The sequence below is a fragment of the Kribbella pratensis genome, assembly GCF_004365355.1.
In the GTDB taxonomy this organism is placed as follows: domain Bacteria; phylum Actinomycetota; class Actinomycetes; order Propionibacteriales; family Kribbellaceae; genus Kribbella.
The window spans coordinates 2,943,497-2,999,510 of record NZ_SODP01000001.1 but is presented as its reverse complement, the minus strand read 5'-3'; the positions used below and the strand labels follow the sequence as shown (position 1 = coordinate 2,999,510).

Below are 56,014 nucleotides of genomic sequence, written 5' to 3'. Positions count from 1 at the left end.
GGGATCGACCGGCAGCCCGAGCGGATTGCGCCGCAGCCATCTCACAGCAGCCTGTACGTCGTGCAGCTGCGCCGGGACCGCCTGCCCGGTGTGCCGCACTGAGATCCCAACCGCCAGAAACCCCGCCCGCGCCATCGCCGGATTCACGAACTGCGACATCGCCGCCCGCCGATCCCCGGGGCCCCCACCCCGGACACCCATCGACCCGCACAACAACAGGGAGTGGATCCGAGGTCATCGTCCAGAGCACATCCAAACAGAGCTCAACCCCGCCATGCCTCGCATACGGAACGTCCAGAAGGCAGGTCAGCTCCGAAGCCATATCCATCACTCGAACCTCCCGACGGAACCGTCGCACCGCCCGGCAACCAAGATCCAGAGCGGCAGGGGAGAGCCGTCTCCAGCGGCGGCAGCCCGGCCTGGCGGAAACGATTCCAGATTCTTGGGGCAACGTTGTAACGAGCTATGTACACACCGTCTCGGCGTTGCTACTGTCCGGCCTGAATTGACATCGATGTCAACCTCAGGGAGTGGTCACGATGGTTTCGAGACGAGCGTTCCTGGCGGGCAGCGGTGCGGTCACAGTGGGGGGTCTCGGACTCGTTCCGGGGCTCGCAACCTCAGCGCAGGCTGCTGCCCTCGATGGATCGGCCACAGCATCGACGTCCGGCAGCCCCGCCCGGCTGCTGCCGGTGTTCAACCGCCCGAAACACCTGGATTACGGCGACGTCAGCAAACTTAGCGGGGGAGATCAGACCCTGCTGACAACGTTGCAAGGCATCGTCAACCGTACCGAGCCGGAGTTGTACTTCATCTACGACACCGGGACGCAGAGCGTGCCGGACGCCAAATGGCTGACCGACCTGCGTCTGCCGACCAAGCTGTACAAGAACCCGCTGGACCTGATCGCGAAGTACCGCAACCGTGTCCGCGGCGCGATCGTCTACGACCCCGCCGTACCCGACTCGATCAACGTCGCCACGACGCTGGCCGGCCTGGAGAACGCGGTCGTCGCCGACGCGGACCAGGCGAAGGCGTACGGCCTGAAGATCGTGAAGGACCTCCGCGGCGTGTTCGACGACGACGTGGTGAAGACCTACCGGTGGCAGCTCGACAACCTGTTCCCGCGGGTCACCAAGCAACTGCTGGCCGGTCTGCCGCCGACCCGGGTGGTCGACGTGGAAGGCGTGGTCTGGCAGGAGATCGCTCGCGAGACCCAGCAGATCCGCGACTCGTCGAACCGCGGCACCTACAACCTCGACGTCTCGGCCAAGCTCGGCAAGGAGGCCGTGTATGTCAAGTTCGCGGACTCGTTCACCGACGACGGCTGGGGTGCGTCGGTGCGCCACGTGGTGGTGACGGCGAACGGCGCCGAGTTCGCCCGCTTCGAGCCGAACACCCCGGAGGAGGCGCCGTACCTGTTCGACGGATCGCACTCGTCGATCGGTGGCGAGGCCAACCGGTTCGCCGACGGCGGCAACTACTGGATCTACCGCTTCGAACCACCCGCGGGTACGACGTCCCTCGTCGTCACGGTGGAGATGTGGAACCAGTACCTCGTCAGCGCCACGGACACCTCGCCGACCCGCGTCGAGCCGTTCCCGTACTTCCGCGACTACGTGGTTGCCACCAAGGCCCTGGTGAGCTGGCTACCACCCGGCGGCGCGACCGGTGACCTGCTCATCGAGCACTACGCCAAGTGGCCCACCCTCGCGCCGTACATGGGCTGGTTCGCGAACGACGTCTCCGGCGAATGGGACGGTGTGGACCTGGCCAGCAAGGGCGGTTCGCCGGTCGTCGCGGCCGACTTCTACATGAACGGCACGGTGCACGCCGGCACCGCCGCACCCATCTCCAGCACGCCCCGGCCGGTACGGCGGGTCAACAAGGCGAAGAACAAGGTCTATCTGACCCTGACGTTCGGTGAAGGCGACAACATCCAGTACTGCCAGCGCCGGCTGCGCGACATCTGGGACGACCCGAAGCGCGGCGAAGTACCGACCAACTGGACGATCAGCCCGCTGCTCGCCGAGGCCGGTCCGAACATCTACAGCCACTACCAGCGCACCGCGACCGCCAACGACTACCTGGTCTGCGGCCCGTCCGGCGGCGGGTACACCTATCCGGCATCGTGGAACCCCGGCGAGCTCACGAAGTACCTCAAGATGACCGGCGACTTCATGCGCCGTACCGCCCTGGAGGTCGTCTACGCGTACAGCGGCCGGCAGGACGGCACCTGGGTCCAATTGTCGGAGGAGATCGCCAAGGGGTACGCCGATTACACGCCGACCAAGGGGATCATGCAGACCTGGGACGGCGACACGTTGACGGTGCGCCACGGCGGCATCCCGATCACCGGCGGCTGGGGCGCACCCGGTAAAGCGGTCGAGTTCAAGGCCGCGCTGGACCAGCGGATCGCGAACTGGGACGGTGCGAGCCCGCTGTTCATCTCGGGCCTCATCGGCGCCTGGTCCTGGACGCCGTCGGACATGGCAGAACTCGGACCGCTACTGACCGATCCGTACGAGCTGCTCCTCGGTAACTCTTTCTACGACCTGCTCAACCGAACCCTGTAGCAGGCGGAAGCGGTCGCCCGGGGGGAGGAACCGGGCGACCGCGGGGCGGGCTTACCAGTGGTGCGCGACGTCGATCACCAAGCGCGTGTTCGATCCCGGCCCGGCCAGCGTGTAGACGCGGAACGGCAGCCGGGCGCGGACGCCGAGCCCGATCGTCGTCTGTCCCTCGAACGTGCCCGCGTAAGCCACCTGCCGGAACGTGCTGTAGCCGGCCACGTTGGTCAGCTCCCTGGCATTCTTCGGCGAGTACGTCGCGGCACCGGTCGAGCTGTACGCCGGAGCGCGGACCACGACCTGCAGTTTCGCCCCGCCGCGGAGCGGGACGAGGTGTCCGGCGCCGTCGGTGTAGACGTTCTTCACGTAGCGGACGTCGTACCCCGGTGCGCGACCGCGGATGTCGACGACGATCCGGTCGTAGCAGGCATGCCGTCCGGTGCGGACGGCGGTCACCGGAGCCTGCGTCATCCGGCTGTTTGCCTCGGGCAACGATCCCCAGCCGCGCGGGCAGGACGCGATGGCGACGGCGGTGGTCGAGGTGTTTCGGGGGGCGGCAGCGGATCCGGTCAGTACCGGTGCGGCGAACGCGGCCGCGGGGACTGCCATCACCGCTAGTGCGGCGATGATCGTCTTGGGTGTGATGTGGTGGATGTTCATGATGTGTTCCCCCCTTGTGAGGACACTTACTTGGACGACACCAGTCGCCAACTGGTTTGCTTTTTATCCTGGTGATTTCAGGTAGCCGTTCGGGCACGATGTGCAGATGACGCCTGACGAGCTGCTCGACGTGTTCCATCGCCGCATCCGGCTACCGGATGCGGACGCGATTCCCGGCTGGAAGCAAGAGCACGAGGGGCTGGTGCATCGCTCGTACGTCGAGGGCCCCGAGGGAGCCGGTTTCGTCGAGACGCCGCGCGGGCTCGGGGATGACCCGGACGCCGTGATCGAGCAGGAGCTGGCGTTCTTCCGGGAGCGCGGGCTGCCGTTCGAGTGGAAGACCTACGCGTACGACGAGCCGGCCGATCTCGGTGAACGGCTGGTCAAGGCGGGCTTCAGCAAGCAGGACCCGGAGACGCTGATCCTCGGTGAGGTGGACCGGATCCTCGAGCGGCCGTCGGCGCTGCCGTCGAAGGTGCGGTTGCGGGAGGCCGACGGAGCGGACGACTTCCACCGGATCGCCGTACTGACCGACACGCTGTGGGGTAACGGGCTGGCACGGATCGTGGAGCAGTTGCAGGACGAGGCGCGGATGTTCCCGGACCGGTTGTCTGTCTTCCTGGTCGAGGACGTGCTGAAACAGGGCCCGGCCGTGTCGGCGGCGTGGATCCGGTTCCACCCCGGCACCGGGTTCGCCAGCCTCTGGGGCGGCGGAACGCTCCCGGAGTGGCGCCGCCAGGGGATCTACAGCGCACTGCTTGTCCATCGCGCCCGGCTCGCGAAAGACCGCGGATACGAGTTCCTCCGCGTCGACGCCTCCGAGGACTCCCGCCCGATCCTCCAGAAGCTCGGTCTCCACGCCGTTACAACCACGACACCGTACGAGTGGACACCCTGACTCACGGGACGGCCCGCCGTCCCCTGACGAGCGGAACGACACGCCGACGCTGTACGTTGCCTGCATCATGGCCCTGAAAATCGCTTCTCGCTTCCGCCGGCTGCTGCAGCGCCCCGGCTCGATCGATCTCGGCCCGTACGAACGGCTCACCCAGCTGGTCGGCGAGGCGGAGGAATCGGTCCAGTCCCTGACCGACGAAGAGCTCACCGAGGCGGCCACGGAGCTGCGGACCACCGGTGGCCTGCACGAGGACGAGCAGATCGAGTTCCTCGCGCTGGCCCGGGAGGCAGGCAAGCGGGCCCTCGGCGAGCGGGCGTTCGACGGCCAGGTCGTCGGTGCGCTGGCGATGCTGCAGGGCCGGGTCGTCGAGATGGGGACCGGTGAGGGCAAGACGCTGGCCGGTGCGATCGCCGCCGCCGGGTACGCGATCGGCGGCCGCCGGGTGCACGTGCTGGCCGTGAACGACTACCTGGCCAAGCGCGACGCCGAGTGGATGGGCCCGGTGTACGAGCTGCTCGGTGTGACCGTGTCGCACGTCGGCCAGGCGTCCACGCCGGAGGAGCGCCGCGAGGCGTACCAGGCCGAGGTCTGCTACGTCCCGGTCAACGAGATCGGCTTCGACGTACTGCGGGATCGTCTCGTCACCAAGGTCGACGACCGGGTCGCCGTCGAGGCCGACGTGGCGCTCGTCGACGAGGCCGACTCGGTGCTGATCGACGAGGCCCGCGTGCCGATGGTCCTCGCCGGTGCGACCCGGTCCGAGGCGCTGGACGACGACGTGGTCCAGCTCGTCCGGACTCTGCGCGCGGGCGTGGACTACGAGATCGACGGCGACGGCCGGACCGTCGCACTGACCGACCGGGGCACCGACAAGGTCGAGAAGGCCCTCGGCGCGAGGGCCGAGGAAGCTGCGGCCGAGGAGGCGGCGGCCGAGGAGGCGGCGGCCGAGGAGGCGGCGGCCGAGGAGGCGGCGACTGACTCGACGACTGACGAGGCGGAGACGGTCGATGCCGCGGGCGAGGCGGAGGCCGGGGAAACCGAGGGCTCGGGGGCGGACGCCTCGGGGGCCGACCAGTCCGAGACAGACGACGCGGAGGTCGAGGAGCCGGCGCCGAGGGAGTTCAACCTCTACGCGGACGAGAACCTGGACCGGCTGACCCAGATCAACGTCGCGCTGCATGCCGAGGTGCTGCTGCGCCGCGACGTCGACTACCTGGTTCGCGACGGCAAGGTCAGCCTGATCAACAACAACCGCGGCCGGGTCGCGAAGCTGCAGCGCTGGCCCGACGGTCTGCAGGCTGCGGTCGAGGCCAAGGAGGCCGTGCCGGTCAGCGACTCCGGTGAGGTGCTGGACAGCATCACGGTGCAGGCGCTGGTCAAGCGGTACAAGACGCTGTGCGGCATGACCGGTACGGCGGTGGTCGTCGGAGAGTCGCTGCAGGAGTTCTACGACGTCGACGTGGCGGTTGTACCGCCGAACAAGCCGAACATCCGCAAGGACGACCCCGACCGGTTGTACCTGACGGTCGAGCAGAAGAACGAGGCGCTGGTCAAGCACATCGGCGTCGTGCACGAGTCCGGCCGGCCGATCCTGATCGGCACGCACAGCGTCGAGGAGTCCGAGCAGCTCAGCGACAAGCTCGAGGCGGCCGGGATCGAGCACGTCGTACTGAACGCGAAGAACGACGCCGAAGAGGCCGCGATCATCGCCGAGGCCGGTGTGCCCGGGACCGTGACGGTGTCGACGCAGATGGCCGGCCGCGGTACGGACATCCGGCTGGGCGGTAAGGACGAGTCGCACGACAAGGAGAAGGCCATCGAGCTCGGTGGCCTGTACGTGATCGGCACCGGCCTGCACGCGTCGCGACGGCTCGACGACCAGTTGCGTGGTCGTGCCGGCCGTCAGGGCGACCCGGGCGAGACGCTGTTCTTCGCGTCGCTCGGGGACGAGCTGGTGACGCGGTACTCCGTTTCGTCGGGCCTGCGCCCGCACCCGGACGAGACCGGGCGGCTGACCGACCGCAAGTCGATCGGCATGCTCGAGCACGCGCAGCGGGTCGCCGACGGTGCGAACGCCGAGCTGCACCGGACCACCTGGCAGTACAACCGCCTTACCGGCCAGCAGCGTGCGATCCTGCTCGAGACCCGCGAGAAGGTGCTGACCGAGGACCTGGCCGCGACCGAGCTCGCCGAGCGGGCCAAGGAGCGGTACGACGAACTGGTCGACGAGGTCGGCGAGGACGTGGTGAAGGCCGCCGCGCGACGGATCGCACTGGGCCATCTGGACCGGCGGTGGACCGACCACCTGGCGTACCTCGCGGACCTGCGCGAAGGCATCCACCTGCGGTCGCTGGCCGGCGGCATCGTGCACCTGAAGCCGATCGACGAGTTCAACAAGTCGGCGATCGCGTCGTTCGACACGCTGATCGAGGACGCCTGGAAGGACGCGGCCGAGACGTTCGCTACGGCGGAGATCACGTCCGAAGGCCTCGACGAGGAGGCCAGCGGGATCCCGCGGCCGACCGCGACCTGGACGTACCTGGTCAACGACAACCCGTTCGGCACCGAGGCGGACCGCATCCTCGGCCGGCTCCGCAACGCGATCAAGCCTGAATCGGCGGCCGAGCCCGACGAGATCCTCGACGAGGAGTTCGACCAGGACGACCTCCCGGAGGAACTCCGCGACGCCGACGACGACGAGGACCTGCCCGAGGAACTGCGCGACGCCGACGACGAGGACGACGAAGAGAAGTCGGACAAGAAGGACTAAGACTTTGGTTTAGGCGCGCACAGCCGTCGGCTCGATGTGGTCCGGCGGCCGGGCGGGCGACGCTGTCGGCATGCCCACCACGCGTAAAGGCCGATGGCTCCTCGTCGTCGACATCGCCGTCCCGCTCGCTCTGTACTACGGCCTCAAGGCGCTCGGTGCCGGTGACCTGATCGCACTGCTCGCCGGTGTGATCCCAGGTCTGATCAGTTCCGCGGTCTCGCTGGTGCGCGAGCGGCGTACGGACCTGGTCGGGATGGCCGTCGTCGTCAGCATGGTGGCGAGCACGGTCGTCGCAGTACTGGGTGGAGATGCGCGCCTGCTGCTCGTCCGGAACGCCTGGATCAGCCTGCCGTTCGCCGGCATTACCTTGTGGTCGCTGCGGCACCCGAAGCCATTGACCTACATCGTCACCCAGGCGATGTTTGCCCGGCGGGCGGCACTGATGGACGAGCTGTGGGAGACGAACGCGCGGTTCCGGGACGCCTGGAAGTGGATCACCGTGTGCTGGGGGATCGCGTCGATCGTCGACGCGATCGTGCGCGTCGTGCTCTCGTACACACTGCCGATCTCCGTAGTGCCGGCGCTCGACCCGGTGATCACGATCGCCACCATCGTCGTCCTGCAGGTGCCGACCATCGTGCTGTTGCGGCGGAGCGGCACTTACCACCTTGTGTTCGCCCCCGGTCGTCCTACCGCCGTGGGATGACGGACGGACACCTTCCGGCAGACGCCGTACGCGAGCTGGTCCCCTCCGCCCCCCACCACCCCATCCCGCATACCACCCGGCGGGGCCTTGAACACCTTCCCGGGGCCTAACACCTGTTATTGCCTGTCCCAGCCCACCAGGAGGTGTTCAAGCCCCCGACAGCTCGCGGGGGTGCGGGGGCGGGGACGGCAGGGGCCGGCGTAGGCGGGGGAGTGTCGGCGGGGGAGGCGGCGTCGCGGGGGAGCGTCGGTGGGGAGGCGGCGTCGCGGGGGTGTGTCTGGTGGGGGAGGCGGCGTCGCGGGGGTGTGTCTGGTGGGGGAGGCGGCGTCGCGGGGGTGTGTCTGGTGGGGGAGGCGGCGTCGCGGGGGAGTGTCGGTGGGGGTGGATAGGGTTGTGGGGTGAGTGAAGGGTTGTTCGATCTTCCGGGTGCTCCTGCGCCGGCCCGCGGTGGCGGGAGCTTGGCGGATGCGGATCACACGGCGGCTCCGTTGGCGGTGCGGATGCGGCCGCGGAGTCTGGACGAGTTGGTGGGGCAGCAGCACCTGCTTGCACCGGGCTCGCCGCTGCGACGGCTGGTGGAGGGTGACCAGCCGATGTCGCTGTTGCTGTGGGGCCCTCCGGGGACGGGCAAGACCACGATCGCGGCCGTGGTGTCGCACCAGACCAATCGGAAGTTCGTGGAGCTGTCCGCGGTCACGGCCGGTGTGAAGGACGTGCGGCAGGTGATCGACGGCGCCCGCCGCGACCTCTCCCGCGCGAGCGGTGCGGTGGAGACCGTGCTGTTCATCGACGAGGTGCACCGGTTCACGAAGGCACAGCAGGACGCGCTGCTGCCCGGCGTGGAGAATCGCTGGGTGACGCTGGTCGCGGCCACCACGGAGAACCCGTTCTTCTCGGTGATCTCGCCGCTGCTGTCGCGCAGTCTGCTGCTCACGCTGGAGTCCCTGACCGACGACGACATCTCGCTGCTCCTCGATCGGGCGCTTTCCGACGAGCGGGGACTGAACGGCGAGTTCGAGCTGGCTCAGGACGCGCGGGACCACCTGCTCCGGATGGCCGGAGGGGATGCCCGCCGCGCACTCACGTACCTGGAAGCCGCGGCCGGCGGAGCTCGCGCCAAGCACGACCAGGCCGTCAAATACGAGCAAGCCACCGACGGTACGCCGGATGAGCTGCCGGGGCGGGCGGTCATCGACCTGGTGACGCTGGAGACGGCGGTCGACCGGGCCGCGGTGCGGTACGACCGGGCCGGCGACCAGCATTACGACGTCGCGTCGGCGTTGATCAAGTCGATCCGGGGTTCGGATGTCGACGCCTCCATGCACTACCTGGCCCGGATGATCGAGGCGGGGGAGGACCCTCGCTTCATCGCCCGACGACTGGTGATCTCCGCGAGCGAGGACATCGGCATGGGCGACCCGACCGCGCTCGGCGTCGCGGTCGCCGCGGCCGAGGCGGTGCAGCTGATCGGTATGCCGGAGGCGCGGATCAACCTCGCGCAGGCCGTCGTCGCGCTGGCGCTGGCGCCGAAGTCCAACGCGGTGATCGTGGCCGTCGACGCCGCGATCGCGGACGTGAAGGCGGGCAAGGTCGGTCCGGTCCCGCCGCATCTGCGCGACGCGCACTACGCAGGCGCCAAGAAGATCGGCCACGGCTCGTCGTACGAGTATTCCCACAACGATCCGCGCGGCGTCGTGCCGCAGCAGTACGCCCCGGACGTGATCGACGGCACCGACTACTACAAGCCGACCCGGCGAGGCGGCGAGGCGGCGTACGCCGATCGGGTGGCGGCGATCCGCAAGATCCTGAGGGATCGGAAGTGAGCCGGGTCGCCGACCACGTCGACGCGTTCAACCGGGCGGTCACGACCGGCGACTGGGACGCCTTCGCCGAGCGATTCGCCGAGAACGCGGTCATGAGTTTCGTACACGTTCCGGTCGGTCCGTTCGAAGGTCGGACGGCGATCGCGGCGGCGTACCGGGAAAATCCGCCGTCCGAGACGATGACGCTGCTCGACGACGGTGACGAACTGGCGCGTTTCCGCTGGTCGGGCGGTGGGACCGGTTCGATGGAGCTGCGATGGACACCCGGTGGGGCCGTTCAGGCACTCACGGTGAGCTTCGACTGAAGCGTTCGAATAGGTAGGCTCCCTCACGGCCTGGGGGCGAAAGGTAAGCACGTGAGGCAGTTCCACATAGGTCGACATGTACGGAAGTTCGGAGCGCGGCACAGCCGCCGGCGCGCACCGGTCCTGAAGCTCGGCGTTCTCGCGACGGTCGTGGTCGCGCTGGCCGGAGCATGGTTGCTCGACCCGTTCGGCTCGAGCGGCACGGCCGGTTCGCAGTCGCCCCAGTCCGCCGGCGTCGCCAGTGCTCCGGCAGAGCGGTCGCAGGGTACGTCGCGCTCGAGCACGAGACCGTCTCTTCCCGTGGGGAAGCCAATGCAGCCGGTGTCCCCCTGGGCCCCGACGGCGACTCCCAGCACGCCCTCATGGGCCGCTCCTCCACAGACGCCGAGCAGCCCGGGCAGTACGACGTCGAGCCCCGGCGGTACGACGTCGAGCCCCGGCGGCCCCACCCCAGGCGGTACGACGTCTGCCCCCACCACAACCACGCCGACAACGACCACCCCGACGACGACCACAGGGACGACCGGCACTCCGACGACCACTCCGACGGCGACCACTCCGACAACCGGCACGCCGACAACCGCGACCCCCATGCCGCCGACAGGCACACCGACCACAACCACGCCGACCACAACCACGCCGAGCCCCGGCACCCCGACACCGACGCCCGGCGCGACGACAAGCACCCCGTCGACGACGCCCAGCAGCACCCCGACGGTCGTGTACAAGGACTGTGACGAGGTCCGGGCGGCCGGCAAGGCCCCGCTGTACCGCGGTGACCCCGGCTACACACCGGCGCTCGACCGCAACGGCGACGGGATCGCCTGCGAGCACGGCAATTCCTGACCGCCCAAGTACATCGACGTAGCTCCTCGTGCCGGTTTGGTGGGCGACTGTGATGTGAGGGATGGTGTCCTGGAGCAGAGTGCGCTATGGCCGCGCGATAGGGTCGGGCGTCCATAAGGGCACACAGTCATAAGGGCATGACAGCTCACAACGGGCTCGCTACGGGAAGGTGGATCGTTTTCCATGAGCGTCGGTGAAGTCGCGGGGCTGATAGCGGCCTGCGCGCTGCTCATCCTGGTAGGCCTGCTGGCTTATCCGATCCTGAAGCTCGGCAAGGTGTTCGACGAGACCCGGATCATGGTCAAGGGCGTCTCCGATTCCAGCATCCCACTGCTCGGCGAGGTAACCACCACGGTGGCGACCACGAACGCCCAACTGGCCAAGGTCGACACGATCACCGACAACGCCACCACGGTGACCACCAACGCGGCGGCGCTGATGTCGCTGTTCTCGGCCACCGCCGGCGGCCCGCTGGTCAAGGCGGCCGCCTTCACGTACGGCGTACGCCGCGCGCTCGGCGAGCAGCAGCGCAAGGACGTGAGCCGCCGGGTCAAGGAAGAGATGAAGGCCGAGCGGAAGGCGCGGAAGCTGTGAAGCGGATCATCTGGCTGATCATCGGGATCGCCGTCGGTGTGTACGCCGTCACCCGGCTGAAGAAGCGTGCCAGGGTGCTCGCCCCCGAGGGGATGCAGGAGTCCGCGGCCAAGCTGGCCGCCGCGGTCCGGCACTTCGGCGACCAGGTCCGCGAGGGCATGGCCGAGCGGGAGACCGAACTGCGCGACGCGCTGGGTATCGAGACCACAAACGATCGTGAGGACTACCGGTAACACCCATGGAAACCAGTGAGATCAGGCGGCGGTTCCTGCAGTACTTCGAGGACCGGGGCCACACCGTGGTGCCGAGCGCGCCACTGCCGTCGCCGGACCCGAACCTGCTGTTCAACGTCGCCGGCATGGCCCAGTTCGTCCCGTACTTCGTCGGCCAGCAGACCCCGCCGTACCCGCGCGCGACCAGCGTGCAGAAGTGTGTCCGGACCCTCGACATCGAGGAAGTCGGCAAGACCACGCGGCACGGCACGTTCTTCCAGATGAACGGCAACTTCTCCTTCGGGGACTACTTCAAGGAGAAGGCCATCGAGTACGCCTGGGAGCTGGTCACCAAGCCCCAGAATGAAGGCGGCTACGGCTTCGACGAGTCGGTGCTGTACGCGTCGGTGTACTACGACGACGACGAGGCGATCGCGCTCTGGAAGCGGATCGCCGGCCTGCCCGACGACCGGATCGTCCGGCTGGGGATGAAGGACAACTTCTGGTCGATGGGTATCCCGGGTCCGTGCGGCCCGTGCTCGGAGATCCTGATCGACCGCGGCCCGGAGTTCGGCGCCGACCGGGACTGGGAGGCGGGCGACCGCTACCTGGAGTTCTGGAACCTGGTCTTCATGCAGAACATCCGCGGTGAGGGTGGCGGCAAGGAGGGCTACGAGATCCTCGGCGAGCTGCCGAAGAAGAACATCGACACCGGTCTCGGCCTCGAGCGGGTCGCGTACCTGCTGCAGGGCGTCGACAACATGTACGAGATCGACGAGATCTACCCGGTGATCGAGCGTGCGTCCGAGCTCAGCGGCCGCAAGTACGGCGTCGAGCACGTCGACGACGTCCGGTTCCGCGTGGTCGCAGACCACGTCCGCAGCGCGCTGATGCTGATCGGCGACGGCGTCACCCCGGGCAACGAGCAGGGCGGTTACGTACTGCGTCGCCTGCTCCGCCGGGCTATCCGTTCGATGCGGCTGCTGGGCTACGAGGACCCGAGCCTGGTCGAGCTGCTGCCGACGAGCCTTGAGCAGATGAAGAAGTCCTACCCGGAGCTGGAGGCCGACTTCGGCCGGATCAGCCAGGTCGCGTACGCCGAGGAGGAGGCGTTCCGCCGTACGCTCACGGCCGGTACGACGATCTTCGACGTGGCGGTGCGCGACACCAAGGCCAGCGGTGCGCACCAGCTGGAGGGCTCCAAGGCGTTCCAGCTGCACGACACGTACGGCTTCCCGATCGACCTGACCATCGAGATGGCGGCCGAGCAGGGCCTGAACGTCGACACCGAGGGCTTCCGCTCCTTGATGAAGGAGCAGCGCGAGCGCGCCAAGGCGGACGCACGCGCGAAGAAGGCCGGTCACGCCGACACGTCCGGCTACCGCGAGCTGCGGGAGAAGGGTGTCACCGAGTTCACCGGCTACCAGGAGCTGTCCACCGACTCGCAGGTGCGCGGTCTGCTCCGGGAGGGCGCGGTCGCGCCGTTCGCCGAGCAGGGCGAGACCGTCGAGGTCGTGCTGGAGAAGACCCCGTTCTACGCCGAGTCCGGTGGTCAGATCGCGGACGAGGGCCTGATCCTCGGCGACGGCCTGAGGCTGAAGGTCCTCGACGTGCAGCGCCCGGTCAAGGGCCTGATCGTGCACAAGGCCGAGATCCTCGAAGGCGTACTCCGTCCCGGCGAGAACGTGCACGCCGCGGTCGACCACGAGTGGCGGGTCTCGGCCTGCCAGGCGCACTCCGGCACGCACGTCGTACACGCCGCGCTGCGTCAGGTGCTCGGCCCGAACGCGTTGCAGAGCGGTTCGTACAACAAGCCCGGCTACCTGCGGCTCGACTTCGCCTGGTCGTCGGCGCTGGACCCGTCGACCCGTTCGGAGATCGAGGAGGTCGCGAACCTCGCCGTACGGAAGGACCTCCCGGTCTCGGCGCAGTACATGACGCTGCCGGAGGCGCGGGAGTGGGGCGCGCTGGCGCTGTTCGGTGAGACGTACGACGAGCAGGTCCGAGTGGTCGAGATCGGCGGCCCCTGGTCGCGTGAGCTCTGCGGTGGCACGCACGTGAAGCACTCGTCGCAGGTCGGTGCGCTCACCGTCACGGGCGAGTCGTCGGTCGGCGCCGGCGTACGGCGGATCGAGGCGTTCGTCGGCCTGGAGGCGCTGCACTACCTCGGCCGCGAGCGCGCGCTGGTCCGCCTGCTCAGCGAGAACCTGAAGACCCGGCCGGAGGAGCTGCCGGCAAAGGTCGCCGACCTGGCCGAGCGGCTGCGCGCCGCGGAGAAGGAGCTCGAGCGCGTCCGGGCCGCCCAGGTCCTCGAGGCCGCGGGTGAGCTGGCGAAGAACCCGAAGGACGTCTTCGGCGTCCAGTACGTCGGGCACCGTGCGCCGGACGGCGTGAACGGCGGCGACCTGCGCAAGCTGGCGCTGGACATTCGCGGCCGGATGGCGAACGACAAGCCGGCCGTCATCGCCGTACTGAGTGTGAACGACGGCAAGCCCGGCGTGGTCATCGCACTCAACGACCTCGCCCGCGAGTGGCGGCTCAAGGCCGGTGACCTGGTTCGCGTCGCGGCCGAGAAGCTCGGCGGTCGCGGCGGCGGCAAGGACGATGTCGCGCAGGGTGGCGGTACCGACCCCGCCGGCGCCGACGAGGCGCTGGCGGCGGTCGAGCACACCGTCGGTCACCTCGTCACGGGTTAGATGAGACCAGCACAGATGAGACCGCGGAGATGAGACGAGGCGTGCGGATCGCGCTCGATATCGGGGATGCCCGGATCGGTGTCGCCAGCAGCGATCCGCACGGAATCCTGGCCACGCCTGTGGAAACCGTCCGGCGTGGGCCCGGGGATCTGGATAGGATCGCCGCACTCGCCGCCGAACTGGAGGCGTTCGAGATCGTGGTCGGGCTGCCGCGCTCCCTGTCCGGGGGCGAGGGACCGGCCGCGGTGAAGATCCGGGAGACGGCGGCGCAGGTGCTGGACAAGGTACGCGAGGGGACGACGATGCGGCTGGTGGACGAGCGGTTCACCACCGTCACCGCCGAACGGATGCTGCGGGAGCGGGGAAAGAAGGGCTCCAAGCGGCGCGCGGTGGTCGATCAGGCCGCGGCGGTCGTGATTCTGCAACATGCGCTCGACCTCGAGCGCGAGACCGGCAACCCACCCGGGAGGCCCCTGTGAACGGACCATCGGTGGATCAAGAGCTGAACGAGGGCGAGGAGCAGGCCGACGATCTCGGCAGCGGCCTCGGGCTGCGGGCCGAGACCCGCGCCGAGCGTCGCGCCAACCGGCGCCGGGCTCGCAGCCGCCGCGCGTTCGGCTGCTTCGCCGGCTTGATCTCGCTGATCGTCGTCGGTGCGATCGTGGCCGGCGTCGTGGTCGGCTTCGGCAAGGGCAAGGACGCGCTGGAGGGCGTGTTCTCCGCACCGGACTACACCGGTGAGGGCACCGGATCCGTTCAGGTCGAGATCACCAAGGGGCAGTCGACCTCGTCGATCGCCGACACGCTGGAGAAGAAGGAAGTCGTCAAGAGCGCCCGCGCGTTCGAGCGCGCGGCCCGGGACGATCCGCGGTCACTGCAGATCCAGGCGGCGACCTACACCCTCCGCAAACACATGTCGGCCAAAGCCGCCCTGGCGCTGATGATGAACACGGCCGTGTCGATCAAGGTGATGCGGGTCAGCGTGCCGTCCGGGGAGACCAAGGGCGAGGTCGCGGTCATCCTGCAGAACAAGCTCAAGCTGCCCGCCGGCGCGGCCGCGGCCGCGATCAACCACCCGGCGGCGCTCGGCCTGCCGGCCTACGCGCAGGGCAATCCCGAGGGTTTCCTGTACCCGGCGACCTACGACGTGCCGAAGAACGCGAACGCGACCGTCATGCTCAAGCTGATGACCGCGAAGTACGCGTCGATCGCCAAAGACCTGAACCTGGTGCAGACCGCACAGCGCAAGAAACTCGACCCGTACCAGGCGGTCATCGTGGCCAGCATCATCGGCGCGGAGACCAACAAAGAGGCCGACTACGGCAAGGTCGCGCGGGTGATCTACAACCGGCTGGCGGCCGGGATGTATCTAGGCATGGACTCGACGGTCCACTACGTCGTCGGTAAGGACGGCGGCGTTTACACGACGCCCGAGCAGCGGAAGAACCCGTCGAAGTACAACACCTACATCCACAAGGGTCTGCCGCCGTCGCCGATCAACTCGCCGACCCGGGCGCAACTCAGCGCCGCGCTGAACCCGACACCGGGCAACTGGAAGTACTTCACGCTGGTCAACCTGGACACCGGCGAGACCGCCTTCGCCGACACATACGCGGAACACCAGGTCAACGTGAAGAAGCTCCAGACCTGGTGCCAAGCACACACCGGGAAGTGCTGAGTTGACCCGGTGCGCAGTGCTCGGTTCGCCGATCGCGCATTCGCTGTCACCGGCGATGCACCGCGCCGCGTACGCCGAGCTCGGACTGGACTGGCGGTACGACGCGTTCGAGGTGCTCGAGGACGAGCTCCCCGCGTTCGTGGCATCGCTCGGTGAGGACGTTCGTGGGCTGTCGCTGACGATGCCGTTGAAGCGCATCGCGCTCGACCTGGTCGACACGGTCGATCCGGTCGCGGAGCTGATCGGCGCGGCGAACACGATGCTGTTCGAGCCCGACGGATCGCGGTCCGCCCACAACACCGACGTGCCCGGGCTGGTGAACGCGTTCGCCGAGCAGGGCATCACGGCTGCGGAGACGGCCGTCGTGGTCGGTGGCGGTGCGACAGCCGCATCCACCCTGGCTGCTTTGCGGGGCATGAAGGTCACCGAGGTGACGGTCGTCGTCCGGGATGTCTCGAAGGCCGACCGGTTGCTTGACCTGGCCGCGGAGCTCGGACTCCGGACGTCGGTGGCGGACTTCTCGCAGGTCGAGCAGATCGGTGGCTTCGACCTGTGCGTGTCGACCCTGCCGGGCGGCGCCGTCGACCCGTGGGCCGAGCACTTCGCCGCGGTGGCGCCGGTGGTGTTCGACGTGGCGTACCACCCCTGGCCGACCAGGCTCGCGATCGCGGCGCACCGGATCGGTACAGAGCTGTTGAACGGACTTGACCTACTCGTGCATCAGGCGACCCTCCAGGTGGAGATGATGACGGGTAGGTCGCCGGCTCCTCTGGCGGCCATGAGGACGGCCGCGCGTGAGGAGTTGGGGGATCGTGAGCCTGCTTGACCGCCGTACTGTACTGAAGGCCGGCAGCGCCGCAGCGGTCGTCGGACTGACCGGATGCGGAGACTCGACGGACAACGCCGGCGGCGGGGCGACCAGCTCGACGCCGACGACCAGCTCCGAGCCCAGCTCCACTGCTCCGGCTCCGACGACGACAGCGCCCAGCAGCACGGCCGCGCCGAGCACCACGACCCCGAGCAGTAGTCCGAGCAGCAACCCGAATACGTCGGCCCCGACGCTGACCTCCACCGCGCCGAACTGGAACTCCTTCTCCCGCTCGCTCACTGGCAAGCTCTACCTGTCCTCGACCTCGGGATACGCCGCCGCGCACCAGCTGTTCAACCCGCGCTGGGACAGCGTCCGCCCGACCGCCGTCGTGAAGGCCGCGAACCCCGCCGACGTACAGAAGGCGATCAACTTCGCTCGCGACAACAAGCTCGTGCTCGTGCCGAAGAGCGGCGGCCACTCGTACGTCGGTGCGTCCACGATCGCCAACGGCCTGCAGCTCGACGTCGGCGCGCTCCGGGGCATGAGCTACTCGAACGGCATCCTCACCGTCGGCGCCGGAGCCCGCTTGTACGACGTCCACGCGTTCCTCGACCGGTACGGGCGCTCGCTGCCGACCGGCACCTGTCCGACGGTCGGCGTCGCCGGCCTCACGCTCGGCGGCGGGATGGGGATCCACACCCGCACGTACGGGCTGACCTGTGACCGGGTCGTGTCGATGGGCGTGTTCACCGCCGACGGGAAGTCGCACAATGTCAGCGCGACTGTCGACCCGGACCTGTTCTGGGCCTTGCGCGGCGGCGGTGGCGGCAACCTCGGCGTGGTCACGTCGTTCCGGTTCGCCACGATCCCGGCCACCAAGCTCGGGTTCTTCCGGCTGACCTGGCCCGAGTCGCAGGCCGCGGCCGTCGTCCGCGGCTGGCAGAAGTTCGCGCAGACCGCGCCGACGACCTCCTGGGGCAACCTGCACATTGATGCCCAGAGCAACGGAACGCTGTCGGTCCACGTGCTCGGCATCTCCACCACCGGCAACGCGAACGCAGCGGCCGCACAGCTGGAGTCCTTCGTCGGCGCGAAGGCGTCGGCGCGGAGCATCAGCGTCAAGTCGCATCTGGAGGCGGTGAAGTACCTCGGCGGCGGCACGACGAGTCCGCGGCAGGGCTTCCTCGCGGGTTCCGACGTACTCAAGGGTGCGATGGACGCGGCGACGATCACCGCGCTGCTCGGTGAGGTGAAGGCGGCCGCGCGCGCCAAGACGCCGGCGTCCGCGATCCTCGACCCGCTCGGCGGACAGGCGTCGAAGCAGCCGGCCGGCGGGGCATCCTGGCCGTGGCGCAGCGCGCTCGGCGTGGTCCAGTGGTACTCGTCCGCGCAGGGCACGACCGCGAAGACGTTCATCGCGAACGGCCATCGCGCCGTCCGGTCGGCCTCAGCCGGTGCCTACGTCAACTACCTCGAGGCCGGTCGGGCAGTGAGTTCGTACTACGGCGGCAGCGCGGCCAAGCTGCAGGCCGCGAAGAAGAAGTACGACCCGTCCAACTTCTTCCACACCCCGTACACCCTCGCGTAGCTAATGTTCCGCCAGTGAAGCTTTGGCGGGTGGTTGCTGGTGTCCTGGCGGTCGGATTCCTCGCGGCCGGGGTGACACCTGCCTGGGCGTGCGCGTGCGGCGGCTACCTCCCGGACGCGCAGTCGCGAGCCCGCGCGTACGGCGAGAACGCGCTGGTGCAGTACGCCGGCGGCACCGAGAAGATCACGCTCTCGATGGCGATCAACGGCACGTCGAAGAAGGCGGCCTGGATCATGCCGGTCCCGGCGGCCGCGAAGGTCGAGCTTGGCGACGACCAGCTGTTCTACCGGCTCGACCAGCTGACCCGGCCGAAGATCGTCTACAAGAAGACGTACTGGCCGTTCCGCGACCTCGGGATCATGGGCAACGCTCGTGATTCCGCCGGTGCCCCGGCCCCCGGATCCGGGGTGAACGTCCGCCAGCAGATGGTCCTCGGCCCGTTCGCGGTCGCACGGCTCAGCGGCTCGACCGGTACAGCGGTCACGGACTGGCTGCGCACGAACGGGTACGTCGTACCGACGACGCTGGCCGCGAACCTCACGCCGTACCTGACGGAGAAGTGGGAGATCGTCGCGGTGAAGCTCGCGCCCAAGCAGGACGGCGAGAGTCTGAGCGGGGCGACGCCGCCGCTGCGGCTCACGTTCGCGTCGGAGCGGATCGTCTACCCGATGCGCCTGAGCAAGGGGGCCACCACCGCGCAGACGGTGACGGTGTACGTCGCGGCCGAGCACCGGGTCGACGCCACGAAGCTGCCGGACGCCGCGGTGAAGCCCGAGCTCCTGTTCGCGGGCCGGGTCGAGGACGATGCGCTGGCAACGCCGGCCAACTTCCTGACCGCGTACATGGCGACGTACCGCGATCCGGGCCGGATCACCGACGACTTCACGTTCGCGCCCGCCGCGACCGACGCGGAGTACCAGCGCGTCAAGGTCATCACCCAGAACGACGGCTTCTGGAGCACGCTCGGCGTGATCTTCGGAGGCCTGCTCCTGATCGGCACCGGGGCCGCCGTCATCGCCAGGATGCTTGTACGGCGAGCATGATGAGCTTATGACGATCTACTTCACTGCAGCGAACGACGACGCGGCCGCTGCCGCATTGAAGAGCGCTCCGTCCGGCGACGAGACGGTGACGAGTGAGATCACTCCGAGCGGTGACGCGTTCACCGCGCTGATCGAGTTGGTGTGGGGCAAGTCGCTGGACGAGCTGTCCGACGACGAGGCCGAGCGGAGCGGGGTCGCGACCACGCTGACCGAGGGAATCGCCCGGCTCGGCGACGCCCTGGTGGAGGCACTCGCCGACCGCGACCAGGGCGAGCTCGAGGACCTCGCCGGACCATGGGCCGACCAGGTCCCGGCGCTGAAGGACGACGAGCACCTGGTCGACTTCCTCGGCAACCTGCAGCATCTCAGCCGGAACGCGAAGGCGTCCGGCGGCGGGGTCTACGCGGTCGAAACCTTCAGCTGACGAAGTCGATCTGGTGGTCGTGGCCGGCGAAGCTGAAGGTGTCGCCGGCGTGCAGGCCCTCGATGGCCGCGTAGATCGGCGCGTCGGCGGCGATCCCTTCGTACGTCGCGCCGTCGCTTTCGAACGCGGCCGCGACCACGCCCACGACGTACCGGTCGCCGTCGAACCCGATGATCGCGCCGGGTCCGATCTCGTCGCGCGGTCCGAAGTCGAGCTTCTCGATCTGGTTGCGGATGCCCGCCTGCCGCTGCTCCCGGCCCTCGAGCAGCCCGCCGAGATCACCGGCCTCGGCGGCCTGTGACTGGTCGTCGACCGAGAACGACGAGTCCTGGTCGAGCTTCGCGGCCGCATCCTTGCGGGCCACGTCACCCCGGGCCGCCAGCAGGTCGGCCTCGACCTGCTGCAGCAGCGCGTCCTTGACCCGGCTCTTGTCCACGGTGTTCATCGGCAGTCCTTCCCGAGATGACCTTTCCATCACACTCCCACACTCTTGTCCACAGGGCGTGCGAAGACGGGCCACTGATCGGCCGCGGGATCGTCTAGGCTCCTGGATCGTGCCGGCTGACAACGCAGTGCTCGCCGCGGGGATCGGTGTGGTCCTCTGCGGTTCTGCTGCGGCCGTGCTGGGCCCTTGGCTGATGCGCAACATCCCAGAGCCGGTGCTGGAGGAGGGTGAGACCAAGGTCCCGTACGCGTCGGTCGCCGGCCGGCAAGCGGCGTACTGGTGTGGCGGGCTCGCGGCGGTGTCCGGGGGACTGCTGGGCTGGATGCTCGGGCTGGATGCCGTGCTGCCCGCATGGCTGGTCCTCGCGGTCGCGGGGGCGGTGCTCGGGTATATCGACGCGCGGACGCGGTTCCTGCCTTCGGTGATCATCTGGCCGACGTACGTCGTCGTCGCGGCCGGATTGCTGGCGGCCGCGGTCGCGACGGGGGAGTGGGGATCGTTGCGCCGGGCAGTGATCGCCGGGGCGATCGGGTTCGCGGTGTTCTACGTGCTGTGGTTCGCGTTCCCGCGCGGCGTCGGGTTCGGCGACGTCCGGTTGTCGGGGCTCCTCGGGATGGCACTCGGCTGGCTGGGCTGGGGGCAGTTCGCCGCCGGGCTGTACGGCGGGTTCTTCCTCGGCGCGATCGTCGGCATCGTGTTGATCGCCGCGCGGGTGATGACGCGCAAGCAGATGGTCCCGTTCGGGCCGTTCATGCTGATCGGCGCGCTGGCCGGCGTGCTGCTCGGGGCGCCGTTGGAGCGGTTGTACGCCGGATAGGTGATCGCTGCACTCCACCAGATGGTTGATGTGCGGGCACCGTCCGCCTTCCTAGGGTCGAAGTATTCGAACTCTCGGGAGGGAATCTCAATGCCAGTCAGTCGTCGTGGTCTTCTGGCCGGGACTGCAGTTGCGGGTGCGGCTCTCGCCGTTCCCGGTACTGCGTCCGCCGCCGTGACCACCACCGCCCGCAGCGACAAGATCGGCCCGAACGACGCGCGGTACCAGGATCTGGTCCAGCGCGGGCAGAACCGCCGGTTCATCGGCAAACCGCAGTACGCGCGCGTGATCCGCTCCACCGAGGACGCCGTCGCGGCCGTCCAAGAGGCGGTCCGCAGCGGCAAGCGAATCGCGGTCCGCGGCGGTGGACACTGCTTCGAGGATTTCGTGGACAGCAGCGACATCGAGGTGCTGCTCGACATGTCGACGTACGACGAGGTCGCGTGGGACCCGCAGTACAAGGCGTTCTCGATCGGGGCGGGCGCCGTCCTCGAGACCGTCTACAAGGAACTCTTCTACGGCTGGGGTCTGACGCTGCCCGCGGGCGGCTGCCTCAGCGTCGGGGTGGGCGGTCACTTCAGCGGCGGCGGGTACGGTCCGCTGTCGCGGAAGTACGGCTCGGTCGTCGACCACCTGTACGGCGTGGAGATCGTCGTCGTCGATGCTCACGGCCGGGCGCGGTCGCTGGTGGCGACCCGCGACAACGCGTACCAGGACCTGTGGTGGGCGCACACGGGTGGCGGTGGTGGGAACTTCGGTGTCGTCACGCGCTACCTGATGCGCTCCGCCGGGGCATCAGGCCGGACGCCCGAGGAATCGTTGCCCAAGGCACCGGCTGCGCTGCGCTCGACCCTGCTGCTGTACGACTGGAAGACCACGACCCAGGCCGGGTTCCTGCGGACGGTGCGGAACTGGTTCACGTTCTTCGAGCAGCACAACACAGCGGACTCGCCGTACGCGACGCTCTATGCGCCGTTCATCCTGTCGCACTACAGCGCTGAGCAGTACCTGCTCTCGACCCAGATCGACGCGGCCGCGCCGAATTCGGAGCAGTTGATGAACGCGTTCAACGCGGCGATGGTCGAAGGGGTGGAGCAGAAGCCGCAGGTGATCGACCTGGGCGTCGGGCCGTTCCTGCACCTGACCATGCAGCGCTCGATCGAGGAGACGGCGGCGCCGAACCGCGGGAAGTACAAGGCCGGATACCTGAAGAAGGGGTACTCCGACGAGCAGATCCTCTCGCTCTACCGCGGGCTCACGGATACGACGTACAAGGGTCCGGTGTCGTCGATGCTGCTCGTCCCGTACGGCGGCAAGGTGAACACCGTCCCGTCGAACGCGACCGCCGCCGCGCAGCGCGACGTGATGGGCAAGATCGTCCTCACGGCAGCGTGGGACAACGCGAGCGACGACGACATGCACCTCGGCTGGATGCGGAAGGTGTACGGCGACATCTACCGCGACACGGGCGGCGCGCCGGTGCCGAACGCGACCAACGCCGGCTCGTACATCAATTACCCGGACGTGGATCTGGCCGATCCGGCGTACAACAAGTCCGGTGTGCCGTGGCACGACCTGTACTACCTGGGCAACTATCCGCGACTGCAGCAGATCAAGTCGAAGTGGGACCCGCGCAACGTGTTCCACCACAAGCTCTCCATCGAGCCGGCCTAGTCACCAGCCCGGGTAGCGGGTGGTCCATGAGGTGTGTGGACCGTAGTCGCCGTGCAGACGCTTGCCCTGGGTGAACTCCAGGGCGAAGTCGTCGGCGAGCTGGAGGATGACCGGGCGGCCCTCGACGGTGAAGACGAGCTCCGCGGGAAGAGCCGTCTCGCCGTGGAGGGCGCCCAGGATGTTGCCGCAGATCGCGCCGGTGGAGTCGCTGTCGCCGGAGTGGGTGACGGCGAGTGCGAGGGCGTCGAGGAACTGCTCCGGCTCCGGGTAGGCGAGCGCCGCGAAGACCGCGATGGCGAGCGCCTCCTCGGCGACCCACCCGCCTCCGAGGCGCTCGACCGTGACTGGACCGGCGGGTGCCGTCGCGGCCAGGTGTCGCGCGAAGGCGAGCGCAGTACTGGTCTTCTCGTGGCCCTCGTGCTGTTCGAGGAGCTCGATCGCACGAGACAACGCATTGTCGAGACCGGCGCCGTTGCACAACTCGTGGATGATCGCGGCGAGCGTGCCGGACGCGAGCTTGCCGGTCGGGTGACCGTGCGTGTACCCGGCGGCCGTCGCGGCCGAGTCGAAGATCCAGTCGGTCGGAAAGTACTCAGGCAGCAGCCCGAACGGCGCGACCCGCATCACCCCGCCGCACCCCTTCGAGTCGTTCACCGCCTCCCCGCCGAACTGCGGGATCCGCGCCTCGCCCTTGCGGGCCTCGGTCAGCGCGGACAGGCAGGTGTTGCCCGGTGCGCGACGTGCGTACAGCCACTGCTCGGCCAGCAGCCAACCGTCCTGCTCGCCACTCGGTCCGGGCAGGTTCTGCGTGTCCAGCCAGCGGTCGTACGCGTGATGCACGACGCCGATCGTGAACCCGAGCCCGCGGTCCGTCCGTACGCCGGCCCGGATCAGCCCCTCGATCGTGAACAGCGTCATCTGGGTGTCATCGGTGATCGTCCCCGCGGGCCAGCCGTCGCCTCCCGGGAGGAACGTCCGTACGCCGTCCGGGTGCTTCGCGACGATCGACCGACCATCCTCGAACTCCACCGGTCCGCCCAGCGCGTCCCCGATCGCACCACCCAGCAAGCATCCACGCACCCGTGCCCGCCACGTCTCCTCAGCCGCCCGATTCATGCCAGGACCCTATCGGGGGTGGTGTAAGCGCTACCCTCACAACGGGTTCCAGGGCCAGTTCCCCCGGCGCTTGCGGCTTCTACCGTCGTTGGTAGAAGCTATCGACCGTTCAAGGGAGCAGACGATGACCCCCGCATTCCGTCGTACCGCCGGGCGCCTGGCCGTGGCGGCACTCGCCACCACCGCCCTGACCGGCGCCGCGATCGCCGGCGGTCAGGCAGCGAGCGCCTCCACCAGCTGCGACCAGTCCCCGATCATCAAGACCGTGGACGCGGTCCTCTCGGTCCGCAACGGCCTCACCCAGGACACCCAGACCTGCCGCTGAGTTCGCGGATTCTGTCCAGTCTGTCTAGACTGTTCGCGCGAGGTGATGGCGATGACGGCTGTGGCTGGACAGTGGCAGTTGCAGGAAGCGAAACAGCATTTCAGCGAGTTGATCCGGGCCGTGCAGACGAGCGGTCCGCAGTTCGTGACCAAGCACGGTGAGCAGGTTGCCGTCGTGCTCGACATCGTGGACTACCGACGGATGACGGGGGTGGAACTGGTGGAGGACTTCAAGAGTTTCCTGGCGTCGGCGCCGGATATGAGCATGCTCGAGATCGAGCGTCCGATGGATCCGGAACGGCCGGTCGATCTCGAGTGAGCTATCTGCTCGACACCACCATGGTGTCGGAGTTCCGGAAGAAGACACCGGACGCGGGCGCAGTCAAATGGTTCGACTCTGTTCGGTCGGGTCAGCTCTACGTCAGTGCACTGATGGTCGGTGAGCTCAGAAAAGGAATCGAGCGGCTGGCCGATCGGGATCCGACGCAGGCCGCCGCACTCGATGACTGGTGCCGGCGTCTTGTCCGCGGGTTCTCCGATCGCATCATCCCCGTTACGCAGGACATCGCGGAGACCTGGGGTCGGTTGAGTGCGCGGACTCCGCTGCCGGTGGTCGACGGGCTCATGGCTGCGACCGCCCTCGTCCACGACTGGACATTCGTCACGCGCAACACCACCGACGTCGAGCCCACCGGCGTGCGTGTGCTCAACCCCTTCGTCAACTGAGACCGCCGTCCGGAGGGTGAGCGGGGCGTGAAAGAATCCTGGCATGCTGCGCTGGCTTACCGCCGGCGAGTCGCACGGACAAGCGCTCGTCGCCGTACTCGAAGGTCTTCCCGCGGGGGTTGAGGTCACCACTGATGACGTGGCCGACGCCCTGGCCCGTCGACGGCTCGGCTACGGCCGCGGCGCCCGGATGAAGTTCGAGCGGGACGAGGTGACCTTCCTCGGCGGTTTCCGGCACGGGCTGACGCTCGGGAGCCCGGTCGCCATCCAGGTCGGCAACACCGAGTGGCCGAAGTGGGAGCAGGTGATGAGCGCGGATCCGGTCGACGCTGAGACGCTGGCGGGCCTCGCGCGGAACGCCCCGCTGACCCGCCCGCGGCCCGGTCACGCCGACCTGGCCGGCATGCAGAAGTACGGGTTCGACGAGGCTCGTCCGGTGCTCGAACGCGCCAGCGCCCGCGAGACCGCCGCCCGGGTCGCCCTGGGCGAAGTTGCGGCGCGCTTCCTCCGCCAGTCGTACGGCGTGACGATCGTCAGCCACGTCGTCGAGCTCGGCACGGTCAAGGCGCCGTACGGCGTGATCCCGGCGTACGGCGATGTCGCGAAGCTGGACGCTGATCCGGTGCGCTGCCTCGACCCCGACGCGAGCAAGCAGATGGTCGCGGAGATCGACGCCGCCCAGAAGGCCGGTGACACGCTCGGCGGCGTGGTCGAGGTCGTCGTCGACGGTCTTCCGCCGGGCCTCGGCAGCTACGTGCACTGGGACCGGCGGCTCGACTCGAAGCTGGCCGGTGCGCTGATGGGCATCCAGGCGATCAAGGGTGTCGAGCTCGGTGACGGGTTCGAGCTCGCGCGTACGCCGGGGTCGAAGGCGCACGACGAGATCGTTCCCGATGGCGGTGCCGTCCGGCGTACGAGTGGCCGCTCGGGTGGCACCGAGGGCGGGATGAGCACTGGCGAGACGCTGCGGGTCCGCGCCGCGATGAAGCCGATCGCGACCGTGCCGCGGGCTTTGCGGACGATCGACACGTCGACCGGCGAGGCCGCCTCCGCGCACCACCAGCGGTCGGACGTCTGCGCCGTACCGGCCGCCGGGATCGTCGCCGAGGCGATGGTCGCGCTGGTGCTGGCCGAGGTCTCGCTGGAGAAGTTCGGCGGCGACTCGGTGGCGGAGACCGCGCGGAACCACCAGTCGTACCTGGCGAACCTGCCGACCACGATCACCCCGCGGGAGTGGGAGTGAGCCCGGTCGTCGTCCTGGTCGGCCCGCCGGGATCGGGTAAGTCCACGATCGCGGCGCTGCTCGCCGAGCGGTTGAAGGCCACGCACCGCGACACCGACACCGACATCGAGGCCGTCGCGGGCAAGCCGATCTCCGAGATCTTCGTCGACGAGGGCGAGCCGCACTTCCGCGAGCTGGAACGGGCCGCGATCGTCGAGGCGCTGAAGGGCGACGGCGAGGTGCTGTCGCTCGGCGGCGGCGCGATCCTGGACCCGGCAACCCGCACGGACCTGGCCGGCCACACGGTCGTCTTCCTCGACGTCAGCCTCGGCGAGGCATCCAAGCGCGTCGGCCTTAGCGTCGCCCGGCCGCTGCTCCTCGGCAACGTCCGCACCCAGCTCCGCAATCTGATGGAAGCCCGTCGCCCGTTGTACGCCGAGGTCGCCAAGCTGACCGTCACCACGGACAACAAGACCCCGGACCAGGTCGCGGACGAAATCCTGGAGCACCTCACATGACGGACGCCCCGACCGGCTCACCGGCCGCCGGACCTACGTCTGCGGCTGGTGCGTCCGCGGCCAGTGCGTCCGCGGGCGGCGCTTCGGCGGGCGGTGCGTCTGCGGGCGGCGCTTCGGCGGGCCGTGCGTCTGCGGGCGGCGCTTCGGCGGGCGGTGCGTCTGCGGGCGGCGCTTCCGTGGGTGGCGCTTCCGTGGGTGGGCCGACGCGGATTCGGGTTGCTGCGGCGGCGCCGTACGACGTTGTCATCGGCAACAACTTGCTCGGTGAGCTGCCGGTGCTGCTGGGTGACGGGGTGCAGCGGGTTGCCGTCGTTCATCCGCGGGCGCTGCGGGAGACCGGCGACGCGATTCGCGACGACCTGACCGCCTCCGGGTTCACCGCGCACGCGATCGAGATCCCGGACGCCGAGGACGCCAAGACCGCCGAGGTGCTGGCGTACTGCTGGTCCGTCCTCGGTCAGGCCGGCTTCACCCGCTCGGACGCGATCGTCAGCGTCGGCGGCGGTACGACGACCGACCTCGCCGGGTTCGTCGCGGCGACCTGGCTGCGCGGCGTGAAGGTCGTGCACATCCCGACCACACTGCTCGGCATGGTCGACGCGGCCGTCGGCGGAAAGACCGGCATCAACACCGCCGAAGGCAAGAACCTGGTCGGCGCGTTCTGGGAGCCGGCTGGTGTGCTGTGCGACCTGGCCGCCCTCGAGACCCTGCCGCGGAACGACTACGTCAGCGGCCTCGCCGAGGTCGTGAAATGCGGGTTCATCGCCGACCCGGTGATCCTCGACCTCGTCGAGAAGGACCCGGCCGCCGCCACGAGTCCGTCGTACGACGCGACCGAGGAGCTGATCGCCCGGTCGATCCAGGTGAAGGCCGACACGGTCGGCGCGGACCTGCGCGAGCGGACCACGTCCGTCGGCGGCCAGATCGGCCGGGAAGCGCTGAACTACGGGCACACGCTCGGCCACGCGATCGAGCGCGTCGAGCGGTACAAGTGGCGTCACGGCGCCGCGATCAGCATCGGCATGGTCTTCGTCGCCGAGCTGGCCCGCGCCGCCGGCCGCCTCGACGACGCGACCGCCGACCGGCACCGCGCCGTACTCGAGTCGCTCGGCCTCCCGGTCACCTACCGCGCCGACGCCTGGCCGCACCTGCAGGACGCGATGAAGCTCGACAAGAAAACCCGAGCCGACCGCCTCCGCTTCGTCATCCTCGACGCCCTAGCCAAACCGACAATCCTCGAAGCTCCCGACCCAAGCCTCCTCATCGCCGCCTACAGCGAAACCAGCTAACCCACCACCGGCATCCCACCCACCGGATCCTCGCCCACCGGGTCCTGGCCCAGCGGCCCCCCGCTGGCACCTCACCCACCGGCACCCCACCCACCGGCACCCTCACCCACCGGGTCCTCGCCCAGCGGCACCCCACTGGCACCCCACCCACCGGCACCTCACGGCGCCTCCCCCTCCAGCGTCTCGCCACCGGCCCGCCTGCGCCTCGCCCGCCCCGAGCCCGCACGGACCTCGCCGCCCCCAAACCCTGCCCCAAGGCGCTGGGGCTGGCACAGGTTATCGGGGCTCGGCACAAGGTATTGCTTGTCTTCGCCCACCAGTTCTTGGGCTCGCCCACCAATTCTTGTGCTCGCCCACGGGCACTTCGCCGCGGCGCCCGGCCTGCCCTGAGCCCGCACGGACCTCGCCGACCCCGGATGCTGGCACAGGGCGCCGGGGGCTGGCACAGGTTATCGGGGCTCGGCACAAGGTATTGCTTGTCTTCGCCCACCAGTTCCTGTGCTCGCTCACCAGTTCTTGTGTTCGTCCACGGGCACTTGGTCCCCGGCGCCCCGCCCGGCCAGAGCCCGCACGGACCTCGCCGACCCCGAACCCTGCCACAGGGTGCCGGGGGGTGGCACAGGTTCTCGGGGCTCGGCACAAGGTATTGCTTGTGCTCGCCCACCGGTTCTGGTGTTCGCCCACCGGTTCTGGTGCTCGCCCACCGGTTCTTGGGTTCGCCCACCGGTTCTTGGGTTCGCCCACCGGTTCTTGGGTTCGCCCACCAGTTGTGGTGCTCGCCCACCAGCGCTTGTGCTCGCTCATCAGTTCCGGGGGCGACACCCGTCGTCTTGTGGTGGTGCGGGTGCGGTGTGAGGATGGGAAGCCCCTCGGAAAGGGCTTTCCATATGAGCAAGCAGCGGATTGCGATTGTCGGTACCGGTGGGATCGCCGCCTCGCACGCCCGGGCGGTCACCGCCTTGGCGGAGCGGGCCGAGCTGGTCGCGGCGGTCGACGTCGACCTGGATCGGGCCAAGGCGTTCGCCGACAGATGGAACATCCCGGCGACGTACCCGAGCCTGACGGACCTGCTCGCGGCGGACCGCGTCGACCTCGTCCACCTGTGTACGCCGCCGAACTCGCACGTCCCGCTCGCCGTGGAATGCCTGGCGGCTGACGTCGACGTGTACCTGGAGAAGCCGCCGACCCTCTCGCTGGACGAGTTCGACAAGCTGGTGGCGGCGGAGGAGAAGTCCTCCGCGCAGGTGGCCTGCGTCTTCCAGCACCGCTTCGGATCGGGCGCCGTCCGGTTGCGTCAGCTGCTAGGCGACGGCGTACTCGGGCGACCGTTGGTTGCCCTGTGCAACACCGTTTGGTACCGCGACGACGCGTACTTCGACGTTCCGTGGCGCGGGACGTTCGACGTCGAGGGCGGCGGCCCGACCATGGGCCACGGGATCCATCAGTACGACCTGCTGCTGTCGATGCTCGGCCCCTGGGAGAAGGTGACCGCGCTCGCGGCCCGGCAGGCGCGACCGACGGAGACCGAGGACGTCTCGATGGCGCTGGTGACCTTCGAGAACGGCGCCGTCGCCTCGGTCGTGAACTCGCTGGTGTCCGCGCGTCAGACTTCCCAGCTCCGCTTCGACTGCGCGAACGCGACGGTCGAGCTGGAACACCTGTACGGCTACAAGAACCCAGACTGGACTGTCACGCCGGCGCCCGGCCATGAGGAGATCGCCGACGCGTGGTCCGCGGACCTCCCCGACGTACCGAGTGGCCACACCGCCCAGCTGGCCGCGATCCTGGACGCCAAGGAGGCCGGCACGGCAACTCCGGTCACCCTCGCGGAGGCCCGCAACACGCTCGAACTGGCCGCCGCGATCTACGCCTCAGCCTTCACCGGCAAGCCGATCCGCCGCGGCGAGCTGGCTCCCGGCACGCCGTACGCCCAACGCATGGGCGGGCCTGGCGCTCCCTGGAGTGCCTAGCTCAGCTCAGATGGGAGCGGTCGCTGGTGCAGTACGTCGAGCCGTGAGACCGCTCTGGTGAGGACGACGTAGAGCCGATTGAGGCCGTGGGGTTCGGATGCGACGATGTCGGCCGGCTCGACCGCGATCACATGGTCGTACTCGAGCCCCTTGGCCAGGCTCGCCGGTACGACTGTCACCCGGCCGTCACCATCGGCTGCGACCACGTTGATCCCTGCCGTCTTCAATGCTTCGGTCAGCGCCGGCAGTTCATGGTCGGTCGCGATCACGCCGACCGAGCCTTCCTGAGCGAGCGCCCGCTGCACGCTCTCGACAACCGCGGCCGGGAGGTCGTCGACGCGGGTGATGGTCAGCTCGCCGTCGGAGCGGAACGACGTCGTTGGTGGGACGTCGACATCCAGGGAAGCCAGCAGACGGTTCGCCAACTCGACGACAGCGGCGGGCACGCGATACCCGGTGCTCAGGGCAACTATCTCCGCCGTCGGTTTCCCGAGATGGCCAAGCTGGGTGAGCCAGTCGGTCGCGGCCCAGGCCGCCGTACCTTGAGCCAGGTCGCCGAGCACGGTCAGCGAACTGTGCTCGCTACGCCGTGCGATCGCACGGCACTGCATGGGGGAGAGGTCCTGCGCCTCGTCCACGATGACATGCCCGTACGTCGGCCCGCGCTCGAGCAACGCACTCACCTCGTCGAGCAGTACTGCGTCCGCCGCCGTCCACCGTGCGCTCTTCGCCTTCCGCGACCTCGGCCACCTGATGGCGTCCTGCTCGTCCGCGGTCAGGATCCCGTCCGCGGCAGCTGAAGGATCGCTCAGCACCTCGGCCAGCACCTCGTCCGCCTTCAGCTGCGGCCACACCGCCTCGACGTCCGGCGTCACCGCCCGCGACATTCGACGCTGCCAAACCCCGTTGCAGTTCTGCCCGCGAGCCTCCGCCTGCCGCTGCAACGCCGCGACGATCCGCGCGATCACCCGCTCGCGACCGGTGAGGTACGTCGTCGCATCCGCCTCGGCCTCCACCACCATCTGGGCGAACTCGTGGTGGTTGACCCGCCACTTGTACGACTCGTCACTCACCACGACTGGCCGCGACGGGCGACCGATCCGCGCGTACACCGCCTTCCGCAGTACGTCGGCCATCCGCACGTCGTGCTTCACCGAAGCGGCGGCGTGCGTGTCGGTCGCCCGGACCTCGCGATCCAGCAGCTGCTCGATCGTCGTCTGCTCGACGTCCACCTCGCCCAGCGTCGGGAGTACGGCGGAGATGTAGTGCAGGAACGCCCGGTTCGGACCAAGCACGAGTACGCCGTTGCGCGTCAAGCGGGACCGGTGTGCGTACAGGAGGTACGCCGCCCGGTGCAGGCCGACCGCCGTCTTCCCGGTCCCGGGGGCGCCTTGGACGCAGACCGAGACGTCGAGGTCGGTCCGCACCAGCGTGTCCTGCTCCGGCTGGATCGTCGCGACGATGTCCCGCATCGGGCCGACACGGGCGCGCTCGATCTCACGGCGTACCAGCTTGCTGTCTGCCTGCTCGCCCGCGGACAGGCGCTCGTCCTCGAAGCTCGTCAGGGTCTGACCCGACCAGCCGAACCGGCGGCGGGTCTCGATCCCGCGCGGCTCGACCGCGGACGCCTGGTAGAAGGCGGCCGACACCGGCGCGCGCCAGTCGATCACCATCGGCGGCCGGCCGATCGCATCCGAGATGTGCCGCCGCCCGAGGTAGTACGTCTGCCGACTGTGCTCACCGGCACCTGAGTCGGCGGCGCCGTAGGCGATCACACCGAAGAACGGCGGGTTGTCGCCCTCCTCGCCCATGTCCCGCGCGAGCGTCTTCAGATAGAACCCCAGCCGCTCCGCCGTGTACCGGTCGCCCCAGGTGTGCTCGCCGATCGCCACGTTCTCCCGCGCGCCGGCCACCATCCGCCGCAGTGCCGCCCAGCAGCGCTCGGCGTACTCGCGCTCCGAAACCAGATCCCGCATCCACCCCTCCGCGAAAGATTAACCCGGTCAATCTTTTGCCTAGGTTAACATCATGACCGTGACCGGACTTCGCGAGCGCAAGAAGCAGCAGACGTACGACGCCCTGTCCGAAGCGGCCATCGCGCTGTTCCTGAAGCGAGGTTTCGACGAGGTGTCGGTGACCGACATCGCCGAAGCGGCCAACGTCTCCAAACCGACCCTGTTCAAGTACTTCCCGACCAAGCAGGACCTCGTCCTGCACCGGATCGCCGACCACCGCCACGAGTCGGCGCGGGTCGTGACCGCTGCCGGAGTCCCACCGGTCCAGGCGCTCCGCGAGCACTTCCTCGCCGGATTGACCGCCCGCGACCCGATCACCGGCCTGAACGACCACCCGCAGGTCCTTGCTTACTACAGGCTCGTCTTCACCACACCCGCCCTGACGACGCGGCTCCACCAGTTCATGGACGACGACGAGCGCGCACTCGCCGAAGCTCTTGGAGGTGATCTCACGGGCGAACTCCTGGCTGCCCAAGTGGTTTCCGTCCAGCGAGTCCTGTCCCGCCGCAACTGGGAGGTCATCACCGCCGGCCAACGTGCCGCGGACCGCTACCTGGACGCGGTGACCGAAGCGGAGACGGCCTTTGACGGGCTGCCGATAGGGTGACTGCTGTGACGGATGCGAGCAGGCGAGTGCTGGTGCTGAACGGACCGAACCTCGGGCGCCTGGGCTCCCGCGAGCCGGAGAAGTACGGTACGACGACGTTCGCCGAGCTGGTCGGGGTGTGCGAGAAGACCGGCGCCGAGCTCGGCTTCGAGGTCGAGGTGCGGCAGACCGACGACGAGGCGGAGCTGGTCGGCTGGCTGCACGAGGCGGCCGACGACCGGATTCCCGTCGTACTGAACCCGGCAGCGTTCACGCACTACTCGTACGCCCTGCGCGACGCGATCGCGCAGCGGACGGCTCCGCTGATCGAGGTCCATCTCACCAACCCCGCCACCCGCGAGGAGTTCCGGCACACCAGCGTCGTCGCCGGTGTGGCGACCGGGACCATCGCCGGCTTCGGCCTGGACTCCTACCGGCTAGCGCTCCGCGCACTCACCAGCCTGGATTCATAACCAAACTGCCCTTTCGGGCATCAGGTGGTTGTGGGCAGATTTCACAACACCTCGGGGGAGTGGCGGGTATGACGACACCGATCAATGGGCAGCACCGGATTCCGGTCTGGGTCAAGGCGCTGGACCCGCTGTCGCAGTTCGGGTTGGTGCACACGCTCCGGCAGTGCCCGGAGATCAGCCTGATCGACGACACCGACCTCGTCGCTCGGCTGACCGGGCTGCCCGGCCTGCCCGGTCCCACGCGGTCAGGTGACCAGCGCACCACCCCGCCAGTGGTGGCGTTGATCGCCGTCGACGCGCTGGACGCGGGCGCTGTCCAGGTACTGCGGGCGGCCACCCAGCGCGGTTGCCGCCGAACCGTGCTGATCGGCAGCGCGATCGACGACGACGCGCTGATGACCGCTGTGGAGCTGGGGGTGTCCGGCGTACTGCGCCGGACCGAGGCGACCGCTGACCGGATCGTGCACCTGGTGAAGGCTGCCGCTGCCGGGGACGGCAGCCTGCCGCCGGACCTCCTTGGCCGGTTGCTGGGCCAGGTGCCGGGGATGCAGCGGCAAGTCCCGGCACCACGGGGGCTGTCCCACACCGGCCTGTCTCACATCGGCTCGTCCCACACCGGTCTGTCCGACCGCGAGACGCAGGTACTGCGGTTGGTGGCCGACGGCAAGGACACGCAGGAGATCGCTCGTGAGCTGTCCTACTCGGAGCGAACGGTGAAGAACGTCCTGCACGACGTGACCAGCCGGCTCCAGCTGAAGAACCGCACACACGCCGTCGCGTACGCACTGCGCCAAGGTCTTATCTGAAAGACCTGAAGCAGCCGGCCCTCGCCAAGCAGCGGGGGCCGGCTGTCTAATACCCGACGGTGAAACGCTGCCGGACGTGTTCGGCTCGCTCGGCCTCGTCGACGAGCGCGATCGCGAAGTCTTCCAGCGAGATCGTCGAGTTGCCCTGCGCATCGATCACCAGATGGTCGTAGCCCTGCCGATAGCGCCCGGTCCGCTCGCCCGGCTCGAGCAGCGCGGGCGGGCTCACGTACGTCCAGTCGCAGCCGCCGGCTGCCCGCACGACGTCGTACTGCTCGTTGCAGGCTAGGGCGATCGGGCGCAGGTCGACCGGGAAGTTCGGTGAATCGACCAACTGCACTTCGGTCCCGGGCACGATCAGACTGGCTGCACCGCCGACCAGGATCAGCCGGATGCCGCTGCCACGCAGTCCGATCAGCAGTCCCTTGGCAGCAGCGACGAGCTCGCTTTCCTGTCCAGGACGCGGTCGGGTCGCGCTGATCACCACGTCGTGCCCGGCGCTCAGCCGTGCGACATCTTCGGGATCAGCCGCGTCACCCCGCACCGGACCCGAGCGGCCGACGGCGGTGACTTGGTGGCCGCGGGCAACTGCTTCGTGGGTGACTCGACTGCCGACGGCGCCGGCCGCACCCCAGACCAGGATCCTCATCACCGCTCCCCGGCTGCGACGAGGACGGGACCTTCGGCGGCGGGCGTCGGCCGCACCTTCCGGCGTACCTGGGCGGTCACGAGGGCGCCGAGCACGATCAGACCGCCAACGGCCTGCCAGATGGACAGGTGCTGGTCCAGCACGAGCCAGCCGAGCGTCGTCGCCATCACCGGGCTGAGCAGCCCCAGGAACGTCACCTCCGTCGGAGCGAGCTCGCGGAGTCCGCGGAACCACAGCGCATACGCGACGGCGGATCCGAACAGCGCCAGGTAGGAGTAGCCCGCCAGGTTCCGCAGGGTGAAGTCAGGCAGCGCGCCCTCGACCAGGAAGGCCACTGGCAGCAGGACCAGTCCACCGGCGACCAGCTGCCAGCCTGTCGTCGCCAGCAGGGGAGCGGGTGACGTCCAGCGCTTGCTGAGTACGACGCCGAACGCCATCACTACCGCACCGCCGACAGCCGCGAGTACACCCAGCATGTCGAGTTGTGCAGTGGCCCGCAGTACCAGCAGGCCTACGCCGAACACACCGGCGATGGCGGTGAGGACAGTGCGCAGCGACAGACGCTGCCGCAGCAGACCGGCCGACAGAACCGCGACCAGTAGCGGCTGGATCGCACCGACTGTCGCGGCGACGCCGCCTGGCAGCCGATATGCGCCGACGAAGAGCAATGCGTTGAAGGCACCGATGTTGAGCGTGCCGAGGACCAGCGAGCGCCACCACCAGCTGCCGCGGGGAAGGACGCGGGTGATCGCGACCAGCAGGAGGCCGGCCGGCAGCGACCGGAGCAGCGCGGCCAGCAGCGGGCGATGAGGTGGGAGGAACTCGGTCGTGACCAGATAGGTCGTACCCCAGAGCAGCGGCGTGATCGCCGTGACCAGAAGAAGAGAGACTCGATTGCTTAGCACTAAGGTAAAGTATCTCAGCGCTAAGCTACTTGCAATCCCTCAGCGCTAAGCAATTCGGCAGTAGGCTGGGCGGATGGCAGATCACGTCGACCTGGTGCTCGAGCAATGGCGGGCGCGACGGCCGGATATCGATCCGTCGCCGATGGGGGTCATCGGCCGGCTGAGCCGGCTCAGCGCGCTGTTCGACGCCGAGCTGCGGCGGAACTTCGCGAAGTACGAGCTGGACCGCGCGTCCTTCGACGTACTCGCGACGCTGCGGCGCAGCAACGCGGAGCACAGCCTGACGCCGGCCGGGCTGATGCACTCGTCGATGGTGACCTCAGGGGCGATCAGTCAGCGGCTGGATCGGCTGGAAGCTCGTGGTCTGGTGACGCGTGCGCCCAGCGAGACCGACGGCCGCGGCGTACAGGTCACGCTGACGGCCAAGGGGCTGAAGCTGATCGACAAGGTGCTGCCGACTCATGTCGACACGGAGGCGCACCTGCTTGCCGGCCTGTCGGCGGCGGAACGCGACCAGCTCGCCGGTCTGCTCCGGACCTTGCTGGAATCCCTTGGAGACAAGCGCGATTAGCTGGGAGTCGTCCCGGGTCGCGGCGCGTTGCGGACGGTCTGCCAGAGCTCATCGATGTCCGAGCGGTCCTCCGGCTCGGGCTTGTCGACCCAGCCGCTGGCCCAGACGTTCTCCTCGCGGTCGTCGAGGTTGAAGATCGACTCCGCGAACGCGGCCGAGCCGACGTACCGCCGGTCGTCCTCGTCCGGTTCGTTCTGGTCGTCTTGGCTGGGGTCGTCCTGGTCGGTGGTGCGGGGAGTCGTCTTGGGGGCGACGAGCGAGCGGGCGTACTTCTGCGCTTCGAGGATGCCCAGATCGCGCTGCTCGCCCAGCAGCCGGATCGCGCCGACCTCGTTGTTCGCCTTCATCAGCGTCCGCACCTGGGCGTCCAGGTCCTGGTTCGACACCGGCAGGCGGCTCTGCTGCGGGCGATGCGCCGGCGGCTGGTACGGATTCGCGTTGTACTGCGCCGGCTGGTACTGGGCCGGCGGCTGGTACACCCCGGTCGTCGGGTACTGCGCGGAACCGCCCGGCAGCTGTGCCGCCTGGCCCGGGGAGGTCCGCTCGCCCAGATGACGTGGCTGGCGGCCGTTCTGCATCAGTTGCTCCAGCGCGGCCCCGACCTGCTGACTGCCCGGCGCGCTCCCGGTCTGCGGGAAGGTGGACTGCTGGTTCGGCAGAGGTGCAGTCGGACCGCCCTGACCGGCCGCGTGGGTGTACTGACCCTGGAACTGCGTGGGCTGGTTGCCGCCCTGCTGGGCCTGCATCCGCTCGACCAAGGCCTGGACGCGCGGATTCACCTTCCCACTGCCGCGGTTGGACTGCTGCTTGGCCTTGTTGATCAGGCTCACGACGATCATCACCACGATGAAGATGATGAATCCGGTCATCGCAGGCCTCCTCCCGTGGACGGTCCGGCTCTCAGCGTAGAGCCCTCAGGGTCCGCGGAGTCGGAGGAACCGGAAGTGACCGCTACAATCGCTTGTTACCGCTGATCAATTTCGAAGGGCATACCCGCGTGGCAACGACGAACGACCTCAAGAACGGCATGGTGCTCGACCTGGACGGGCAGTTGTGGTCCGTCGTGTGGTTCCAGCATCACAAGCCGGGCAAGGGCGGCGCCATCGTCCGGACGAAGCTCAAGAACGTGCTGTCCGGCAAGGTGGTGGACAAGACCTTCAACGCCGACGTCAAGGTCGACGTTGCCACGGTCGACAAGCGTGACATGACCTACCTGTACAACGACGGGTCGGCGTTCGTGTTCATGGACAAGTCGACGTACGACCAGCTGCAGCTGCAGCCCGAGGTGGTCGGTGACGCCGTCCACTTCCTGCTGGAGAACCAGGACGCCATCGTCGCCGTGCACGACGACCTCCCGCTGTACGTCGAGCTCCCGGCCTCCGTCGAGCTGACCGTCGAGTACACCGAGCCGGGTCTGCAGGGCGACCGCTCCAGCGGCGGCACCAAGCCCGCCAAGCTCGAGACCGGGTACGACATCCAGGTCCCGCTGTTCCTGACCACTGGTGAGAAGGTCAAGGTGGACACCCGCACCGGGGACTACCTCGGCCGCGTCACCTCCTGAGGCCCTGACACACCTGAGAGAGCTGACAACAGAACATGTCTGCCCGTAGCAAGGCCCGCAAGCGCGCACTGGACGTGCTGTTCGAGTCCGAGGTCAGGGGGCTGCCGGTCGGCGGCACCCTGGCCGACCGGGTGGCCGACAACGACCCGCCGGTGAACGAGTTCACTGTGGCGCTGGTCGAAGGTGTCGCGAAGCACATCGAGCAGATCGACGACCTGCTCGAGACCCACTCGGTGGGCTGGACGCTGGACCGGATGCCGGCCGTGGACCGCAACATCCTCCGGATCGGTGCCTACGAGCTGCTGTTCGACGACCAGGTCCCGGACGTGGTGGCGGTGAGCGAGGCGGTCGCGCTGGCGCGCGATCTGTCGACGGACGAGTCGCCGGTCTTCGTGAACGGGCTGCTGGCGAGACTGCTGCAGCTGAAGCCCACACTGGGCGTCTGAGAGATTCGGCCGGCTGACAGACTCGGCCGGCGCAGAGATTCGAGGAACGAGGGGGGCGAGCCCTCTCCGAGTTCCTCTGTGTGTCTGGCCCGGTGACCGTCTCGGTACGGTCCCGGGCCGCCGATGCGTCCCCGTGCGCGGCCGGTGAGGTGGTACCTGCCGCTTGTACTGCGTGGTGTTGCTCGTCCTGCTCTGTTGGGTCAGATGGAGAAGGCGGGCGGCCGCGGGCCAGCTGCTACAAGCCCCGACCGTCTAGTGCCTTCATCTGCGATCAGGCACAGCGATTGACGCTGGGCGTCAGGCGCCGGCTGCCTCGGACGATTCCTCGACCTCGCCCTTCGCCTCCGGGTTCAGCACGCCCCAGGAGATGAATCGCTCGGTCAGCGTCGTCGGCGACTCGTCGTAGATCACGGCGAGCGTCCGCATGTCGTCCTGCCGGATCGACAGCACCTTTCCGTTGTAGTCCCCACGCTGAGCCTGGATCGTGGCGGCATACCGCGTCAGCGGACCCGCCTCGCTCGCGTCGAGGTGTTGCAGAGCCTCCAGGTCGAGGATCAACCGGGGCGGAGCGGCTGCAGCTGCGGCCGCGCTGGCGGAACCAGGGAGCAGTTCACGGATGGGCACGCCGTAGAAATCGGCGAGCTCCGCGAGCTTCTGGACCGTGACGGCTCGATCGCCGCGCTCGTAAGAGCCGACGACGACCGCCTTCCAGCGACCCTTGGACTTCTCTTCCACACCATGCAGCGACAGTCCTTGCTGCTGGCGGATGGCGCGTAGCTTGCCACCCAGTGTCTTCGCGTATTCGCTAGGCACGCTGGTCTTCCCTCCGACTAGTTTCGTCTTGTCCGGCCCGCAGGGTACGGCCCGAAAGGTGAAACCCCCCTCGATTACACAGAGTAACAATATTCTGGGTGTGAGGCCAGCGTCAAGACGGCGTGTCACATCCGATACCATGTCAAGCGGTCCGAACGTCCTTTAAAGACCCGTCCAGAGAGGCGGGAAAGGAGGAACGGTAGCGATGAGCCCTGCCCAGAGTGCAGAGCAACCCGAGTTCACGCAGCCGCCGCAACACAGTGGTCGCGAGGTTCTCGACGCTTCCGACATTTCCCGGGCACTGACCCGGATCGCCCACGAGATTCTCGAGCGGAACCGCGGCGCCGACCCGGTCGTCCTGCTCGGCATCCCCACCCGCGGTGTCGCGCTCGCTCAGCGCGTGTCCGCCCGGATCCAGGCGGTTGAAGGGCAGAGCGTGCCCACAGGGTCACTCGATGTGACCATGTACCGCGACGACATCGGCCTCAAGCCGCCCCGCGGCCTGGAACACACCGACATCCCCGCGGACGGGATCGACGGCAAGGTCGTCGTCCTCGTCGACGACGTGCTGTTCTCCGGCCGCACGATCCGCGCGGCCCTCGACGCGCTCGGCGACATCGGCCGCCCGCGCGCGGTCCAGCTCGCGGTCCTGGTCGACCGGGGCCACCGCGAATTGCCGATCCGCGCCGACTACGTCGGCAAGAACCTGCCCACCTCGCTGGTGGAGCGGGTCACGGTGCACCTCACCGAGTACGACGGGGAAGACGCCGTACTGATCGCAGACAAGGGGGCGAAGGGCTGATGAAGCATCTGCTGAGTGCCGGCGACCTGAGCCGCGACGAGGCCAATCTGATCCTCGACACCGCCGAGGAGATGCGGTCGCTGGCCGACCGCCCGATCAAGAAGCTGCCCGCGCTGCGCGGGCGGACCGTGGTCAACCTGTTCTTCGAGGACTCGACCCGGACCCGGATCTCGTTCGAGGCGGCCGCCAAGCGGCTGTCGGCGGATGTGATCAACTTCTCCGCCAAGGGCTCGAGCGTGAGCAAGGGCGAGAGCCTGAAGGACACCGCGCTGACGCTGCAGGCGATGGGCGCGGACGGCGTGGTCTGCCGGCACGGCTCCTCCGGAGCGCCGCATCTGCTGGCGAAGTCCGGCTGGATGACCGGCTCGGTGGTGAACGCCGGTGACGGCACCCACGAGCACCCGACCCAGGCGCTGCTCGACGCGTTCACGATGCGCCGCCATCTCGGCTCGCTGGACGGCCGCCGGATCACGATCGTCGGCGACGTACTGCACTCGCGGGTCGCGCGGTCGAACGTGCTGCTGCTCTCGACGCTCGGCGCCGAGGTGACCGTGGTCGCGCCGCCGACACTGCTGCCCGTCAACATGACGAGCTGGCCGTGCGCGACGTCGTACGACCTGGACGGCGCGCTGGCGAAGACCGACGCGGTGATGATGCTGCGGGTGCAGCGGGAGCGGATGAACGACGCGTTCTTCCCGAGTGCCCGCGAATACACGCGGCGGTACGGCCTCGACAAATACCGGATGGCGCAGCTGCCGGACGAGGCGATCGTGCTGCACCCTGGCCCGATGAACCGCGGGATGGAGATCAGCGCCGAGGTCGCCGACTCCACCCGCTCGGTGATCGTCGAGCAGGTCACGAACGGCGTGGCCATCCGCATGGCCGTCCTTTATCTGCTGTTGTCAGGTAGTAACGAAGAGGAGCAGACCGCATGACCGCATACCTGATCACCGGAGCAAGCGTCGTCGGCGGTGAGGTGGCGGATCTGCTGATCGACAACGGCGAGATCGTTGCTGTCGGCACCAACCTCGAAACCCCCGCGGGTACGACGACCGTCGACGCGCAGGGCCTGATCGCCCTGCCGGGTCTGGTCGACCTGCACACGCACCTGCGCGAGCCCGGCCGCGAGGACGCCGAGACCGTGCTGACCGGCACGCGGGCGGCGGCCAAGGGCGGCTTCACCGCGGTGTTCGCGATGGCCAACACCGACCCGGTCGCCGACACCGCGGGCGTCGTCGAGCAGGTCTGGCGCCTCGGCCGCGACGCCGGGTACGCGGACGTGTTCCCGATCGGCGCGGTCACCGTCGGCCGGAAGGGCATGCAGCTCGCCGAGCTCGGTGCCATGGCGGACTCGGCTGCTCGCGTCCGGGTCTTCTCCGACGACGGCGACTGTGTCTGGGATGCGGCGCTGATGCGGCGTGCGCTCGAGTACGTGAAGGCGTTCGATGGCGTGATCGCCCAGCACGCCCAGGAGCCACGGCTGACCCAGGGCGCGCAGATGAACGAGGGCGCGCTGTCCGGAGTACTCGGACTGACCGGCTGGCCGAGTGTCGCCGAGGAGGCGATCATCGCCCGCGACATCCTGCTCAACGCCCATGTCGGGTCGAAGCTGCACATCTGCCACCTGTCGACCAGAGGTTCGGTGGAGATCGTCCGCGCCGCCAAGCGCCGCGGGCTGGAGGTCACCGCCGAGGTCACGCCGCACCACCTGCTGCTGACCGAGGACCTCGCGGCCTCCTACAACCCCGTCTACAAGGTGAACCCGCCGCTGCGCACCAAGGACGACGTCGAGGCGGTCCGCGAGGGTCTGGCCGACGGCACGATCGACATCGTCGCCACCGACCACGCGCCCCACCCGGTGGAGGACAAGGACTGCGAGTGGAGCGCGGCCGCATTCGGCATGACCGGCCTAGAGACGGCGCTCAGCGTCGTACAGCACTCGATGATCGACACCAAGCTGCTGACCTGGGCCGAGGTGGCCGACCGGATGAGCTACCGCCCGGCCTCGATCGGTCAGATCTCCGACCACGGCCGGCCGCTCGAGACCGGTGCGCCCGCGAACGTCGTGCTGTACGACCCCAGGGTCGAGCGGACCGTCGTACCGGACGAGTCGGTGTCGCTGTCGCGGAACACGCCGTTCGAGGGGATGACGCTGCCGGGCAAGGTGGTCGCGACGTTCCTCCGCGGTGTGCCGGTCGTGCTCGACGGTGAGCTGACTCGGTGAAGAGCTTCCTAGGCATTCTCGGCACGCTGCTGGTGCTGGCAGCGGGCTACTTCGGCATGTACCGGGGCTGGCGGAACCGCCAGTCCCGGCAGTCCGACCTGGCGCCGCTGCCCACGGTGCCGGGGGAGGACAAGACCCGCGGCGTCGAGGGCGTGTACGTCGCAACCACGAGCGCCGGCGACTGGATGGACCGGATCGCCGTGCACGAACTGGGCGTCCGCAGCATCGCGGACCTGGCCGTCAGTGAGGCCGGCCTGATCTTCCACCGGCAGGGCGCGACGGATGTGTTCATCCCCGCGGACCACGTGACCGGCGTACGGACCGACCGCGGGATCGCCGGCAAGGTGACCGCGGAGAAGTCCGGCCTGGTCGTGGTCACCTGGACGCACGACGGCCGCGAGCTCGACACCGGGTTCCGCCCGCGTCGCAAGGCCGATACCGCCGCCCTGACCGAATCCATCGCAACACTGATCGGAGCCGAGCAAAGATGAGCCAGCCCGCACTCCTGGTCCTCGAGGACGGCCGGTCGTTCGCCGGCACGTCGTACGGGGCGACCGGCGAGACGTACGGCGAGGCGGTGTTCACCACCGGGATGACCGGTTACCAGGAGACGCTGACCGACCCGTCGTACCACCGGCAGATCGTCACCCAGACCGCGCCGCACATCGGCAACACCGGTGTGAACGACGAGGACGACGAGTCGCAGCGGATCTGGGTCGCCGGGTACGTCGTCCGCGACCCGGCCCGCGTCCCGTCCAACTGGCGCGCCAAGCGGTCCCTGGACGACCAGCTGAAGAGCCAGGGGATCGTCGGGATCTCCGGTATCGACACCCGTGCGTTGACCCGGCACCTGCGTGAGCGCGGCGCGATGCGGGCGGGGATCTCCACCGAGATCCTGGATCCGGCTGCCCTGCTGGCGAAGGTTCTGCAGCAGCCGCCGATGGCCGGCGCGGACCTCGCCGACGAGGTCACCACCCCCGAGACGTACGTCGTACCGGCCGAGGGCGAGAAGCGGTTCACCGTGGTCGCGCTCGACCTCGGGATCAAGTCGATGACGCCGAAGCGGATGGCCGAGCGCGGCATCGAGGTCCACGTGATGCCCGCCACCGCCTCGCTGGACGAAGTACTCGCGGTCAACCCGGACGGCATTTTCATGAGCAACGGGCCGGGCGACCCGGAGACGACCGAGCACCCGACCACGCTGCTGAAGCAGTTGCTCGAGCAGAACAAGCCGTACTTCGGGATCTGCTTCGGCAACCAGGTGTTCGGCCGGGCGCTGGGGCTGGGGACCTTCAAGCTGAAGTACGGGCACCGCGGGATCAACCAGCCGGTGCTCGACCGGGCGACCGGCAAGGTGGAGATCACCGCGCAGAACCACGGCTTCGCGGTCGACGCGCCGATCGATTCAATGGTCGAGACGCCGTACGGCACAGCCGAGGTCAGCCATGTGTCGCTGAACGACAACGTGGTCGAAGGATTGCGGCTCACCGGCAAGGACGGCCGCGTGCTGGCGTTCTCCGTGCAGTACCACCCGGAGGCAGCGGCGGGTCCCCACGACTCCGCCTACCTGTTCGACCGGTTCATCGAGCTGATGGAAGGGCGGAACTGATGCCGCGGCGGACAGATATCGAGTCGGTCCTGGTGATCGGCTCCGGCCCGATCGTGATCGGTCAGGCCTGCGAGTTCGACTACTCCGGCACGCAGGCCTGCCGGGTCCTGCGCGAAGAGGGCTTCCGCGTCGTGCTGGTGAACTCCAACCCGGCCACGATCATGACGGACCCGGAGTTCGCCGACGCCACGTACGTCGAGCCGATCACGCCGGAGTTCGTCGAGAAGGTGATCGAGAAGGAGCGCCCGAACGCGCTGCTCGCCACCCTCGGCGGCCAGACCGCGCTGAACGCGGCGATCGCCCTGCACGAGAACGGCGTGCTCGAGAAGTACGGCGTGGAGCTGATCGGCGCGTCCGTCGACGCGATCCAGCGGGGTGAGAACCGCGAGTCGTTCAAGCACATCGTCGAGAAGCTCGGCGCGTCGGTGGCCCGGTCGGTGATCTGCCACACGCTGGACGACGTGATGGGCGCCGCGGACCAGCTCGGGTACCCGCTGGTCGTGCGGCCGTCGTTCACGATGGGCGGCGTCGGCTCGGGGATGGCGTACGACGAGGCCGACCTGCGCCGGATCGCCGGCGCCGGACTGCACGCGTCGCCGACCACCGAGGTCCTGATCGAGGAGTCGATCCTCGGCTGGAAGGAGTACGAGCTGGAGGTGATGCGCGACAAGGCCGACAACGTCGTGATCATCTGCTCGATCGAGAACCTCGACCCGATGGGCGTGCACACCGGCGACTCGGTCACGGTCGCGCCCGCGATGACGCTGACCGACCGCGAGTACCAGGTCATGCGGGACCTTGCCATCGGCATCATTCGCGAGGTCGGAGTCGACACCGGCGGCTGCAACATCCAGTTTGCGGTCAACCCGGCCGACGGCCGGCTGATCGTGATCGAGATGAACCCCCGGGTCTCGCGCTCGTCCGCGCTGGCGTCGAAGGCGACCGGCTTCCCGATCGCGAAGATCGCCGCGAAGGTTGCCATCGGCTACACGCTGGACGAGATCCCGAACGACATCACCAAGCAGACGCCGGCCAGCTTCGAGCCGACGCTGGACTACGTGGTGGTGAAGGTGCCGCGGTTCGCGTTCGAGAAGTTCCCGGCCGCGGACGCCACGCTGACCACGCACATGAAGAGCGTCGGCGAGGCGATGGCGATCGGCCGCAACTTCACCGAGGCGCTGCAGAAGGCGCTGCGGTCGCTGGAGAAGCCGGAGGCCCGATTCTCCTGGGCCGGGCATCCGGCCGGCGACCTGGAGCCGCTGCTGGAAAAGATCAAGACACCGCAGGACGGCCGGCTGCGGATCATCATGGACGCGATCCGCGCGGGTGCGACTCCCGAGAAGATCTTCGACGCGACCAAGATCGACCCGTGGTTCGTGGACCAGCTGTACCTGCTGCACGAGACCGCGCTGCAGGTGGCGGCTGCGCCGCGGCTCACGCCCGAGGTCATCAAGCTGGCCAAGCGGCACGGGTTCTCGGACCTGCAGCTGGCCGAGATCCGTGGGCTGACCGAGGACGTCGTCCGCGGCGTACGGCAGGCGCTCGGGATCCGGCCGGTCTACAAGACGGTCGACACCTGTGCGGCCGAGTTCAAGGCCGAGACGCCGTACCACTACTCGTCGTACGACGAGGAGTCCGAGGTCGCGCCGCGGACCGAGTCGGCTGTGCTCATCCTGGGCTCGGGGCCGAACCGGATCGGGCAGGGCATCGAGTTCGACTACTCCTGCGTGCACGCGTCGATGGCCCTGCGCGAGGCCGGGTACTGCACGGTGATGGTCAACTGCAACCCGGAGACGGTCTCGACCGACTACGACACCTCCGACCGGCTGTACTTCGAGCCACTCACTTGCGAGGACGTGCTCGAGATCGTGTACGCCGAGATGCAGGCCGGCCCGGTGGCCGGCGTGATCGTGCAGCTCGGCGGCCAGACGCCGCTCGGGTTGGCGCAGCGGCTCGCGGACGCCGGCGTACCGATCGTCGGGACGTCGCCGGAGGCCATTCACCTGGCCGAGGAGCGGGGCGCGTTCGGCAAGGTGCTCGCGGAGGCCCAGCTGCCGGCGCCGAAGCACGGTACGGCGCTGTCCGCGGACGAGGCGCAGGCGGTGGCCGAGGAGATCGGGTTCCCGGTGCTCGTGCGGCCGTCGTACGTGCTGGGCGGACGTGGGATGGAGATCGTCTACAGCTCGGCCGAGTTGTCGGCCGCGCTCGAGCGGCTGGGCGGCGGCGAGGCGTTCGAGCACCCGGTGCTGATCGACCGGTTCCTCGACGACGCGGTCGAGATCGACGTCGACGGGCTGTTCGACGGCGAGGAGCTCTTCCTCGGCGGCGTGATGGAGCACATCGAGGAGGCCGGCGTCCACTCGGGCGACTCGTCTTGTGCGCTGCCGCCGATCACGCTCGGGAACGCGGATATCGAGAAGCTCCGGACGTCCACCGAAGCGATCGCGCGCGGGGTCGGTGTCCGCGGGCTGATCAACATCCAGTACGCCCTCGCCGGCGATGTGCTGTATGTGCTGGAGGCGAACCCACGGGCATCGCGGACGGTGCCGTTCGTGTCGAAGGCGACCGCGACACCGCTGGCGAAGGCCGCCGCCCGGGTGATGCTCGGGGCAACGATCGCCGAGCTGCGGGGCGAAGGGTTGCTGCCGGCAACCGGTGACGGCGGCACGCTGCCGCCGACGACGCCGATCGCGGTGAAGGAAGCCGTGATGCCGTTCAACCGGTTCCGGACCATCGACGGCTCGTCGGTCGACACCGTGCTCGGCCCGGAGATGAAGTCCACCGGCGAGGTGATGGGTATCGACGACACCTTCGGTACGGCGTTCGCGAAGTCGCAGGCGGGGGCCTCGCAGCCGCTGCCGATCGACGGCAAGGTGTTCGTCTCGGTCGCGAACCGGGACAAGCGGCACATGATCTTCCCGGTCAAGCGGCTGGCGGATCTCGGCTTCCAGATCTACGCGACCGAAGGCACGGCCGACGTACTGCGGCGCAACGGCGTCGAGGCGGTCACCGTCCGCAAGAGCAGTCAGGGCCCCGGCCCGAACGGCGAGCCGACGATCGTCCAGATGGTCCAGGACGGCGAGCTCAACCTGATCGTCAACACCCCGATCGGTATCACGCAGGGCGGTTCGCCGCGCCTCGACGGCTACGAGATCCGCAGCGCCGCAGTAGCACGCAACATCCCATGCATCACCACGGTCCAGGGCCTGGCAGCCGCTGTGCAAGGCATCGAGGCCCAGCGCGCCGGCGACATCGGCGTACGGTCGCTCCAGGACTGGGTGCCGAGGATCCACGGTGTATAGGAGAGTTGTCCGACCGGTCCTGTACCGGCTGGGTCGCGGTGACGCGGAGGTCGCCCACGAGCAGACGCTGAAGGGGATGCGCCTGGTGGGGCGCATCCCCGGCGGCCCTGCGCTCGGAGCCCGGATGTTCAGGTCGGCGTCACCGCGTTCGGTCTTCGGCCTGACGTTCCCGTCACCGGTCGGGCTGGCTGCCGGGATGGACAAGAACGGGATCGCACTGCGGGCGTGGCCCGCGGTCGGTTTCGGCTTCGTCGAGGTCGGCACCGTCACCGCGCATCCGCAACCGGGTAACGAGAAGCCCCGGTTGTTCCGGTTGGTCGAGAACGAGGCTGTCATCAACCGCATGGGCTTCAACAACCTCGGCTCCGAAGCGCTCGCGGACCGACTCGCGGCGTACGGCGAACTCGGCTACCCGCTCGGCATCTCGATCGGCAAGTCGAAGATCACCCCGCTCGAGGACGCCGTCGAGGACTACGTGACGTCCCTGCGCCGCCTCTACCGGTACGCCGACTACTTCGCCGTGAACGTCTCCTCACCGAACACGCCCGGCCTGCGCTCGCTGCAGGACGCCGGCCACCTGCGCGAACTACTCGCCGCTCTGCGCGCCGAGGCCACTTCGCTGACCGTTGCCGGGCTCGATCCGAAGCCGATCCTGGTGAAGATCGCACCCGACCTGACGACGTCCGCGATCGACGAGCTGCTCCAGGTCTGCACCGACGGACACGTGGCCGGAATCATCGCCACCAACACCACCATCGATCGGGCGGGCGTCTCGGATCATCCGTTGGCTCGCGAGACCGGGGGCCTGTCCGGGCGCCCCCTTGCGGAGATCGCGGCGAAGACCGTCGCCCACATTCACAACGAGACCGGGGGAGCGTTGCCGATCATCGGGGTAGGAGGGATCGTCGAACCGTCCGACGCCGCCCGCCTGTTCGACGCCGGCGCCAGCCTGGTGCAGGTCTACACCGGCCTGATCTACCGCGGCCCCGGCCTGATCCGGGCCATCAACAGGAGCTTGCCGTGAGCAACCAACTAGTGGGGAGCGACATGCGTAACAAGCCGTTCGGTGCGCGTCTGCGCGCTGCCATGGACACCCGCGGGCCACTCTGCGTCGGCATCGACCCACACCAGCACCTGCTCGACGCCTGGGGCCTGCCGGACACGGCCGAGGGCCTGGCCTCGTTCACGTACGGCGTCGTCGACGCGCTCGCCGACCGGGTCGCGGTGTTCAAGCCGCAGTCCGCGTTCTTCGAGCGGTTCGGGTCGGCCGGCATCGCCGTACTCGAGCAGGCCACGATCCGGCTGCGGGACGCCGGTGCGCTGGTGATCATCGACGCGAAGCGCGGAGACATCGGCAGCACGATGGGCGGGTACGCGGCGGCGTACCTGGCCGAGAAGGGTCCGCTGGCGTGCGACGCGCTGACGGTCAGCCCGTACCTCGGGTTCGGCTCGCTGCAACCGGCCATCGACGTGGCGCGCGAGTCCGGCGCCGGCCTGTTCGTCCTGGCGCTGACCTCCAACCCGGAGGGTCCGCAGTTCCAGACGGCGCGCACCGCCGACGGCCCGACTGTCGCCGGAGCGGTCCTCGACGGCCTGCGCGGACTCAACGCGGACGCCGACGACCTCGGGTCGTTCGGGGCAGTTGTTGGCGCGACCATCAGCTCCACCGACGAGAACCTCGACATCAACGGCCCGCTGCTTGCCCCCGGCCTCGGCGCCCAAGGCGGCACGGCCGAGGGGCTGACGAAGGTCTTCGGCACGGCGGTCCGCAACGTCGTACCGTCGAGCTCCCGCGAGATCCTCGGCGCCGGACCGACCGGCCTGCAGGCCGCGGCCGACCGGGCGAACGATGCCTACCGGACCGTGCTGGGCTACTGACGGAATGCACTAAACGCTGATAGAATAAGAACCAGCAAATCCCGCGAGCTATTTTCGCGGGATTTGCTCGTTTATCTTGAATTTCCGGCCGGTGTTATGCGATCTTCCTTCGCATGTCTGGTCTGGGGATTTGCGAGCGGTTCTATCGGAAGGTCGTCCGGCCGCAGTTGGACGTGCCGCACAGCGCCGCGCTGCTGGGGCGCGGGTCGGAGGTGCTCGGCTTCGACGACGAGATGTCGACCGACCACAACTGCGAAGCGCGGGTGCTGCTGTTCGTCGATCACGGTGTCGAAGTGCAGCCGGAGGTGCCGACGACGTTCGAGGACCGGCCGACCTGGGTCGAGGTGCATACGCTGCACAAATACTTCCGCGACCAGTTGGCGTTCGACATCGACGCCGAGCTGACGCCGCAGAATTGGCTGACATTTCCCGAGTCGATCCTTCGGCAGCACACGGCCGGTGGTGTGTTCCATGACGACTTGGGTCTCGCGGCGGTCCGCGAGCGGCTGGCGTACTACCCGGACGATGTGTGGCGCTATTTGATGATCACCGCGTGGTGGCGGGTCCATCCGGAGATGAACCTGGTCGGGCGGGCCGGGTACGTCGGGGACGAGCTCGGATCGGCGTTGATCGGCGCGCAGCTCGTTCACGACCTCATGCAACTGTGCTTCCTGATCGAGCGCACCTACGCGCCGTACCGGAAATGGTTCGGTACGGCGTTCAACCGCCTGTCGTGCGGCCCGACCCTGACGCCGCTGCTGCGCGAGGTGCTGCGGGCGGAAACGTGGCAGCAACGCGAAGAGGCGCTGATGGCGGCCTATCGCGGCGTCGCCGAGCTACACAACCGATCGGCCGTCACCACGCCGATCGAGCTCGGTGTGGAGCAGATGTGCGGCCGGCCGTTCAAGGTCGTCTGGGGAGACTTCATCGGCACGCTCACAGCCGACCTCCAGGATCCCGCCGTACTGCAGCTCTACGAGCGCTGGCCCGTCGGCGGCATCGAGCAGATCCGCGACACGCTGTGGAAGGCCGTGGATCGCCGTCAGGCGCTGGACTTCTTGTAGAGCGTCGTCAGCAGTTCGACGGCCGCCTGAGTCGCCGGATGCGGGTCCTCGCGACGCCAGATCAGGTGCACGTCGACCGGCGGGGCATCGCGCAGCGGGCGATAGACGACGCCATCCCGCCGGTACTGCGTCGTCGTCGCCTGAGGCGTCACGCCGACGCAGCGGCCGGAGGCGATCGCGGCCAGCCAGTCGTCGACGTCATGGGTGAACTCGATCCGCGGTCGCGCGTCCTCCGGCCAGAGCTCGATCGTGGTGCTTCCGGTCCGGCGGTCGATCACGATCGTCCGGTCGGCGATCTGCGCGAGCGTGAGCGATCGTTTGCGCGCCAGCGCGTCATCGGCCGGAAGTACGCCGTACCGCGGCTCCTGGGTCAGCAGCACGTGGCCGAACCTGCTCAGGTCGAGGTGGCTCCGGACGACGGCCAGATCGCACAGACCCTCGGTGAGGCCGCCGGTGGCTGTGTTCGTGCGGATCAGTTGCAGCTCGACCTCGGGGTGGGCGGCAGCCCATCGGCGCTGGAACTCCGTCGTATGCCGGCCGAACGCCGACCACGCGTGCCCGACGCGCAGCCGGGTGTGGCCGCTGGTCGCCTCAGTCACCAGTACGTCGATCTCGGCCAGGATCTGCCGGGCCCTCGCGAGGACTTGGACGCCTGCAGTCGTCGGTGTGATCGAGCGGCTGGTCCGATGCAGCAGGCGTACGCCGAGCCGTTGTTCCAGGGCCAGCAGGCTCCGCGACACAGCGGCCTGGGAGATCCCGAGCTCGATCGCCGCATCGGTGAATGTCCCGTTGTCCACGATCGCGACCAGGCAGCGCAGGTGCCGCAGCTCGAGATCCATGACTCCAGCGTATAGATCACCGCGCGCCCGCATTTTGTGGCGACGCCTGCTGGGCGGACTCTCGTGTTCGTGAGGCGAGAACGGTGGGTCGGAGTGGTGATGATGCTCGGGAGCGGGCTGTCGACGCAGGTCGGAGCGTCGGTCGCGGCGCTCGCGTTCCCGGTGATCGGTCCGGCGGGCGTGGTGGCGATCCGTCAATGGGTCGCGGCGATCGTCCTGCTCGCGGTCGGCCGCCCGCGTCTGCGATCCATCACCGCCCGCCAGTGGCGCCCGGTGATCGGGCTGGCCATGGTCTTCGCGGTCATGAACCTGTCCCTCTACACGGCCATCGATCGGGTAGGCCTAGGCCTGGCAGTCACCCTGGAATTCCTGGGTCCGCTCGCTGTTGCACTGCTCGGCTCACGTCGCGTGCTCGACCTGGTGTGCGCGCTCGTCGCCGCGCCGGCAGTGGTGCTGCTGGCGCGACCCCAAGCGACAACCGACTACCTGGGCATCGGGCTCGGCCTGCTGGCCGCGATGGGCTGGGCCTTCTACATCCTGCTCAACCGCAAGGTCGGTCGAGAGTTGCCGGGTGCAACGGGTTCGGCCGCCGCTGCTGCGTTGTCCGGACTCGCTTATATTCCTGTCGGCGTGATCGTGCTGCTGCATCACCCCGCCACGCTCGCCGCTGCGTCGTACGCGCTGGTGGCCGGCGTACTGTCGTCCGCGGTGCCGTTTCTCGTTGATTTGTTGACGTTGCGGCGAGTGCCGGCACAGTTCTTCGGTGTGTTCATGAGCGTGAACCCGGTGCTCGCGGCAATGGTCGGTCTCGTGGTTCTGCACCAGGAGCCGGCGATCGTCGACTGGGCGGCGATCCTGGTGATCGTCGCGGCGAACGCGGTCGCGATCTCGTTCGGCGGTCGCGACGACGCGCCACATCACAACCCGGTTCCAGTCGAGCCGTGCGATCTTGTTCACGGCGTGCCGGAGCTCGCGATGACCCCGGCGTTCGGAAAGGTGTCGGCGGACGGGGAGCCACAGACTTCCCGCGCGACGTGTGAAGGAACAGAATGCGGAAGCTGGCAGCCCTCGCGGCCGTAGTGACGATCAGTGCCGGTGTCCTGACGGCATGCTCCGGCGGCGACTACTGCGGTGACCTGAAGGGCTACGTCGACTCGTCGAAGAACCTGGACATCAAGGACTCCGACGCCGTCGGCAAGATGCTGGACCAGGCCAAGAAGGTGTCGAAGTCGGCGCCGGACGATCTGAAGGACGACTGGAAGACCGTCATCGACTACGCCGAGAAGGCGCAGGACGCCAACGGCGACACCAACAAGCTGCTGGAGCTCGCCAAGAGCGACGGCGACAAGATCACCCCCGCTATGCAGGCGATCACCAAGCAGGCGAAGGACACCTGCAAGATCGACCTCCCGGGCGCAGGCAACGCCAACTGACGCTCGCGGTGCCGGCAGGGCGGCGTCGCATCGCCGTCCCGCCGGCGCCACGGCGACAGCACCTGACCGTACCTGGCAGCATCCGGATCGTCCGACAGCGGAACGTATTCGTTTCGGATGATTTGGTGACTCCCGGTAGCGTCGTTCGCACACGACCTCCCGACCCCCGAGGATGAAGCCGTGAAACGTGCTCTCGCCATCATTGCGACCGTGGCCGCCGCTGTGACGGCAGGCGGTGCGCTGACCGCCTGCACCGACGAGCAGGCGTACTGCGTCGACCTCGCCAAGTACGCCGCCAAGGCCGTCGACGTCGACCCGCAGAAGCCGGTCGACTACGTGAAGATCCTGGACGAGGCGAAGAAGCTCCAGGAGTCCGCGCCGAAGGACGTCAAGGACGACTGGGGTGTCGTCGTCACGTTCGCCGAGAAGGCCAAGGCGGCCGGTTCGGACCGGGTCGAGCTCGCGAAGCTCAGCAAGGAGACCGGCGCCGTGATGACGGCGTACAAGAACATCAGCAGCCAGGCCAAGGACAGCTGCAAGGTCGACCTCCCGGCGCTGAACTGATCAACTGATCGTTCGAATCCGCAGCCCGTCCCGCGACTCTGCTCACCGCGTCCTGATCGCGGGCTGGAGCCGTGTTAGGTTCCCTTGCGAAGCCATACAACGGGACAGGTGAAACGGTGCCACTTCCTTCTTTGACCCCGGAGCAGCGTGCGGCTGCACTGGACAAGGCCGCGGCCGCGCGGCGTGAACGAGCCGAGATCAAGAACCGGATCCGGCACTCGGGAGCGTCTCCGACGGAGGTGCTCCACGAGGGCCAGACCAACGAGGTCATCGGCAAGATGCGGGTGAGCCAGCTTCTGCAGTGCATCCCCGGCGTCGGCAAGGTCCGAGCCCAGCAGATCATGGAGCGGGCCGGGATCTCCGAGACGCGGCGGGTGCGCGGCCTCGGCTCCAACCAGATCGCCGCGCTCGAGCGCGAATTCGCTGAGTGACGCTGGGTGATTCAGTGTGAGCCAGACCGAAATCCATCCCGGCTCGTTGGACACTGGTGTGACGATGACCACGCACCCTGACAATGTCGCGAACGAGCCGCTGGCCGCCGATCCCGGCCCGGCGCGGTTGACCGTGCTGGCCGGGCCCACGGCGGTGGGGAAGGGGACGGTCGCGGCAGAGATCCGCGAGCGATACCCCGACATCTGGATCTCGGTCTCGGCAACCACCCGCAAACCCCGGCCGAACGAAGTGCACGGCGTGCACTACCTGTTCGTCTCCGACGCGGAGTTCGACCGAATGGTCGCGGACGGTGAGTTGCTCGAGTGGGCCGTCGTCCACAAGGCGGCCCGCTACGGGACGCCGAAGCAGCCGGTGCTCGACAAGCTCGCCGCGGGCCGGCCTGCCCTGCTGGAGATCGACCTGCAGGGCGCGCGTCAGGTCCGCGAGACGATGCCGGAGGCACAGTTCGTGTTCCTGGCGCCGCCGACCTGGGACGAGCTGGTACGCCGCCTGGTCGGCCGCGGCACCGAGACGCAGGAAGAGCGCGAGCGCCGGCTCGAGACCGCCGTACTGGAACTGGCGGCCGAGAAGGAGTTCGACGTGACGATCGTGAACGCCTCGGTTCGGGAGGCTGCCGATCAGTTGGTAAAGTTGATTCGATCACCCTCCATCTCTGGAAAGAGCTGACTTTGTCTGGCAACCAGCCCGTCGCCATCGGCATCACCTCGCCGCCGATCGACGACCTGCTCACCCGCACCGACTCGAAGTACAAGCTGGTGCTGTACTCGGCCAAGCGCGCGCGGCAGATCAACGCTTACTACTCGCAGCTCGGCGAGGGCCTGCTGGAGTACGTCGGACCGCTGGTCGAGACGCACGTCCAGGAGAAGCCGCTGTCGATCGCCATGCGCGAGATCAACGAGGGCGTGCTGACCTGCACCGACATCGACCCCGAGGCCGAGGCGGAAGCCGCTGCCGCGGAGAAGTCCGAGTAACCCACTCGCAATGACGACCGGGAACGGGGTCAGCTGATGTCCGGATCCGGTGAAGTGCAAACCCCTGGGACCACAGCTGTCCCGGGGGACTCTGTCGTTCCCGCTGCGCCCGTCAAGCACAAGCCCAACGTTGTGCTGGGCGTCGGCGGCGGCATCGCGGCGTACAAGGTCTGTGACCTCCTCCGGCGGCTGACCGAGTCCGGGCACAGCGTGCGCGTGGTGCCGACCGCGGCCGCGCTGGAGTTCGTCGGCGCGGCGACCTGGGCGGCGCTGTCCGGGAAGCCGGTGACGGCCGACCCGTTCGACAACGTCGAAGAAGTGCCGCACGTCCGGATCGGCAAGGCGGCTGAGCTGGTCGTGGTCGCGCCCGCGACCGCGAATCTGATCGCCAAGGCCGCCCATGGGCTGGCCGACGACCTGCTGACGAACACCCTGCTCACCGCACGCTGCCCGATCCTGTTCGCGGCGGCGATGCATACCGAGATGTGGGAACACCCGGCAACCCAGGCGAATGTCGCCGTCTTGCGTTCTCGCGGCATCACGGTTCTCGACCCGGCGGTCGGCCGGCTGACCGGCGCCGACACCGGCCGCGGACGGCTGCCCGAGCCGTCGGAGATCTTCGCGATCAGCCAGCTGATGCTCGCCGACGAGGCGGCCCGCGCCGCCGGGCAGTCGGTCGCCGACCTCACCGGCAAGCATGTTCTGGTCAGCGCAGGGGGAACGCGCGAACACCTCGACCCGGTCCGGTACCTGGGCAACTCCTCGTCCGGCAAGCAGGGCTACGCGCTCGCCCGGATCGCTGCCGCCCGCGGCGCCAAGGTCACGCTCGTCGCGGCCAACTCCGAGCTGCCCGATCCCGCCGGCGTACAGGTCGTTCCGGTCGTCTCGACGCGCGATCTGTACGACGAGATCACTGGCCGCGCGGGTGACGCGGACGCGATCGTGATGGCTGCCGCGCCCGCCGACTTCCGGCCCGCCGACGTCGCCGAGCACAAGATCAAGAAGACCGCCGACGGCGCCGTGCCCGCGGTCAACCTGGTGCAGAACCCGGACATCCTGCAGACCATCTCCCACGACCGGGCTCGCGCCGGCCAGGTCATCGTCGGCTTCGCGGCAGAGACCGGCGACGCCGACCACACCGTCCTGGAGCTCGGCCGCGCCAAGCTGGAACGCAAGGGCTGCGACCTCCTCGTCATCAACGACGTCTCCGGCGGCAAGGTCTTCGGCAGCGACCTGAACGAGGCCGTAATCCTCGACCGCGAAGGCAACGCCCTCCCCGTCCCCTCCGGCAGCAAAGACGCACTGGCCGGCGTCATCTGGAACCTGGTCGCCACCCACTGGCCCTAGATCGGGAGAGGCAGCGGTGCCCGCATCGTGAGGCTGACGATGCCGTAGGTGAAGCCGAGGTGTTCGTTGAGGCGGCGCATCGACTCGTTGCCGCGCTGCGTCCAGGTGTAGATCTCGGTGATTCCGTTGTCGGCCGCCCACGCCATGCTCGTGCGCTTCAGGGTCGACGCGACCGACTTGCCGCGCCACTCCCGGCGTACGGCGGTGTACCCGACCTCTGCACGCTCGGGGCGATCCGAGTCGAGCTTGAGCCCTGCCACGCCGATCACCTGGTCACCGGCGACAGCCACGAACATCGCGGCCGGGTCGTTGATCCACTCCTTCTCCCAGTCGGCTGCCGAAACCTTGAGCGCGACCGAGTGGTCCATGTCCGGGATGGTCGGCAACGCGACCTGGTGATAGGCCGCCGTCCACAGCTCCGGGCGTTCGGCGACCGAGACGATCTCGTACTCCGTCGGCGGCGCCGGCCAGGGCTCGTCGCCGATCTGCCGGACTTGTTCGACCTCCCGATTCGCCTCCTTGAAACCGAACCGCTCGGCGAACAGCCGGGACTCCTGGTCGTCGACGCTCGCCCCCGCCATGTCGTACCCCTGGGCAACGCCATGCTCGGCGAGCACCCGGAGCAGCTCCGTGCCCACGCCGCGGCGGCGGTGGTCCGGGTGGACACGCGGCATCAGCGACGCCCGCTCACCGTCGCCGGACCGATCCGCCAGCCCGCTGCCGACGACCTCACCGTCGACCTCGGCCAGCACAGTCAGCCGTCCGGGTCGATCGAGGTCGCGCATCTCGGCGACGGACGGGCAGCGCTCGTACGGCAGGACCGCGATCCGCACCGCGCGCCAGGCTTCGTAGTCGGCGTCGGTGATCGCCGTCCGGATGGTCGTGGTCATGCTGCTCAGCTTGCCCCAACCGACCGCAATCGGCTCGAGGTTTTCGCGCCCCGCACCCCGCATCCCCCGGCCCCGCACCTCGCACCTC

At 68.6% G+C, this 56,014-nt stretch carries 59 protein-coding genes (1 of these 59 only partly in view); 48 read left to right on the top strand and 11 right to left on the bottom strand.

What is annotated here, in order from left to right; all coding sequences use genetic code 11:
* Positions 1–159 carry the 5' portion of an alpha/beta hydrolase gene (locus tag EV653_RS14160; RefSeq protein WP_166679387.1) on the bottom strand. The gene continues 123 nt to the left of window position 1, outside the view, so 159 of the gene's 282 nt are visible here — the first part of the coding sequence; it begins with the start codon at positions 157–159; its stop codon lies beyond the left edge, outside the window.
* A gap of 380 nt (positions 160–539) precedes the next feature.
* Between EV653_RS14160 and EV653_RS14155 the strand changes: the two genes are divergently transcribed.
* Positions 540–2,576, top strand: a complete 2,037-nt coding sequence (locus tag EV653_RS14155; RefSeq protein ID WP_134102688.1) for a GxGYxYP domain-containing protein — start codon at positions 540–542, stop codon at positions 2,574–2,576.
* A 51-nt stretch (positions 2,577–2,627) separates the two neighbouring features.
* Here the strand turns inward: EV653_RS14155 and EV653_RS14150 are convergent, their stop codons facing one another.
* On the bottom strand, positions 2,628–3,230 hold the full coding sequence (locus tag EV653_RS14150) for an AMIN-like domain-containing (lipo)protein (protein ID WP_134102686.1): 603 nt from the start codon (positions 3,228–3,230) through the stop codon (positions 2,628–2,630).
* A gap of 106 nt (positions 3,231–3,336) precedes the next feature.
* Here EV653_RS14150 and EV653_RS14145 point away from each other — a divergent pair, with 106 nt between their 5' ends.
* From EV653_RS14145 to EV653_RS14070, 16 genes are all read left to right on the top strand, one after another.
* The gene (locus EV653_RS14145) at positions 3,337–4,128 is read left to right on the top strand and encodes a GNAT family N-acetyltransferase (protein WP_134102684.1); all 792 of its coding nucleotides are present in this window, start codon (positions 3,337–3,339) and stop codon (positions 4,126–4,128) included.
* Between the two features lie 67 nt (positions 4,129–4,195).
* Entirely contained in the window at positions 4,196–6,898 is a 2,703-nt protein-coding gene (locus EV653_RS14140; RefSeq protein ID WP_134102682.1) for a preprotein translocase subunit SecA, read from the top strand.
* Positions 6,899–6,968: 70 nt separating this feature from the next.
* Entirely contained in the window at positions 6,969–7,604 is a 636-nt protein-coding gene (locus tag EV653_RS14135) for a VC0807 family protein (RefSeq protein WP_134102679.1), read from the top strand.
* A gap of 398 nt (positions 7,605–8,002) precedes the next feature.
* Entirely contained in the window at positions 8,003–9,427 is a 1,425-nt protein-coding gene (locus EV653_RS14130) for a replication-associated recombination protein A (protein WP_202871594.1), read from the top strand.
* Positions 9,424–9,732, top strand: a complete 309-nt coding sequence (locus EV653_RS14125) for a nuclear transport factor 2 family protein (RefSeq protein WP_134102676.1) — start codon at positions 9,424–9,426, stop codon at positions 9,730–9,732. Before EV653_RS14130 ends, EV653_RS14125 begins: the two co-directional genes overlap by 4 nt.
* Positions 9,733–10,094: 362 nt before the next feature.
* The gene (locus EV653_RS41670; protein ID WP_238159728.1) at positions 10,095–10,469 is read left to right on the top strand and encodes a hypothetical protein; all 375 of its coding nucleotides are present in this window, start codon (positions 10,095–10,097) and stop codon (positions 10,467–10,469) included.
* Positions 10,453–10,578 (top strand): excalibur calcium-binding domain-containing protein, encoded by a 126-nt coding sequence (locus tag EV653_RS42080; protein ID WP_134102672.1) that lies wholly within the window; start codon positions 10,453–10,455, stop codon positions 10,576–10,578. Before EV653_RS41670 ends, EV653_RS42080 begins: the two co-directional genes overlap by 17 nt.
* A 183-nt stretch (positions 10,579–10,761) precedes the next feature.
* Positions 10,762–11,172 carry a DUF948 domain-containing protein gene (locus EV653_RS14110; RefSeq protein WP_134102670.1) on the top strand — a complete coding sequence of 137 codons (411 nt, stop codon included), beginning with the start codon at positions 10,762–10,764 and terminating at the stop codon, positions 11,170–11,172.
* Positions 11,169–11,405: a DUF6167 family protein gene (locus tag EV653_RS14105; protein ID WP_134102667.1), complete on the top strand. Its 237-nt coding sequence runs from the start codon at positions 11,169–11,171 to the stop codon at positions 11,403–11,405. Before EV653_RS14110 ends, EV653_RS14105 begins: the two co-directional genes overlap by 4 nt.
* Positions 11,406–11,410: 5 nt before the next feature.
* Positions 11,411–14,080 carry an alanine--tRNA ligase gene (alaS, locus tag EV653_RS14100; RefSeq protein ID WP_134102664.1) on the top strand — a complete coding sequence of 890 codons (2,670 nt, stop codon included), beginning with the start codon at positions 11,411–11,413 and terminating at the stop codon, positions 14,078–14,080.
* A 29-nt stretch (positions 14,081–14,109) separates the two neighbouring features.
* Complete coding sequence (ruvX, locus tag EV653_RS14095; RefSeq protein ID WP_134102660.1) at positions 14,110–14,559, top strand: Holliday junction resolvase RuvX; 450 nt, start codon at positions 14,110–14,112, stop codon at positions 14,557–14,559.
* Positions 14,560–14,570: 11 nt separating this feature from the next.
* The gene (gene mltG, locus EV653_RS14090) at positions 14,571–15,758 is read left to right on the top strand and encodes an endolytic transglycosylase MltG (protein WP_238159727.1); all 1,188 of its coding nucleotides are present in this window, start codon (positions 14,571–14,573) and stop codon (positions 15,756–15,758) included.
* Between the two features lies 1 nt (position 15,759).
* Positions 15,760–16,584, top strand: a complete 825-nt coding sequence (locus tag EV653_RS14085; RefSeq protein ID WP_134102657.1) for a shikimate dehydrogenase — start codon at positions 15,760–15,762, stop codon at positions 16,582–16,584.
* The gene (locus tag EV653_RS14080; protein ID WP_238159726.1) at positions 16,571–18,157 is read left to right on the top strand and encodes an FAD-dependent oxidoreductase; all 1,587 of its coding nucleotides are present in this window, start codon (positions 16,571–16,573) and stop codon (positions 18,155–18,157) included. Before EV653_RS14085 ends, EV653_RS14080 begins: the two co-directional genes overlap by 14 nt.
* Before the next feature lie 14 nt (positions 18,158–18,171).
* Positions 18,172–19,200 carry a DUF2330 domain-containing protein gene (locus EV653_RS14075; RefSeq protein WP_134102653.1) on the top strand — a complete coding sequence of 343 codons (1,029 nt, stop codon included), beginning with the start codon at positions 18,172–18,174 and terminating at the stop codon, positions 19,198–19,200.
* 7 nt (positions 19,201–19,207) lie between these two features.
* Positions 19,208–19,624, top strand: coding sequence for a hypothetical protein (locus tag EV653_RS14070; RefSeq protein WP_134102650.1), 417 nt, complete (start codon positions 19,208–19,210; stop codon positions 19,622–19,624).
* Here the strand turns inward: EV653_RS14070 and EV653_RS42075 are convergent.
* Positions 19,617–20,069: a hypothetical protein gene (locus tag EV653_RS42075; RefSeq protein ID WP_238159725.1), complete on the bottom strand. Its 453-nt coding sequence runs from the start codon at positions 20,067–20,069 to the stop codon at positions 19,617–19,619. The genes EV653_RS14070 and EV653_RS42075 overlap by 8 nt on opposite strands.
* A 109-nt stretch (positions 20,070–20,178) precedes the next feature.
* On the opposite strand from EV653_RS42075, the gene EV653_RS14065 reads away from it, so the two are divergent.
* Entirely contained in the window at positions 20,179–20,886 is a 708-nt protein-coding gene (locus EV653_RS14065) for a prepilin peptidase (RefSeq protein ID WP_238159724.1), read from the top strand.
* 90 nt (positions 20,887–20,976) lie between these two features.
* The gene (locus tag EV653_RS14060) at positions 20,977–22,560 is read left to right on the top strand and encodes an FAD-dependent oxidoreductase (RefSeq protein WP_134102647.1); all 1,584 of its coding nucleotides are present in this window, start codon (positions 20,977–20,979) and stop codon (positions 22,558–22,560) included.
* Here the strand turns inward: EV653_RS14060 and EV653_RS14055 are convergent, their stop codons facing one another.
* Positions 22,561–23,676 (bottom strand): ADP-ribosylglycohydrolase family protein, encoded by a 1,116-nt coding sequence (locus tag EV653_RS14055; RefSeq protein ID WP_134102644.1) that lies wholly within the window; start codon positions 23,674–23,676, stop codon positions 22,561–22,563.
* A gap of 124 nt (positions 23,677–23,800) precedes the next feature.
* Between EV653_RS14055 and EV653_RS14050 the strand changes: the two genes are divergently transcribed.
* From EV653_RS14050 to EV653_RS14015, 7 genes are all read left to right on the top strand, one after another.
* Complete coding sequence (locus EV653_RS14050) at positions 23,801–24,001, top strand: hypothetical protein (protein ID WP_134102641.1); 201 nt, start codon at positions 23,801–23,803, stop codon at positions 23,999–24,001.
* A gap of 51 nt (positions 24,002–24,052) precedes the next feature.
* A complete protein-coding gene (locus tag EV653_RS14045; RefSeq protein ID WP_202871593.1) occupies positions 24,053–24,319 on the top strand; it encodes a type II toxin-antitoxin system Phd/YefM family antitoxin in 267 nt (88 codons plus the stop codon).
* Complete coding sequence (locus tag EV653_RS14040) at positions 24,316–24,726, top strand: type II toxin-antitoxin system VapC family toxin (RefSeq protein ID WP_134102638.1); 411 nt, start codon at positions 24,316–24,318, stop codon at positions 24,724–24,726. The genes EV653_RS14045 and EV653_RS14040 overlap by 4 nt, the downstream gene beginning before the upstream one ends.
* Positions 24,727–24,769: 43 nt before the next feature.
* Positions 24,770–25,969, top strand: coding sequence for a chorismate synthase (gene aroC / locus EV653_RS14035; RefSeq protein ID WP_134102635.1), 1,200 nt, complete (start codon positions 24,770–24,772; stop codon positions 25,967–25,969).
* Positions 25,966–26,466 carry a shikimate kinase gene (locus EV653_RS14030; RefSeq protein ID WP_134102632.1) on the top strand — a complete coding sequence of 167 codons (501 nt, stop codon included), beginning with the start codon at positions 25,966–25,968 and terminating at the stop codon, positions 26,464–26,466. The genes aroC and EV653_RS14030 overlap by 4 nt, the downstream gene beginning before the upstream one ends.
* Before the next feature lie 191 nt (positions 26,467–26,657).
* Positions 26,658–27,755, top strand: a complete 1,098-nt coding sequence (gene aroB, locus EV653_RS14020) for a 3-dehydroquinate synthase (protein WP_134102629.1) — start codon at positions 26,658–26,660, stop codon at positions 27,753–27,755.
* Positions 27,756–28,642: 887 nt separating this feature from the next.
* Positions 28,643–29,725, top strand: a complete 1,083-nt coding sequence (locus tag EV653_RS14015; protein WP_134102626.1) for a Gfo/Idh/MocA family protein — start codon at positions 28,643–28,645, stop codon at positions 29,723–29,725.
* On the opposite strand, the gene EV653_RS14010 is transcribed toward EV653_RS14015, so the two are convergent.
* Entirely contained in the window at positions 29,722–31,701 is a 1,980-nt protein-coding gene (locus tag EV653_RS14010; protein ID WP_134102623.1) for a HelD family protein, read from the bottom strand. The genes EV653_RS14015 and EV653_RS14010 overlap by 4 nt on opposite strands.
* A gap of 52 nt (positions 31,702–31,753) precedes the next feature.
* Here EV653_RS14010 and EV653_RS14005 point away from each other — a divergent pair, with 52 nt between their 5' ends.
* The 3 genes from EV653_RS14005 (at position 31,754) to EV653_RS13995 (ending at position 33,605) form a co-directional block, all read left to right on the top strand.
* A complete protein-coding gene (locus tag EV653_RS14005) occupies positions 31,754–32,347 on the top strand; it encodes a TetR/AcrR family transcriptional regulator (protein WP_134102620.1) in 594 nt (197 codons plus the stop codon).
* A 5-nt stretch (positions 32,348–32,352) separates the two neighbouring features.
* Positions 32,353–32,799, top strand: coding sequence for a type II 3-dehydroquinate dehydratase (gene aroQ / locus EV653_RS14000; protein ID WP_134102617.1), 447 nt, complete (start codon positions 32,353–32,355; stop codon positions 32,797–32,799).
* 68 nt (positions 32,800–32,867) lie between these two features.
* Positions 32,868–33,605 (top strand): helix-turn-helix transcriptional regulator, encoded by a 738-nt coding sequence (locus tag EV653_RS13995; RefSeq protein WP_134102613.1) that lies wholly within the window; start codon positions 32,868–32,870, stop codon positions 33,603–33,605.
* A 46-nt stretch (positions 33,606–33,651) separates the two neighbouring features.
* Here EV653_RS13995 and EV653_RS13990 read toward each other — a convergent pair whose 3' ends face one another.
* Together EV653_RS13990 and EV653_RS13985 are read right to left on the bottom strand one after the other, a co-directional pair.
* Positions 33,652–34,254, bottom strand: coding sequence for an NAD(P)-dependent oxidoreductase (locus tag EV653_RS13990; RefSeq protein WP_134102610.1), 603 nt, complete (start codon positions 34,252–34,254; stop codon positions 33,652–33,654).
* A complete protein-coding gene (locus EV653_RS13985) occupies positions 34,254–35,159 on the bottom strand; it encodes an EamA family transporter (RefSeq protein ID WP_134102607.1) in 906 nt (301 codons plus the stop codon). The genes EV653_RS13990 and EV653_RS13985 overlap by 1 nt, the downstream gene beginning before the upstream one ends.
* A gap of 73 nt (positions 35,160–35,232) precedes the next feature.
* Here EV653_RS13985 and EV653_RS13980 point away from each other — a divergent pair, with 73 nt between their 5' ends.
* Entirely contained in the window at positions 35,233–35,730 is a 498-nt protein-coding gene (locus EV653_RS13980) for a MarR family winged helix-turn-helix transcriptional regulator (protein WP_134102604.1), read from the top strand.
* Here the strand turns inward: EV653_RS13980 and EV653_RS13975 are convergent.
* A complete protein-coding gene (locus EV653_RS13975; RefSeq protein ID WP_134102601.1) occupies positions 35,727–36,599 on the bottom strand; it encodes a hypothetical protein in 873 nt (290 codons plus the stop codon). The genes EV653_RS13980 and EV653_RS13975 overlap by 4 nt on opposite strands.
* 158 nt (positions 36,600–36,757) lie before the next feature.
* On the opposite strand from EV653_RS13975, the gene efp reads away from it, so the two are divergent.
* Both efp and nusB read left to right on the top strand, forming a co-directional pair.
* Complete coding sequence (gene efp / locus EV653_RS13970) at positions 36,758–37,291, top strand: elongation factor P (protein ID WP_238159826.1); 534 nt, start codon at positions 36,758–36,760, stop codon at positions 37,289–37,291.
* A gap of 35 nt (positions 37,292–37,326) precedes the next feature.
* Complete coding sequence (gene nusB, locus EV653_RS13965) at positions 37,327–37,737, top strand: transcription antitermination factor NusB (RefSeq protein ID WP_130449597.1); 411 nt, start codon at positions 37,327–37,329, stop codon at positions 37,735–37,737.
* 297 nt (positions 37,738–38,034) lie between these two features.
* Here nusB and bldD read toward each other — a convergent pair whose 3' ends face one another.
* Positions 38,035–38,550 carry a transcriptional regulator BldD gene (gene bldD, locus EV653_RS13960; protein ID WP_130449595.1) on the bottom strand — a complete coding sequence of 172 codons (516 nt, stop codon included), beginning with the start codon at positions 38,548–38,550 and terminating at the stop codon, positions 38,035–38,037.
* A gap of 205 nt (positions 38,551–38,755) precedes the next feature.
* On the opposite strand from bldD, the gene pyrR reads away from it, so the two are divergent.
* The 9 genes from pyrR (at position 38,756) to EV653_RS13915 (ending at position 49,429) form a co-directional block, all read left to right on the top strand.
* The gene (pyrR, locus tag EV653_RS13955) at positions 38,756–39,352 is read left to right on the top strand and encodes a bifunctional pyr operon transcriptional regulator/uracil phosphoribosyltransferase PyrR (protein ID WP_134102595.1); all 597 of its coding nucleotides are present in this window, start codon (positions 38,756–38,758) and stop codon (positions 39,350–39,352) included.
* Positions 39,352–40,287: an aspartate carbamoyltransferase catalytic subunit gene (locus EV653_RS13950; protein ID WP_202871592.1), complete on the top strand. Its 936-nt coding sequence runs from the start codon at positions 39,352–39,354 to the stop codon at positions 40,285–40,287. Before pyrR ends, EV653_RS13950 begins: the two co-directional genes overlap by 1 nt.
* Positions 40,284–41,576 (top strand): dihydroorotase, encoded by a 1,293-nt coding sequence (locus EV653_RS13945; RefSeq protein ID WP_134102589.1) that lies wholly within the window; start codon positions 40,284–40,286, stop codon positions 41,574–41,576. The genes EV653_RS13950 and EV653_RS13945 overlap by 4 nt, the downstream gene beginning before the upstream one ends.
* Positions 41,573–42,067: a PH-like domain-containing protein gene (locus EV653_RS13940; RefSeq protein WP_134102586.1), complete on the top strand. Its 495-nt coding sequence runs from the start codon at positions 41,573–41,575 to the stop codon at positions 42,065–42,067. The genes EV653_RS13945 and EV653_RS13940 overlap by 4 nt, the downstream gene beginning before the upstream one ends.
* Entirely contained in the window at positions 42,064–43,185 is a 1,122-nt protein-coding gene (carA, locus tag EV653_RS13935) for a glutamine-hydrolyzing carbamoyl-phosphate synthase small subunit (protein ID WP_134102582.1), read from the top strand. Before EV653_RS13940 ends, carA begins: the two co-directional genes overlap by 4 nt.
* Positions 43,185–46,487 carry a carbamoyl-phosphate synthase large subunit gene (gene carB / locus EV653_RS13930; RefSeq protein ID WP_134102579.1) on the top strand — a complete coding sequence of 1,101 codons (3,303 nt, stop codon included), beginning with the start codon at positions 43,185–43,187 and terminating at the stop codon, positions 46,485–46,487. Before carA ends, carB begins: the two co-directional genes overlap by 1 nt.
* On the top strand, positions 46,480–47,511 hold the full coding sequence (locus EV653_RS13925) for a quinone-dependent dihydroorotate dehydrogenase (protein ID WP_134102576.1): 1,032 nt from the start codon (positions 46,480–46,482) through the stop codon (positions 47,509–47,511). The genes carB and EV653_RS13925 overlap by 8 nt, the downstream gene beginning before the upstream one ends.
* Before the next feature lie 23 nt (positions 47,512–47,534).
* Positions 47,535–48,365 carry an orotidine-5'-phosphate decarboxylase gene (gene pyrF, locus EV653_RS13920; RefSeq protein WP_134104242.1) on the top strand — a complete coding sequence of 277 codons (831 nt, stop codon included), beginning with the start codon at positions 47,535–47,537 and terminating at the stop codon, positions 48,363–48,365.
* A 113-nt stretch (positions 48,366–48,478) separates the two neighbouring features.
* On the top strand, positions 48,479–49,429 hold the full coding sequence (locus tag EV653_RS13915; protein ID WP_202871591.1) for a DUF4037 domain-containing protein: 951 nt from the start codon (positions 48,479–48,481) through the stop codon (positions 49,427–49,429).
* On the opposite strand, the gene EV653_RS13910 is transcribed toward EV653_RS13915, so the two are convergent.
* The gene (locus tag EV653_RS13910; protein ID WP_134102570.1) at positions 49,408–50,268 is read right to left on the bottom strand and encodes a LysR family transcriptional regulator; all 861 of its coding nucleotides are present in this window, start codon (positions 50,266–50,268) and stop codon (positions 49,408–49,410) included. The genes EV653_RS13915 and EV653_RS13910 overlap by 22 nt on opposite strands.
* 69 nt (positions 50,269–50,337) lie before the next feature.
* On the opposite strand from EV653_RS13910, the gene EV653_RS13905 reads away from it, so the two are divergent.
* The 7 genes from EV653_RS13905 to coaBC all read left to right on the top strand — a co-directional run bounded on the left by EV653_RS13905 (position 50,338) and on the right by coaBC (position 55,036).
* A complete protein-coding gene (locus EV653_RS13905) occupies positions 50,338–51,348 on the top strand; it encodes an EamA family transporter (RefSeq protein WP_238159723.1) in 1,011 nt (336 codons plus the stop codon).
* Positions 51,318–51,701 carry a hypothetical protein gene (locus EV653_RS13900; protein WP_134102567.1) on the top strand — a complete coding sequence of 128 codons (384 nt, stop codon included), beginning with the start codon at positions 51,318–51,320 and terminating at the stop codon, positions 51,699–51,701. The genes EV653_RS13905 and EV653_RS13900 overlap by 31 nt, the downstream gene beginning before the upstream one ends.
* 180 nt (positions 51,702–51,881) lie before the next feature.
* Positions 51,882–52,265, top strand: coding sequence for a hypothetical protein (locus EV653_RS13895; protein ID WP_238159722.1), 384 nt, complete (start codon positions 51,882–51,884; stop codon positions 52,263–52,265).
* A 116-nt stretch (positions 52,266–52,381) separates the two neighbouring features.
* On the top strand, positions 52,382–52,696 hold the full coding sequence (mihF, locus tag EV653_RS13890; RefSeq protein WP_130449575.1) for an integration host factor, actinobacterial type: 315 nt from the start codon (positions 52,382–52,384) through the stop codon (positions 52,694–52,696).
* Positions 52,697–52,760: 64 nt separating this feature from the next.
* Positions 52,761–53,384, top strand: coding sequence for a guanylate kinase (gene gmk, locus EV653_RS13885; protein ID WP_134102564.1), 624 nt, complete (start codon positions 52,761–52,763; stop codon positions 53,382–53,384).
* Positions 53,385–53,386: 2 nt separating this feature from the next.
* Positions 53,387–53,689, top strand: coding sequence for a DNA-directed RNA polymerase subunit omega (rpoZ, locus tag EV653_RS13880; protein ID WP_130388473.1), 303 nt, complete (start codon positions 53,387–53,389; stop codon positions 53,687–53,689).
* Positions 53,690–53,725: 36 nt separating this feature from the next.
* Complete coding sequence (gene coaBC / locus EV653_RS13875; RefSeq protein ID WP_238159721.1) at positions 53,726–55,036, top strand: bifunctional phosphopantothenoylcysteine decarboxylase/phosphopantothenate--cysteine ligase CoaBC; 1,311 nt, start codon at positions 53,726–53,728, stop codon at positions 55,034–55,036.
* Here the strand turns inward: coaBC and EV653_RS13870 are convergent.
* The gene (locus tag EV653_RS13870) at positions 55,033–55,926 is read right to left on the bottom strand and encodes a GNAT family N-acetyltransferase (protein ID WP_134102561.1); all 894 of its coding nucleotides are present in this window, start codon (positions 55,924–55,926) and stop codon (positions 55,033–55,035) included. The two genes, coaBC and EV653_RS13870, sit on opposite strands and share 4 nt — an antisense overlap.
* Positions 55,927–56,014 lie beyond the last annotated feature (88 nt).

What these genes read in the sequence shown, in the direction of transcription:
- EV653_RS14155 (WP_134102688.1), top strand. Translation starts at nt 540, where the DNA reads ATGGTTTCGAGACGAGCGTTCCTGGCGGGCAGCGGTGCGGTCACAGTG.
- EV653_RS14150 (WP_134102686.1), bottom strand. Translation starts at nt 3,230, where the DNA reads ATGAACATCCACCACATCACACCCAAGACGATCATCGCCGCACTAGCG.
- EV653_RS14145 (WP_134102684.1), top strand. Translation starts at nt 3,337, where the DNA reads ATGACGCCTGACGAGCTGCTCGACGTGTTCCATCGCCGCATCCGGCTA.
- EV653_RS14140 (WP_134102682.1), top strand. Translation starts at nt 4,196, where the DNA reads ATGGCCCTGAAAATCGCTTCTCGCTTCCGCCGGCTGCTGCAGCGCCCC.
- EV653_RS14135 (WP_134102679.1), top strand. Translation starts at nt 6,969, where the DNA reads ATGCCCACCACGCGTAAAGGCCGATGGCTCCTCGTCGTCGACATCGCC.
- EV653_RS41670 (WP_238159728.1), top strand. Translation starts at nt 10,095, where the DNA reads ATGGGCCGCTCCTCCACAGACGCCGAGCAGCCCGGGCAGTACGACGTC.
- EV653_RS14110 (WP_134102670.1), top strand. Translation starts at nt 10,762, where the DNA reads ATGAGCGTCGGTGAAGTCGCGGGGCTGATAGCGGCCTGCGCGCTGCTC.
- alaS (WP_134102664.1), top strand. Translation starts at nt 11,411, where the DNA reads ATGGAAACCAGTGAGATCAGGCGGCGGTTCCTGCAGTACTTCGAGGAC.
- ruvX (WP_134102660.1), top strand. Translation starts at nt 14,110, where the DNA reads ATGAGACGAGGCGTGCGGATCGCGCTCGATATCGGGGATGCCCGGATC.
- EV653_RS14070 (WP_134102650.1), top strand. Translation starts at nt 19,208, where the DNA reads ATGACGATCTACTTCACTGCAGCGAACGACGACGCGGCCGCTGCCGCA.
- EV653_RS42075 (WP_238159725.1), bottom strand. Translation starts at nt 20,069, where the DNA reads ATGAACACCGTGGACAAGAGCCGGGTCAAGGACGCGCTGCTGCAGCAG.
- EV653_RS14060 (WP_134102647.1), top strand. Translation starts at nt 20,977, where the DNA reads ATGCCAGTCAGTCGTCGTGGTCTTCTGGCCGGGACTGCAGTTGCGGGT.
- EV653_RS14055 (WP_134102644.1), bottom strand. Translation starts at nt 23,676, where the DNA reads ATGAATCGGGCGGCTGAGGAGACGTGGCGGGCACGGGTGCGTGGATGC.
- EV653_RS14050 (WP_134102641.1), top strand. Translation starts at nt 23,801, where the DNA reads ATGACCCCCGCATTCCGTCGTACCGCCGGGCGCCTGGCCGTGGCGGCA.
- EV653_RS14045 (WP_202871593.1), top strand. Translation starts at nt 24,053, where the DNA reads ATGACGGCTGTGGCTGGACAGTGGCAGTTGCAGGAAGCGAAACAGCAT.
- aroC (WP_134102635.1), top strand. Translation starts at nt 24,770, where the DNA reads ATGCTGCGCTGGCTTACCGCCGGCGAGTCGCACGGACAAGCGCTCGTC.
- EV653_RS14015 (WP_134102626.1), top strand. Translation starts at nt 28,643, where the DNA reads ATGAGCAAGCAGCGGATTGCGATTGTCGGTACCGGTGGGATCGCCGCC.
- EV653_RS14010 (WP_134102623.1), bottom strand. Translation starts at nt 31,701, where the DNA reads ATGCGGGATCTGGTTTCGGAGCGCGAGTACGCCGAGCGCTGCTGGGCG.
- EV653_RS14005 (WP_134102620.1), top strand. Translation starts at nt 31,754, where the DNA reads ATGACCGTGACCGGACTTCGCGAGCGCAAGAAGCAGCAGACGTACGAC.
- EV653_RS13995 (WP_134102613.1), top strand. Translation starts at nt 32,868, where the DNA reads ATGACGACACCGATCAATGGGCAGCACCGGATTCCGGTCTGGGTCAAG.
- EV653_RS13990 (WP_134102610.1), bottom strand. Translation starts at nt 34,254, where the DNA reads ATGAGGATCCTGGTCTGGGGTGCGGCCGGCGCCGTCGGCAGTCGAGTC.
- EV653_RS13980 (WP_134102604.1), top strand. Translation starts at nt 35,233, where the DNA reads ATGGCAGATCACGTCGACCTGGTGCTCGAGCAATGGCGGGCGCGACGG.
- EV653_RS13975 (WP_134102601.1), bottom strand. Translation starts at nt 36,599, where the DNA reads ATGACCGGATTCATCATCTTCATCGTGGTGATGATCGTCGTGAGCCTG.
- efp (WP_238159826.1), top strand. Translation starts at nt 36,758, where the DNA reads ATGGTGCTCGACCTGGACGGGCAGTTGTGGTCCGTCGTGTGGTTCCAG.
- nusB (WP_130449597.1), top strand. Translation starts at nt 37,327, where the DNA reads ATGTCTGCCCGTAGCAAGGCCCGCAAGCGCGCACTGGACGTGCTGTTC.
- pyrR (WP_134102595.1), top strand. Translation starts at nt 38,756, where the DNA reads ATGAGCCCTGCCCAGAGTGCAGAGCAACCCGAGTTCACGCAGCCGCCG.
- EV653_RS13950 (WP_202871592.1), top strand. Translation starts at nt 39,352, where the DNA reads ATGAAGCATCTGCTGAGTGCCGGCGACCTGAGCCGCGACGAGGCCAAT.
- EV653_RS13945 (WP_134102589.1), top strand. Translation starts at nt 40,284, where the DNA reads ATGACCGCATACCTGATCACCGGAGCAAGCGTCGTCGGCGGTGAGGTG.
- carA (WP_134102582.1), top strand. Translation starts at nt 42,064, where the DNA reads ATGAGCCAGCCCGCACTCCTGGTCCTCGAGGACGGCCGGTCGTTCGCC.
- carB (WP_134102579.1), top strand. Translation starts at nt 43,185, where the DNA reads ATGCCGCGGCGGACAGATATCGAGTCGGTCCTGGTGATCGGCTCCGGC.
- pyrF (WP_134104242.1), top strand. Translation starts at nt 47,535, where the DNA reads ATGCGTAACAAGCCGTTCGGTGCGCGTCTGCGCGCTGCCATGGACACC.
- EV653_RS13915 (WP_202871591.1), top strand. Translation starts at nt 48,479, where the DNA reads ATGTCTGGTCTGGGGATTTGCGAGCGGTTCTATCGGAAGGTCGTCCGG.
- EV653_RS13910 (WP_134102570.1), bottom strand. Translation starts at nt 50,268, where the DNA reads ATGGATCTCGAGCTGCGGCACCTGCGCTGCCTGGTCGCGATCGTGGAC.
- EV653_RS13900 (WP_134102567.1), top strand. Translation starts at nt 51,318, where the DNA reads ATGCGGAAGCTGGCAGCCCTCGCGGCCGTAGTGACGATCAGTGCCGGT.
- gmk (WP_134102564.1), top strand. Translation starts at nt 52,761, where the DNA reads ATGACCACGCACCCTGACAATGTCGCGAACGAGCCGCTGGCCGCCGAT.
- coaBC (WP_238159721.1), top strand. Translation starts at nt 53,726, where the DNA reads ATGTCCGGATCCGGTGAAGTGCAAACCCCTGGGACCACAGCTGTCCCG.
- EV653_RS13870 (WP_134102561.1), bottom strand. Translation starts at nt 55,926, where the DNA reads ATGACCACGACCATCCGGACGGCGATCACCGACGCCGACTACGAAGCC.